General features: G+C 69.3%; 53 protein-coding genes (2 of these 53 running past the window's edge). 8 read left to right on the forward strand and 45 right to left on the reverse strand.

Features of this window, described 5'->3' with window-relative positions; genetic code table 11:
• The 5 genes from ACFFGH_RS04055 to ACFFGH_RS04075 all read left to right on the forward strand — a co-directional run.
• Positions 1-260: the 3' portion of an efflux RND transporter periplasmic adaptor subunit gene (locus tag ACFFGH_RS04055; RefSeq protein WP_386667335.1), read on the forward strand. Its footprint begins 862 nt before the window's first position; the window shows 260 of its 1,122 coding nt (coding positions 863-1,122); the start codon falls outside the window, past its left edge; it ends in the stop codon at positions 258-260.
• A gap of 79 nt (positions 261-339) precedes the next feature.
• Complete coding sequence (locus ACFFGH_RS04060) at positions 340-3,474, forward strand: efflux RND transporter permease subunit (protein ID WP_386665017.1); 3,135 nt, start codon at positions 340-342, stop codon at positions 3,472-3,474.
• Positions 3,475-3,547: 73 nt separating this feature from the next.
• Positions 3,548-4,972 (forward strand): hydroxysqualene dehydroxylase HpnE, encoded by a 1,425-nt coding sequence (gene hpnE, locus ACFFGH_RS04065; protein WP_386665019.1) that lies wholly within the window; start codon positions 3,548-3,550, stop codon positions 4,970-4,972.
• A 58-nt stretch (positions 4,973-5,030) separates the two neighbouring features.
• A complete protein-coding gene (locus tag ACFFGH_RS04070; protein WP_386665021.1) occupies positions 5,031-5,846 on the forward strand; it encodes a TrmH family RNA methyltransferase in 816 nt (271 codons plus the stop codon).
• A 233-nt stretch (positions 5,847-6,079) separates the two neighbouring features.
• A complete protein-coding gene (locus ACFFGH_RS04075) occupies positions 6,080-6,670 on the forward strand; it encodes a class I SAM-dependent methyltransferase (protein ID WP_386665022.1) in 591 nt (196 codons plus the stop codon).
• Between the two features lie 98 nt (positions 6,671-6,768).
• Here ACFFGH_RS04075 and ACFFGH_RS04080 read toward each other — a convergent pair whose 3' ends face one another.
• From ACFFGH_RS04080 to ACFFGH_RS04120, 9 genes are all read right to left on the reverse strand, one after another.
• The gene (locus ACFFGH_RS04080; RefSeq protein ID WP_386665024.1) at positions 6,769-7,812 is read right to left on the reverse strand and encodes a sensor histidine kinase; all 1,044 of its coding nucleotides are present in this window, start codon (positions 7,810-7,812) and stop codon (positions 6,769-6,771) included.
• Positions 7,813-8,158: 346 nt separating this feature from the next.
• Positions 8,159-8,365, reverse strand: coding sequence for a hypothetical protein (locus ACFFGH_RS04085; protein ID WP_386665026.1), 207 nt, complete (start codon positions 8,363-8,365; stop codon positions 8,159-8,161).
• Between the two features lie 409 nt (positions 8,366-8,774).
• Complete coding sequence (locus ACFFGH_RS04090) at positions 8,775-9,008, reverse strand: hypothetical protein (RefSeq protein WP_386665027.1); 234 nt, start codon at positions 9,006-9,008, stop codon at positions 8,775-8,777.
• A gap of 26 nt (positions 9,009-9,034) precedes the next feature.
• A complete protein-coding gene (locus ACFFGH_RS04095) occupies positions 9,035-10,213 on the reverse strand; it encodes a methyl-accepting chemotaxis protein (protein WP_386665029.1) in 1,179 nt (392 codons plus the stop codon).
• A gap of 115 nt (positions 10,214-10,328) precedes the next feature.
• Positions 10,329-11,393: a protein-glutamate methylesterase/protein-glutamine glutaminase gene (locus tag ACFFGH_RS04100; protein ID WP_386665031.1), complete on the reverse strand. Its 1,065-nt coding sequence runs from the start codon at positions 11,391-11,393 to the stop codon at positions 10,329-10,331.
• A gap of 12 nt (positions 11,394-11,405) precedes the next feature.
• Complete coding sequence (gene cheD / locus ACFFGH_RS04105) at positions 11,406-12,014, reverse strand: chemoreceptor glutamine deamidase CheD (protein WP_386665032.1); 609 nt, start codon at positions 12,012-12,014, stop codon at positions 11,406-11,408.
• On the reverse strand, positions 12,011-12,874 hold the full coding sequence (locus ACFFGH_RS04110) for a CheR family methyltransferase (protein ID WP_386665034.1): 864 nt from the start codon (positions 12,872-12,874) through the stop codon (positions 12,011-12,013). The genes cheD and ACFFGH_RS04110 overlap by 4 nt, the downstream gene beginning before the upstream one ends.
• On the reverse strand, positions 12,867-15,041 hold the full coding sequence (locus ACFFGH_RS04115; protein WP_386665035.1) for a putative bifunctional diguanylate cyclase/phosphodiesterase: 2,175 nt from the start codon (positions 15,039-15,041) through the stop codon (positions 12,867-12,869). The genes ACFFGH_RS04110 and ACFFGH_RS04115 overlap by 8 nt, the downstream gene beginning before the upstream one ends.
• Before the next feature lie 129 nt (positions 15,042-15,170).
• Positions 15,171-17,855, reverse strand: a complete 2,685-nt coding sequence (locus tag ACFFGH_RS04120) for a methyl-accepting chemotaxis protein (RefSeq protein ID WP_386665037.1) — start codon at positions 17,853-17,855, stop codon at positions 15,171-15,173.
• Positions 17,856-18,109: 254 nt separating this feature from the next.
• Here ACFFGH_RS04120 and ACFFGH_RS04125 point away from each other — a divergent pair, with 254 nt between their 5' ends.
• Complete coding sequence (locus ACFFGH_RS04125; protein WP_386665038.1) at positions 18,110-18,418, forward strand: energy transducer TonB; 309 nt, start codon at positions 18,110-18,112, stop codon at positions 18,416-18,418.
• A 338-nt stretch (positions 18,419-18,756) separates the two neighbouring features.
• On the opposite strand, the gene ACFFGH_RS04130 is transcribed toward ACFFGH_RS04125, so the two are convergent.
• From ACFFGH_RS04130 to ACFFGH_RS04180, 11 genes are all read right to left on the reverse strand, one after another.
• Positions 18,757-19,308: a GAF domain-containing protein gene (locus ACFFGH_RS04130; RefSeq protein ID WP_386665039.1), complete on the reverse strand. Its 552-nt coding sequence runs from the start codon at positions 19,306-19,308 to the stop codon at positions 18,757-18,759.
• 93 nt (positions 19,309-19,401) lie between these two features.
• The gene (locus ACFFGH_RS04135) at positions 19,402-20,496 is read right to left on the reverse strand and encodes an OprO/OprP family phosphate-selective porin (RefSeq protein ID WP_386665040.1); all 1,095 of its coding nucleotides are present in this window, start codon (positions 20,494-20,496) and stop codon (positions 19,402-19,404) included.
• 216 nt (positions 20,497-20,712) lie between these two features.
• Positions 20,713-21,216, reverse strand: a complete 504-nt coding sequence (locus tag ACFFGH_RS04140; protein WP_386665041.1) for a chemotaxis protein CheW — start codon at positions 21,214-21,216, stop codon at positions 20,713-20,715.
• Between the two features lie 70 nt (positions 21,217-21,286).
• On the reverse strand, positions 21,287-23,281 hold the full coding sequence (locus ACFFGH_RS04145; RefSeq protein ID WP_386665043.1) for a chemotaxis protein CheA: 1,995 nt from the start codon (positions 23,279-23,281) through the stop codon (positions 21,287-21,289).
• 131 nt (positions 23,282-23,412) lie between these two features.
• On the reverse strand, positions 23,413-23,778 hold the full coding sequence (locus ACFFGH_RS04150; protein WP_386665044.1) for a response regulator: 366 nt from the start codon (positions 23,776-23,778) through the stop codon (positions 23,413-23,415).
• Positions 23,775-24,080, reverse strand: coding sequence for an STAS domain-containing protein (locus ACFFGH_RS04155; RefSeq protein ID WP_386665047.1), 306 nt, complete (start codon positions 24,078-24,080; stop codon positions 23,775-23,777). The genes ACFFGH_RS04150 and ACFFGH_RS04155 overlap by 4 nt, the downstream gene beginning before the upstream one ends.
• A 569-nt stretch (positions 24,081-24,649) precedes the next feature.
• On the reverse strand, positions 24,650-25,666 hold the full coding sequence (locus tag ACFFGH_RS04160; RefSeq protein WP_386665049.1) for a chemotaxis protein CheW: 1,017 nt from the start codon (positions 25,664-25,666) through the stop codon (positions 24,650-24,652).
• A complete protein-coding gene (locus tag ACFFGH_RS04165; protein ID WP_386665051.1) occupies positions 25,663-26,433 on the reverse strand; it encodes a ParA family protein in 771 nt (256 codons plus the stop codon). The genes ACFFGH_RS04160 and ACFFGH_RS04165 overlap by 4 nt, the downstream gene beginning before the upstream one ends.
• Entirely contained in the window at positions 26,433-27,470 is a 1,038-nt protein-coding gene (gene motD / locus ACFFGH_RS04170; protein WP_386665053.1) for a flagellar motor protein MotD, read from the reverse strand. The genes ACFFGH_RS04165 and motD overlap by 1 nt, the downstream gene beginning before the upstream one ends.
• 7 nt (positions 27,471-27,477) lie before the next feature.
• Positions 27,478-28,218, reverse strand: coding sequence for a flagellar motor protein (locus ACFFGH_RS04175; protein WP_386665056.1), 741 nt, complete (start codon positions 28,216-28,218; stop codon positions 27,478-27,480).
• A gap of 148 nt (positions 28,219-28,366) precedes the next feature.
• Positions 28,367-28,927 carry a hypothetical protein gene (locus ACFFGH_RS04180; RefSeq protein ID WP_386665059.1) on the reverse strand — a complete coding sequence of 187 codons (561 nt, stop codon included), beginning with the start codon at positions 28,925-28,927 and terminating at the stop codon, positions 28,367-28,369.
• 413 nt (positions 28,928-29,340) lie between these two features.
• Between ACFFGH_RS04180 and ACFFGH_RS04185 the strand changes: the two genes are divergently transcribed.
• Positions 29,341-30,261, forward strand: coding sequence for a hypothetical protein (locus ACFFGH_RS04185; protein ID WP_386665062.1), 921 nt, complete (start codon positions 29,341-29,343; stop codon positions 30,259-30,261).
• A gap of 69 nt (positions 30,262-30,330) precedes the next feature.
• Here the strand turns inward: ACFFGH_RS04185 and ACFFGH_RS04190 are convergent, their stop codons facing one another.
• From ACFFGH_RS04190 to fliE, 22 genes are all read right to left on the reverse strand, one after another.
• Positions 30,331-32,172, reverse strand: a complete 1,842-nt coding sequence (locus ACFFGH_RS04190; protein ID WP_446686145.1) for a chemotaxis protein CheA — start codon at positions 32,170-32,172, stop codon at positions 30,331-30,333.
• Positions 32,114-32,680, reverse strand: a complete 567-nt coding sequence (locus ACFFGH_RS04195) for a protein phosphatase CheZ (protein ID WP_386665064.1) — start codon at positions 32,678-32,680, stop codon at positions 32,114-32,116. Before ACFFGH_RS04195 ends, ACFFGH_RS04190 begins: the two co-directional genes overlap by 59 nt.
• A 65-nt stretch (positions 32,681-32,745) precedes the next feature.
• Complete coding sequence (gene cheY, locus ACFFGH_RS04200) at positions 32,746-33,138, reverse strand: chemotaxis response regulator CheY (RefSeq protein ID WP_386665066.1); 393 nt, start codon at positions 33,136-33,138, stop codon at positions 32,746-32,748.
• Positions 33,139-33,289: 151 nt separating this feature from the next.
• Complete coding sequence (locus tag ACFFGH_RS04205; protein WP_386665068.1) at positions 33,290-34,045, reverse strand: RNA polymerase sigma factor FliA; 756 nt, start codon at positions 34,043-34,045, stop codon at positions 33,290-33,292.
• Positions 34,042-34,932 carry a MinD/ParA family protein gene (locus ACFFGH_RS04210; RefSeq protein ID WP_386665070.1) on the reverse strand — a complete coding sequence of 297 codons (891 nt, stop codon included), beginning with the start codon at positions 34,930-34,932 and terminating at the stop codon, positions 34,042-34,044. The genes ACFFGH_RS04205 and ACFFGH_RS04210 overlap by 4 nt, the downstream gene beginning before the upstream one ends.
• A 28-nt stretch (positions 34,933-34,960) precedes the next feature.
• Positions 34,961-36,823, reverse strand: coding sequence for a flagellar biosynthesis GTPase FlhF (flhF, locus tag ACFFGH_RS04215; RefSeq protein ID WP_386665073.1), 1,863 nt, complete (start codon positions 36,821-36,823; stop codon positions 34,961-34,963).
• Between the two features lie 917 nt (positions 36,824-37,740).
• Positions 37,741-39,828, reverse strand: coding sequence for a flagellar biosynthesis protein FlhA (gene flhA, locus ACFFGH_RS04220; RefSeq protein WP_386665075.1), 2,088 nt, complete (start codon positions 39,826-39,828; stop codon positions 37,741-37,743).
• Positions 39,825-40,967, reverse strand: a complete 1,143-nt coding sequence (gene flhB, locus ACFFGH_RS04225) for a flagellar biosynthesis protein FlhB (RefSeq protein ID WP_386665078.1) — start codon at positions 40,965-40,967, stop codon at positions 39,825-39,827. The genes flhA and flhB overlap by 4 nt, the downstream gene beginning before the upstream one ends.
• Before the next feature lie 4 nt (positions 40,968-40,971).
• Positions 40,972-41,760, reverse strand: coding sequence for a flagellar biosynthetic protein FliR (gene fliR / locus ACFFGH_RS04230; protein ID WP_386665080.1), 789 nt, complete (start codon positions 41,758-41,760; stop codon positions 40,972-40,974).
• Positions 41,761-41,764: 4 nt separating this feature from the next.
• Positions 41,765-42,034 carry a flagellar biosynthetic protein FliQ gene (locus ACFFGH_RS04235; protein ID WP_189457923.1) on the reverse strand — a complete coding sequence of 90 codons (270 nt, stop codon included), beginning with the start codon at positions 42,032-42,034 and terminating at the stop codon, positions 41,765-41,767.
• A 10-nt stretch (positions 42,035-42,044) separates the two neighbouring features.
• Positions 42,045-42,908, reverse strand: coding sequence for a flagellar type III secretion system pore protein FliP (gene fliP / locus ACFFGH_RS04240; protein ID WP_386665083.1), 864 nt, complete (start codon positions 42,906-42,908; stop codon positions 42,045-42,047).
• Positions 42,905-43,384 carry a flagellar biosynthetic protein FliO gene (fliO, locus tag ACFFGH_RS04245; RefSeq protein WP_386667339.1) on the reverse strand — a complete coding sequence of 160 codons (480 nt, stop codon included), beginning with the start codon at positions 43,382-43,384 and terminating at the stop codon, positions 42,905-42,907. Before fliO ends, fliP begins: the two co-directional genes overlap by 4 nt.
• Before the next feature lie 247 nt (positions 43,385-43,631).
• Positions 43,632-43,961: a flagellar motor switch protein FliN gene (gene fliN, locus ACFFGH_RS04250; RefSeq protein ID WP_189457921.1), complete on the reverse strand. Its 330-nt coding sequence runs from the start codon at positions 43,959-43,961 to the stop codon at positions 43,632-43,634.
• Entirely contained in the window at positions 43,958-44,956 is a 999-nt protein-coding gene (gene fliM, locus ACFFGH_RS04255) for a flagellar motor switch protein FliM (protein WP_386665086.1), read from the reverse strand. The genes fliN and fliM overlap by 4 nt, the downstream gene beginning before the upstream one ends.
• 14 nt (positions 44,957-44,970) lie before the next feature.
• Positions 44,971-45,414 carry a flagellar basal body-associated FliL family protein gene (locus ACFFGH_RS04260; RefSeq protein WP_386665089.1) on the reverse strand — a complete coding sequence of 148 codons (444 nt, stop codon included), beginning with the start codon at positions 45,412-45,414 and terminating at the stop codon, positions 44,971-44,973.
• A 386-nt stretch (positions 45,415-45,800) separates the two neighbouring features.
• Positions 45,801-46,886, reverse strand: coding sequence for a flagellar hook-length control protein FliK (locus tag ACFFGH_RS04265; protein WP_386665092.1), 1,086 nt, complete (start codon positions 46,884-46,886; stop codon positions 45,801-45,803).
• The gene (gene fliJ / locus ACFFGH_RS04270) at positions 46,883-47,341 is read right to left on the reverse strand and encodes a flagellar export protein FliJ (RefSeq protein WP_386665094.1); all 459 of its coding nucleotides are present in this window, start codon (positions 47,339-47,341) and stop codon (positions 46,883-46,885) included. The genes ACFFGH_RS04265 and fliJ overlap by 4 nt, the downstream gene beginning before the upstream one ends.
• Positions 47,342-47,403: 62 nt before the next feature.
• Positions 47,404-48,768 carry a flagellar protein export ATPase FliI gene (gene fliI / locus ACFFGH_RS04275; RefSeq protein WP_386665096.1) on the reverse strand — a complete coding sequence of 455 codons (1,365 nt, stop codon included), beginning with the start codon at positions 48,766-48,768 and terminating at the stop codon, positions 47,404-47,406.
• A gap of 58 nt (positions 48,769-48,826) precedes the next feature.
• The gene (locus ACFFGH_RS04280) at positions 48,827-49,435 is read right to left on the reverse strand and encodes a FliH/SctL family protein (protein WP_386665099.1); all 609 of its coding nucleotides are present in this window, start codon (positions 49,433-49,435) and stop codon (positions 48,827-48,829) included.
• Positions 49,432-50,418 carry a flagellar motor switch protein FliG gene (gene fliG / locus ACFFGH_RS04285; protein WP_386667341.1) on the reverse strand — a complete coding sequence of 329 codons (987 nt, stop codon included), beginning with the start codon at positions 50,416-50,418 and terminating at the stop codon, positions 49,432-49,434. Before fliG ends, ACFFGH_RS04280 begins: the two co-directional genes overlap by 4 nt.
• A gap of 7 nt (positions 50,419-50,425) precedes the next feature.
• Positions 50,426-52,072 (reverse strand): flagellar basal-body MS-ring/collar protein FliF, encoded by a 1,647-nt coding sequence (gene fliF / locus ACFFGH_RS04290; protein ID WP_386665101.1) that lies wholly within the window; start codon positions 52,070-52,072, stop codon positions 50,426-50,428.
• Between the two features lie 163 nt (positions 52,073-52,235).
• Positions 52,236-52,601: a flagellar hook-basal body complex protein FliE gene (gene fliE / locus ACFFGH_RS04295; RefSeq protein ID WP_386665104.1), complete on the reverse strand. Its 366-nt coding sequence runs from the start codon at positions 52,599-52,601 to the stop codon at positions 52,236-52,238.
• Positions 52,602-52,846: 245 nt separating this feature from the next.
• Between fliE and ACFFGH_RS04300 the strand changes: the two genes are divergently transcribed.
• Entirely contained in the window at positions 52,847-53,053 is a 207-nt protein-coding gene (locus ACFFGH_RS04300) for a DUF2795 domain-containing protein (RefSeq protein ID WP_386665107.1), read from the forward strand.
• 69 nt (positions 53,054-53,122) lie between these two features.
• Here ACFFGH_RS04300 and ACFFGH_RS04305 read toward each other — a convergent pair whose 3' ends face one another.
• The 3 genes in view from ACFFGH_RS04305 to rpoN are tightly spaced (at most 12 nt apart) and all read right to left on the reverse strand, a layout consistent with a single transcriptional unit that may run on beyond the window.
• On the reverse strand, positions 53,123-54,547 hold the full coding sequence (locus tag ACFFGH_RS04305) for a sigma-54 dependent transcriptional regulator (RefSeq protein ID WP_386665109.1): 1,425 nt from the start codon (positions 54,545-54,547) through the stop codon (positions 53,123-53,125).
• Entirely contained in the window at positions 54,544-54,936 is a 393-nt protein-coding gene (locus ACFFGH_RS04310; RefSeq protein WP_386665111.1) for a response regulator, read from the reverse strand. Before ACFFGH_RS04310 ends, ACFFGH_RS04305 begins: the two co-directional genes overlap by 4 nt.
• 12 nt (positions 54,937-54,948) lie before the next feature.
• Positions 54,949-56,332, reverse strand: partial view of an RNA polymerase factor sigma-54 gene (rpoN, locus tag ACFFGH_RS04315; RefSeq protein ID WP_386665114.1) — the 3' portion only. It continues 14 nt past the right edge of the window; 1,384 of the gene's 1,398 nt are visible here — the last part of the coding sequence; the start codon falls outside the window, past its right edge — the gene reads right to left on this strand; it ends in the stop codon at positions 54,949-54,951.

Below are 56,332 nucleotides of genomic sequence, written 5' to 3' on the forward strand. Positions count from 1 at the left end.
GCGCGCTGCTGGTGCCGGAAATCGCAGTGGTGCAGGTGGGCAGCGACTCGTTCGTCTATCGCGTGAAGCCCGACGGCTCGGTCGAGCGCGCCGACGTGCGCACCGGGGCGCGCCGCGAAGGGCAGGTTGAAATCACCTCCGGGCTGGCCGCCGGCGATCGCATCGTCGTCGACGGCACCGGCAAACTGCGGCCGGGCGCGAAGATCAGCGAAGCGGGTCAGAGGCCCGCCGCCGGCGCCCCGGCGGGAGCCGCACGGTGAGCAGGCCGACCTTCCCGATGGGGCTGCCGGCGCGATGCGCTGACACCCGCCACCGCGTGGGGACGACGGAGCAGCCGCGATGAGCCTGTCGGACCTGTCGATCCGGCGGCCGGTGTTCGCCACCGTGGTCAGCCTGCTGCTGATCGTGCTCGGCGTGATGGCCTACCTGCGCCTGACGCTGCGCGAGCTGCCGGCGATCGACCCGCCGGTGGTGTCGGTCGACGTCAGCTATCCGGGCGCCTCGGCCGCGGTCGTCGAAACCCGAATCACCCAGGTGCTCGAGGACGCGCTCGCCGGCATCGAGGGCATCGAGACGATCGAGTCGCGCAGCGTCAACGGGCGCGCGTCGATCAGCATCGAATTCACGCTTGCGCGCGAGATCGAGGCCGCCGCGAACGACGTGCGCGATGCGGTCAGCCGCGTCGCCGACCGCCTGCCGGACGAGGCCGATCCGCCCGAGATCGAGAAGGTCGAGAGCGATTCGGAGGTGATCGTCTGGCTCAACATGAGCTCCAGCGCAATGGACACGCTGCAGCTCACCGATTACGCCGAGCGTTATGTCGTCGACCGGCTGTCGAGCCTCGACGGCGTGGCCCAGGTGCGCGTCGGCGGCAGCCAGCGCTATGCGATGCGCGTGTGGCTCGATCGCGACGCACTGGCCGCGCGCGGCGTGACCGTGAGCGAGGTCGAGACCGCATTGCGCGCCGAGAACGTCGAGCTGCCGGCCGGCCGCATCGAATCGGACACGCGCGATTTCACGCTGCGCGTCGCGCGCGGTTATCTCGAGCCCGAGGACTTCGCGCAGATTCCGCTGCGACAGGGCACTGACGGTTACGTCGTGCGGCTCGGCGACGTGGCGAAGGTCGAACTCGCCTCGGCCGAGCGCCGTGCGTACTACCGCAGCAACGGTGAGCCGAACATCGGCCTCGGTGTCGTCAAGACCTCGACCGCGAACAGCCTCGACGTCGCGCGTGCGGCGCGTGCCGAGGCCGAGCGTATCCAGGCGACGCTGCCGGAAGGCACGAAGATCTTCGTCGCGTTCGACAGCACGGTGTTCATCGAGGCCGCGGTCAACCGCGTCTACTGGACGCTCGGCGAGGCGATCGTGTTGGTGCTGCTCGTGATCTGGCTGTTCCTCGGCAGCCTGCGCGCGGCGCTGATCCCGGCAGTCACGGTGCCGGTGTGCCTGGTTGCGGCGTTCATCCCGCTGTACGCGTTCGGGTTTTCGATCAACCTGATGACGCTGCTCGCGCTGGTGCTGTGCATCGGCCTGGTGGTCGATGACGCGATCGTCGTGCTCGAGAACATCCAGCGCCGCGCCGACCTCGGCGAGCCCCGGTTGGTTGCCGCGCGGCGCGGCACCAAGCAGGTCTCGTTCGCGGTAATCGCCACGACTGCGGTGCTGGTGGCGGTGTTTCTGCCGATCGGCTTCATGGAAGGCAACACCGGCCGCTTGTTCCGCGAGCTGTCGGTCGCGCTCGCAGGTGCGGTCGCGATTTCGGCCTTCGTCGCGCTGACGCTGACGCCGATGATGTCGTCCAAGCTGGTGCGCCCGCATCGCGAGGAGAAGGCGAGCTTCGTCAACCGCTGGGTCAACGCGCGGCTGGACGGCGTGACGCGTCGCTATCGCGGGCTGTTGGACCGCACGGTCGACCGGCCATGGTTGTTCGGCGCGCTGATGCTCGGTGCGCTGGCGTTGAGCTTCGTGCTGATCAAGCTGGTGCCGTCGGAGCTTGCGCCGGCCGAGGATCGCGGCGCGTTCTTCGTGTCGGTCGTCGGCCCCGAGGGCGCCGGCTTCGACTACACGGTCGGCCAGATCGAGCAGGTCGAGAACATCCTGTCCAAGTACACCGGCGATGCCGAGTCGGGCGCGCCGATCCAGCGAGCGAACACGCGCGTGCCCGGCGGCTTCGGCGCGAGCGAGGAGATGCACACCGGCCAGGTGATCGTCTTTTTGCAGGACTGGGACAAGCGCGAGACCACGACGAACGATGTGGTCGATTCGCTGCGTGGCGAGCTCGGCAGGCTGCCCGGCGTGCGTGCGAACCCGCAGGTGCGCACCGGCCTGGTGCGCAGCCGCGGCCAGCCGCTGCAGATCGTGCTGGGCGGGCCCGAGTACGGGGACCTCGCGCGCTGGCGCGACATCCTGATCGAGCGGATGGAAGCGAACCCACAGCTGTTTTCGGTCGATTCCGATTACAAGGAAACGCGGCCGCAGATGCGCGTGGACATCAACCGCCAGCGCGCCGCGGACCTCGGCGTCAGCGTCACCGACATCGGCCGCGCGCTGGAGACGATGATGGGCAGCCGGCGCGTGACCACGTTCGTGCGCGAGGGCGAGGAGTACGACGTCATCGTGCAGGCCGATCGCGCCGCCCGCGCATCGCCCGCAGACCTGGCCGCGATCCAGGTGCGTGCGCGCGACGGCGCACTGGTGCCGCTGTCGAACCTGGTCACGCTGCGCGAGCTCGCCGAGCCCGGCAGCCTCAACCGCTTCAACCGCCTGCGCGCGATCACGATCAGCGCGGCGCTTGCGCCGGGCTATCCGATGGGCGAGGCGATCGCGTGGCTCAACGGCGTGGTCGAAGAAGAACTGCCCGAGCACGCCCAGGTCGACTGGAAAGGCGAATCGCGCGAATACCAGGCCGCGGGCGGTGCAGTGCTGCTGACATTCACGCTGGCGCTGCTGGTCGTGTACCTGGTGCTGGCGGCGCAGTTCGAAAGCTTCATCCACCCGTTCGTGATCATGCTCACCGTGCCGCTCGGCGTGCTGGGTGCGCTGATCGGGCTGTGGATCACCGGCGGCTCGCTCAACCTCTTCAGCCAGATCGGCATCGTGATGCTAGTCGGCCTGGCGGCGAAAAACGGCATCCTGATCGTCGAGTTCGCAAACCAGCTACGCGACGAGGGCATGGCGATCCGCGAGGCGATCATCGAATCGTCCGCGGTGCGCCTGCGCCCGATCCTGATGACCTCGCTGGCGACCGTGGTCGGCGCGTTGCCGCTGGTGCTCGCCGGCGGCCCGGGCTCGGCAAGTCGCGCGACGATCGGCGTCGTGGTGATCTTCGGCGTGTCGTTCTCGACGCTGCTGTCGCTGTTCGTCGTGCCGGCGTTCTACGGGGTGCTTGCGAAATACACGCGCTCGCCGGACGCGGTCGCGCACGAGCTGGAAAAGCTGGAGGCCAGCACGCCGGAAGTCGGCGGGCACGCCTGAGGCCCGTGCGGCACTCAAGCGCGGGCGCTGCGGAACGACGCGCCCGCGACAGTCGCGCCGGCAAGCTCGGTGCATGGCCGGGACCGACGCGATCGTCATCGGCGCCGGGCTCGCCGGACTTGCATGCGCGCTTGCGCTGTCCGACCGCGGCCTGCGCGTCACCGTACTCGAGGCGAGCGACACGCCCGGCGGGCGGGCACGCAGCTGGACCGACGCGACGACCGGCGACCGCGTCGATATCGGCCCGCACATCCTGCTGTCCGAATACCGCAACCTGCGCGCGATGCTCGAGCGGCTAGGCACGCACGAGCAGATCGCCTGGCAGGGCCGGCGCTTCCTGCTGCTGGCCGACCAGCCGCAACTGGAGATCCGCGTCGACCCGCTGCCCGCGCCGCTGCATCTGCTGCCGAGCCTGCTGAAGGCGCCGCAGGCGCCGATGCATGACCTGGTCTCGAATGCACGCGTGCTGTGGCGCACCCTGCGGCTGACGGCCGATGACGTGCAGGCGCTCGATGCGATCGACGCCGAGACGCTCGTGCGCAGGCTGGGCGTGACGCCGCACTTCATCGACTGGTTCTGGCGCACAGGCGCGATGACGCTGATGAACGTGCCGCTGGGCGAGTGCTCGGCCGGCGCCCTGCTGCAGCTGTTCCGCTTTCTGATCGGCGTCAGCGGTTACGAGGTCGGGCTGGCGAAGGTCGGGCTCGGCGATCTGTTCGCGCCGGCGGCGATCCGCGCGATCGAGGCGAACGGGGGCAAGGTGCGGTTCGGCGCGCCGGTCGCAGGCCTGATCGGCGATGCGTCGGCGACCGGCGTGCGCCTCCGCGATGGCGCCGAGCTGCATGCGCCGCGGTGCATCGCCGCGGTGCCGCCGGACGCGCTCAGAGCGATGCTGCCGCCGCACTGGACCGGGCGCCACGGGTTGTTCGATTCGTTCGCCCGGTTCAAGCCAAGCCCGTACATCAGCAGCTACCTCTGGTTCGATCGCAAGCTCACCCGCGAGCCGTTCTGGTCGAAGGTCTGGACGCCGCGCACGCTGCACTACGATTTCTACGACCTGTCGAACATCCGTAGCGGCTGGCGGGACCGCGCGTCTGTGATCGCCTGCAACCTGATCCACAGCGACCGTGCCGCCGGGCTTTCGGACGACCAGATCGTCCAGGCGGCGGTGCGCGAAGCGGCCGAGTTCGTCCCCGGCGCGGCCGATGCCCACGTGACGCACGCGAGCGTGCACCGGATTCCGATGGCGATCCCGTCGCCGCACCCGGGCACCGAGCGTTTGCGCCCGGGGCCCATCACGCCGGTCGAAGGGTTGTTTCTCGCGGGCGACTGGCTCGACACCGGCTTGCCATCCTCGATGGAAAGCGCCGTGCGTGGCGGCTGGCTGGCAGCGGAGGCCGTGCTGTCGACCGCAGGCGGTCGCGCCGAGGCGATCGCGCGGCCGGTGCCGACGCTGCAGGGGCTTGCGGCGCTGATCGGGCACCGTTCGCTGCGCTGAGCCGCGCGGCGGCCGGACGCGCCCGGCTATCATCGGCGGCCCGCTCGAGGTCACCGCCATGCCGTCGCCCTGGAAGTCCCGCAGCGAACGCGAACCGCGCCGGCCGCCCGCATCGGACGCCGGGCGCGGACCGGCCGGTCCAGGCCCACGCGAAGAGCTGCGCCTGTACGGGCTCAACGCCGTGCGTGCGGTGTTCGCGCGCCGGCCCGATGCGATCCGCAAGCTGTACCTGACCGAGGGGCGCATTCCCGCGCTGCAGCCGCTGCTGAAGTGGTGCGTCGCGCACCGCGTCGGCTATCGCGTGGTCGAGGAAGAGGACCTGCATCGGCTGGCCGCGAGCGCGCATCACGAAGGCGTGGTCGCCGATGTGCTGCGTGTCGAGCCGACGCCACTGTCGGCGTGGCTGCGCGACCTGCCCGATGGGCCGCAGTGCGCGATCTGGCTCGACGGCGTAGGCAATCCGCACAACTTCGGCGCGATCCTGCGCTCGGCCGCGCATTTCGGCGTGGCCGCGGTGCTGCTGCCGAAGGACTCGACACTGGCGCTGTCCGGCGCGGCCGCACGCGTGGCCGAAGGCGGCGCCGAGGCGGTGCCGCTGGTGCGGCTCGGGCGCAGCGACAACGCGCTCGCTCAGCTGCGTGGCGCCGGTTTCACGCTCGCCGCGACGGTGGTGTCCGGCGGCCGCGACCTGTTCGCGACCGCGCCGCCGGCGCGGCTGGTGTACGTGCTGGGCGCCGAAGGCGAGGGCATGGACCGCGAGCTGGCATCGGGCTGTGACCTCCAACTGTCGATCCCGGGCACTGGCGCGGTCGAAAGCCTGAACGTGGCTGCGGCGACTGCCGTGATGCTGGCGGCGTGGCGGGCCCGGGCGTGATTGCAGAGGCTGCCTGGGACTCGCTACCCGATTGGGAAGTTGAAGCCGGCCCGATCCGGCAAACCGAAGCCCATGCAGTGCAGGACGTGCTCGCCGCGCCGGCCGTGCCCGGTAGGTGCGTGCTGTGCGAAGCCGCGTACGGCTTCGAGCAAGCGCCTTCAGCCGATTCGATGCGCGAAGGTCTGGCCTGCGTCCGCTGCCGTTGCAACGCACGCCAGCGTGCCGCAGCCCAAATGCTGCTCGCCGCCTTGCCGTCGCCGGCGACCGCGCGGGTCTATGGGACCGAGCAGGCGAGCCCGTTTTTCGTCGCACTGCGGCGGCGCGTCGGCACACTGGTCGGCAGCGAGTACCGGCCGGGCTGGCGCAGGCGTCTGAGGCTGTCGGCGTGGCTGCTGCGGCAGGGCGTACGCGCGTGGATCCGCGATGAGGACCTGACGGCGTTGAGGCTGCCCGACGCGTCGCTCGACGCGGTGATCAGCCTCGACGTACTCGAGCACGTGCCGGACTTCCGCGCGGCGCTGCGCGAATGTGCACGCGTACTGCGGCCCGGCGGAGTGCTGGTGCTGACGGTTCCGTTCTACGAGGACCGCGTCGAGAACGAGCAGATTGCGCGGCTCAATGCGGACGGTTCGATCGAGCACGCAGGCGAGCCCGAGTTCCACGGCGACCCGATCAGCGGCGGCGTGGTGTGCTTCCACCATTTCGGATGGGCGCTGCTCGACGATATGCGTGCTGCTGGACTACGCGAGGTCCAGGCGTGCCGCGTTCAGGGCGTCGATGTGGCGCTGCCGCAGGGTGTGTGGGTGATCCGCGCCTACCGTTGAGGCCAGGTAGTAAGGCCGAGTGAAGCCTAGGCGCCGCTGGAGCGGCGCCACATGCCACGAGCTGCACACGCCGCACACGCCGCGCGCGGTCTAGCGGTCTAGCGGTCGGGTTCGGGATGCTGCAGCGGCAGCTCGGCACGCACTCGTGTCCCGTGCGCGGGATCGCTGTCGACATCGAGGCGGCCGCCGACCTGCTGCGCGCGCTCGCGCATCGTCACCAGGCCGAGTCCGTTCGCGTCGTCGCCGGAGAAGCCGCGGCCGTCGTCGCTGACTTCAAGCGTGAGTGAGTCGTCCTGGCGGGCCAAACGCAGCGTGACGTGGCGGGCCTGCGCGTGGCGCAGCACGTTTGTCAGCGACTCCTGCGCAATGCGGAAGCACGCAAGCTCGACGGCTGGCGGTGGGCGCGCCGGCAAGGGCTCGATGTCGAGCTCGAGCTTCGGGCGGCCGTTGCGGAACATCGTGCCCGCCTGCCAGCGCAGCGCGGCCTCGAGCCCGAGCGCATCAAGTTGCGGCGGGCGCAGCAGCAGCGAGAGGTTGCGCACCTTCGCGACGGTCTGGTCGGTGATCTCGATGATCTCGGCCAGTATCTCGGCGCGTCGTACGGGGTCGGTGTCGTCCTGCAGCGCCATCGCGCCGAGCTTGATCGCGGTGATCTGCTGGCCGATGTCATCGTGCAGCTCGTGCGACAACGTACGGCGCTCGTCTTCCTGCACGCTGAGTACGCGCCGCGTCATTGCCTGCAACTCGTCGTGCTGGCGCTCGAGCTGGTCGCGGATGCGGTCGCTTTCGGACAGGTCACAAACGAACAGCAGCCGTAACGCGCGTCCGCCGACCTCGAGCGCGCGTGCGCTGAGCTCGGCACGGAAGAGCTCGCCATCGGCACGGCGCAAGCTCAGCTGGCGTTCCTGCACGGGTGGTTCGTCGAGCAGGGCCGCGGCCGCATCCGGATCGGCGAACAGGGCCTGTGCCAAGCAGCCCGACAGTGCACGAGGCTGCGCTGCGAACTGGCGGGCAGCAACCGAATTCACCGCGTACACGCGTCCGTCCTGGACCACCACCACGCCCACCGGCAGTGCGTCGGCGAGCGCGAGAAGCTGGCGCTCGCATTCGGCGGGGGGCATCGGGACCGGCGTGTCGGGCATGCGTCGAGTGTGCCGACTGGAGAGTGATTTCGCGAGGGTGCGCGGAGGTTTGTCGCGTGATGCGGGTGCGGGTGGGGCGTGGTGCCCGGTGCCCGGGTGGTGCGAGTGCGGTGCGACTGCGCGGGCAGGGGGCCTTTCGATTGCTGAAGGGGGCTGGCGGCTGCCGGGCAGGGTGGTTGAGCTTGCGACGCTTGAGTACTTGTCCGGCTTTCGCTGCCGCGCGGCGGTTGGGCGACTCGACGACGCGCCGCCTTCCACGGTCGTGGCGACCATAGTGATGCGGTCGCGGGCGCCTCGGCTGGACACGGTTGTGGTGCTCTCCATGGGGTCGCCTGCACCAGTGCGATTACCGCTGCCATTGCGTCCATGGCAGCAGTCGTCCTCGCTCGGCGTTTCCACTGCCCTTGCCCTTGCCCTTTCCTTTTCCCTTTTTCTTGCCGTTGCCGTTGCCGTCGAGCAAAGCCAAAAGCCGATGCAGTCGTAGACCCGAAGGGCGGCGGGCATGGATGCCCGCCGTTTTCCGACTGAGCCATGGAATGGCGAATCGGAACATCCCGACCAGCCGTCCGATCGCCAGCTGTAGATCCCTCGGGGAAAAGCCGTTTCTTTTGGTTACTTTTCTTTGGGCCAGCAAAGAAAAGTGACCCGCCGCAAGGCGGAAGCTCTTGCTCCAAACGCTGTTGGCTTAGGTCGCGAAAAAAAGCGCGTGCGCAGCGCGAGCTCCAGCTTCGACATGACGTTCGGCCGCGCGCGCAGCGACATGCGAGGAGGAGCAACAGCTTCCGCCTGCGGGCGGGTTACTTTTCTTTGCTGGCCCAAAAAAAAGTAACCAAAAGAAATGGCCTTCCCCGGCAGGGCACAGGCTCGCGATCGGCCGGTTGCCGGGGATTTTCCGATTCGCCAATCCTTGGCTCAGTCGGAAAACGGCGGGCATCCATGCCCGCCGCCCTTCGGGTCTACGGTTAGGTCGGCGTTTGGATGTTACGAACGGCAAATGCAGCGACGGCGCCGAAATCGCGATGAACATCGACGCTGGACAGCGATACAGCCACCAACGACATCGTCAACACCAGCAGAAGTGCAGGGAAAGGCACAGGCACAGGCGTAACGCCGCCCACATCGCTGGCAACTGCCAGTCCTAACGAGAAACCAGCAACGAAAAAGGCCGCGCCCTTGCGGTGCGCGGCCTCTCTCATTTTGGTGCGGACTGCGGCTTCCGCGATCAGAACAGCTCGACGCTGCCTGCATCCATCGACTGCTGCATCACCGGCTTGTGCGGCGGACGCTCCCAGTCGGTGCGCATCTGGCCGATGCGCTGGCCGAGGCGGTTGAGCGCCTGCATGCGTTCGGTTTCGTTGATGTTGCCGCGCTGCAGCAGCTCCTGCAGAGCACTCGCTTCACGGTTGATCGCATTCAGGCGGTCGAGGTGGACCGTCGCGGCGCCCAATGCCTGGGTCGCGATGTCCTCGAACTGCAGCGAACGCACGGCCTCGGCCACCGAGACATCGATCGAGCGGCCGCAGTCGGCGATCTCGCGCATGCCGTTGCCCAGGCCGCGGTTGATGCCTTCGACGCGCTCGAGCATCGCAGCGGCTTCGACGCGGGCACCGCGTGAGCGGTCCAGGTCGCGCGAGGCCATCTGCACGACGGTTTCGCGGACGCGGGAGATCGAATCCTTCGAGCTGTGCGCCAGCTTGCGGATCTGCTCGTTGAACGCGGTGCTGCGCTCGGACAGGTTGCGCACCTCGTCGGCGACGACTGCGAAGCCGCGGCCGGCTTCACCCGCACGCGCCGCTTCGATCGCGGCATTCAGCGCGAGCAGGTTGGTCTGGTCGGCGATCGACTTGACGTCTTCGAGCAGTGCGAAGATGCCGTCCAGGTGCACCGCCATCGCATCGATGTGGGTCACGGTGACGTTGCTCTGGCCGGCGACGTCCTCGAGCGCCTCGACGAGCTGCTCCATCTTCTGGCTGGCCTGCAGCGCGAACTGCGACACGTCCATGCCGCCGCTGTTGCCGGAGTCGGTGCGATCGACAATGCGCGCAACGACCTGGCTCTGCTGGCGCGACTGGCGATTGACCGCCTCGAAGCTGTGGCCAAGCTTGGAAACCGACTCGCGGATCAGTTCGCGGGTGCGGTCGATCTCGCCGCGCGAGCCCTGCACTTCGGCGCCGATGAAGGTGCGCATTTCCTCGAGAAGACGGTTCTGCTCGGCCAGCACGTTGCGGTCACGGCCGGCGCCCGGGCGGGTCATGGTCCATGCAAACGCCAGCCATGCGGCCGTCATCGCGACCAGGGCGCCCCAGCGCACCGCGCCGGGCCACTCCATCGCCATGGCGAGGATCAGCAGGAGGGTCATGGCCAGCGGAGCGGCCAGCCGGATCATGGTGCGAGGGTCCATCGTCGATCTCGTCGAGGTGTTCATGAAGGAGGTAACGGCGCGTATCGCGGTCGCTTGAGCGCGATGCCGCAACGCGCGTCACAGTGCGACGCGGAAAGCGGCATTCCGCGCCGGCTTACGCGTCGGCGGTGCTCGCCAGCAAGGCCGCGCCGATGCGGCCGAGCGGCAGCACCTGGCCGGCGCCACCGAGCGCGACGGCTGCGCCGGGCATGCCCCAGACCACGCTGCTGGCCTGGTCCTGGGCAAACGTCGGTGCGCCGGCCTTGCGCAGCGCACACATGCCGCGTGCGCCGTCGTCGCCCATGCCGGTCAGCAGCGCGGCGCTGGTCACGTCCCCGGCGTGTTCGGCCAGCGAATCGAACATCGCATCCACGCTCGGACGGTGCAGGCGCACGGGGGCGTCGTCCCCGATGCGGCAGCGCCAGTCTGTGCCGTTGCGCTCGATGCGCAGGTGCCGACCGCCGGGTGCGACATAGGCATGGCCGACCTGGAGCACGTCGCCGTCCTGCGCCTCGTGCACGCTCAGCCGGCTGCTGCGGTCGAGCCGCTGTGCGAACGCAGTGCTGAACGTGGCGGGGATGTGCTGCACGATCACCACCGGCGGCGCATCAGCGGGGAAGCCATCGAGCAGGCTGCGGATCGCTTCGGTGCCGCCGGTGGATGCGCCGATCGCGATGATGCGGCCTTCGCTGCGGTACTTCGCAGCGGGCGGTGGCGGTGCGGCCGGGGCCGGCGCATCGGTCAGCGCGGCGACCTGCACCTGGGCCGCGGCCTTGACCTTCTCGACCAGCATCGAGCCGTACTCGCCCAGGCCGTGCTGCGGATGCGCGGACGGCTTGGGCACGAAGTCCACCGCGCCGGCGGCCAGTGCATCCAGCGTCGCCTGTGCGCCGGCGTGGGTCAGCGTCGACACCATCACCACCGGCATCGGCCGCAGCCGCATCAGGTTGCGCAGGAACGTCAGGCCGTCCATGCGCGGCATCTCGATGTCGAGCGTCAGCACGTCCGGCGTGAGCTGCTTGATCTTGTCACGTGCGATGTACGGATCGGCCGCCGTGCCGACGACCTCGATGTCCGGATCGGCTTCGAGCAGTTCGGTGATCAGCCGGCACAGCAACGCCGAGTCATCGACCACGAGCACACGGATCCGCCGATCCGGGCGCTTGGCTACCTGGGTCATGAAACCACTCCGTCAGAACAGTTCGACGCCGCCGCTGGTCGGGGCAACGGACAGGCGGCTGCGGTAGGCGCGCTCGACATCGGCCACTTCGCGCTCGCGCGTGGCTGGCAGGCGACGCACCAGCGTGCGCCCGCTCTGGGCGAAGAAGCAGACCTTGCGCGGGAAAATGTCGCCCAGGTCCTGGGCAACCACTGCGATGTGCTCGGCCGCAAGGTAGTCGAGCACGAACTCGGCGTTGCGCGTGCCGATCGGATCCTGGAAGCCGCGCAGCACGTTGCCGCCACCGAACACCTTCGCCTGCAGCCGCGCGCGGCGCGCACCGCGCTTGAGCAGCTCGTTGATCAGCAGTTCCATCGCGTGTGCGCCGTAGCGCGCACTGACGTCGCCGGGGCGGTCGCCGGGCTGGCCTTCCGGCAGCATGAAGTGGTTCATGCCGCCGAGCTGCACGGCCGGGTCGAAGACGCATGCGGCCACGCACGATCCGAGCAGCGTCACCAATGCAAGCGGCTCGGAGGTGACCAGGTAATCGGCCGGCAGCAGCTTGACCGCGCGCGTCTGCAGCGCAGCGTCGAAATAGACGCTCGGCCTGGCAGGCGCAATCGCGGCGACGGCGGCGCTCATCGGCGATCCCCGGCACGCGCCGCGCGGTAGGTGGTGCGGCCGCACGCCGTCACCACGTCTGCGGCATGCGCGAAGCTTTCGGAGTGGCCGGCATAGAGCACGCCGTCCGGGCCCAGTAGCGGCGCGATGCGTCGCAGCACTTCGTGCTGGGTCGGCTTGTCGAAATAGATCATCACGTTGCGGCAGAACACCGCCGCAAAGCCGCCACGCAGGCCGTAGTCGTCGCCCAGCAGATTCAGCGGACGGAATTCGATCAGCGCCTGCAGCTCGGGTTTGACGCGCACCAGGCCGGCGTTCGGGCCGGTCCCGCGCAGGAAATAGTCGCGCTGGCGCTGCGCTGACAGGGTGGCGATGCGCTCGAGCGGGTAGACGCCGCGCGCGGCGGTCTCCAGCACGCCGGTGTCGATATCCGTCGCCAGGATGCGCACCGGCGGCCGCAGCGTGCCGAAGGTTTCGCAGGCGGTGATCGCGATCGAATACGGCTCCTCGCCAGTGGACGCGGCGCAGCACCAGATCGAATGCGGCCCGCCGCCGGCGTTGCGCAGCAGCTTTTCGAACGCGTCGAAATGGTGCTCCTCGCGGAAGAACGAGGTCAGGTTCGTCGTCAGCGCATTGATGAACGCCTGGTCCTCGTCCTCGGGGTGGCGCTCGAGGTGGTCGAGGTAATCGCAGAACCGCTCCATGCCCAGCGTGCGGATGCGACGCGCGAGCCGGCTGTAGACCATGTCGCGCTTGCTCGGGCCGAGGTTGATGCCCGCGCGTTCGCGGATCAGCCGGCAGACCCGCGCGAAGTCGCGGTCGTCGAACGTGAAGGCCCGGTCCTCGCGCAGCGAAGCGACGGCGTCGGCGGCATCACTCATGGCCGGGCACCCGATAGCTTTCGATCCAGCGGTTGAAATCCGCCAGCGGAAGCGCACGCGAGTACAGGAACCCCTGGGCCTCGTCGCAGCCGAGCTCGCGCAGCATCTCCGCCTGCGCCGCCGTTTCCACGCCTTCGGCGATCACGCGCAGGTTGAAGTTGCGGGCGATCAGCAGGATCGAGCGCACGATCGCCGCATCGCCGCGGTTGGCGAGCACGTCGCGCACGAACGAGCGGTCGATCTTGACCCGGTCGACCGGCAGCCGCTGCAGCATCGACAGCGACGCGTAGCCGGTGCCAAAGTCGTCGTATGCCACGCGGATGCCGCGTGCCCGCAGCGAAGCGAGCGCGCTTGCAGCGATGCCGTCATCGCGCAGCGCGATCGTTTCGGTCAGTTCCAGCTCGAGCCGGGCCGGCGCGAGACCGGTGCTGGCCAGCGCATGGTCGACTTCGCCGAGCAGTCGTTCGTCGTCGAGCTGCACCGGAAACAGGTTGATGCCGATTGCGAGCTTGCGGCCATCGATCACTGGCCAGGTCATCGCGTCCCGACAGGCGCGCTCGAGAATCCAGCGACCGACCGTGGCGTTGACCGAGCTGTTCGCGAGCGCGTCGATGAACTTGTCCGGCGACAGCAGGCCGCGCTCGGGATGGCGCCAGCGCAGCAGCGCTTCGGCACCGGTCGGGCGGCCACTGAACAGGTCGATCTGCGGCTGATAGTGCAGTTCGAATTCTTCCTCGTCGCAGGCGCGGCGCAGTTCGAGGTCGAGGCGGCGACGGTCGTGCGCTTCGACGCGCATGTCCGGCTCGAACCGGCTCAGGCGGCGGCCACCGCTGCGCTTGGCGTGCTGCATGGCGAGGTCGGCGCGGGCGACCAGCTCGCCGCTTTCCATGTTCGGCTCGTCGCACATCGCCACGCCGATGCTGGCTTCGATGTGCACGAGGTTGTGGTCGACCTCGCACGGGCGGGCAAGGTCGGACAGCACCGCGCGCAGATGGCGCTGGATCGCGTCCTGCTCGGTGCCGGGATAGACCAGCGCGAACTCGTCGCCGCCGAAGCGGGCCAAGCGCGCACTGGGCGGCAGGCTGAACTGCAGGCGGCAGGCGACCAGCTGCAGCACCGCGTCACCGATCGTGTGGCCGAGCGTGTCGTTGACCGTGCGGAAGTTGTCCAGGCCGAGCAACGCAACGCCGAGCGGGCGGACGCGGTCGCGCAGGAACGTGTCGAGCACGGCCAGCAGCGAACCGCGACGCGGCAGGCCGGTCAGTTCGTCGTTCGGTGAGACATTGAGACGGTGGCGCAGCAGGCGGCGCTCGGTGACGTCGCGCAGGATCAGCGCCATGCCCGGCTCGCCGCCGGACACCCAGGCGCAGCGCGCGGCCTCGAGCGTGCGTAGATCGCCCTGGCGCGTGCGGATGCGCAGGTCATGCGAGGCCTGCGGCGCGGCCAGGCCCGGCGAGCCGTCGCGCAGCCACTGCACCGTGCCTTCGGGGTTGGATTGAAGCTCGTCCGGGAACAGCTCGTTGACGCGCGCGCCGGCGGGCAGCGGGTGGCCGAAGATCATCTCGGCGGCCGGGTTTGCGAACGTCACCTCGCCGCGGCCGTCGACGACGATCACGCCGCTGAAATCGGCATGCGCGATCTGCTCGGCGATGCGGTTGGTGCGTTCGAGGCGGCGGCGTTCGATCAGACCGGCGGACAACTGTGCAAGCCGCTGCAGCAGCGACTGGCTGGCGGCGCGCACCGACACGCGCGGACGCGGGTCGGCGACCAGCAGCACGCCGAGCGTTTCGTCGCCGGTGCCCGGCACCGCGACCGCCAGCACGAAGCGCAGGTTGGGCGCAGCGCGTACCAGCGGATCGATCTGGAACGCCGGGTCGACATTCGCGTCGAGCAGCAGACGCACCGGCATGTGCACGGTCAGGCCGTCCAGCAACGGCTGAAGCGGCGACAGTGCGACCGGCCCCAGGCCGCGCTCGGCGAGCACGTGCAGACGACCGCCTTCGAGCATCGCCAGCGCCGCGACTGGCGCGTCCAGCAACTGGACCGCCATTGCGACGACGTCGTCGAAACCGTCGCTGCGACCGGTTTCGTTGCGCAGTGCACCGAACGCGTCGACGGCTTCGGCGGTGGCGCCTTCGGCGGGAGGGAAGGGGACCTGCAACGGCATGGGCGTCGTCTGCGTTCGGGGGCCGGTTCAACCATGTCGGCCGCATCGAGGCGGCCGGCATGGGGCGGGGTCAAGCGATGTCGTACAGGTCCGGCAGGGTTTGCCTGCCGGGCGATCCGATGCGGGGCATCAGAACTCCTGCCAGTCGTGGTCGTTGCCGGTGCCGGAGGTCACGGCGCCGGCCACCGGCGTCGCAGCGCGCTTGCGCGGCGCAGGGCGGGCCTGCGCTGCAGGCGCTGCAGCGGCGCGACGCACGGCCGGTCCGGCCGCCGCGCGGGGCGCGCTGTGCACCTGCACCGGTGCCGGTGCCTGGCCGACGCGGAACACCGACACGGTCTGCACCAGTTGTTCGGCCTGCTGCTCGAGCGCGCGCGCCGAGGCCGAGGCCTCTTCGACGAGCGCGGCGTTCTGCTGCGTGCCCTCGTCCATGTGCGTGATTGCCTGGTTGACCTGCTCGATGCCGGCACTCTGCTCGGCCGAGGCCGCCGCGATGTCGGCGATGATGTCGCTGACGCGCTTCACGCTGGTCACGATCTCGGCCATGGTCTTGCCGGCCTGGTCGACCAGGGCGCCGCCTTCCTCGACCTTCAGCGTCGAATCGCTGATCAGCTGCTTGATCTCCTTGGCGGCGTTCGCGCTGCGCTGTGCGAGCGAGCGCACTTCGGCGGCGACTACTGCGAAGCCACGGCCCTGCTCGCCGGCGCGGGCGGCTTCGACCGCCGCGTTCAGCGCCAGGATGTTGGTCTGGAACGCGATGCCATCGATGACCGAGATGATCTCGGCGACCTTGCGCGAGGACTGGTTGATTTCGCTCATCGTCTGCACGACGCGGCCGACCACTGCGCCGCCCTGCGACGCGACGCCACCGGCACCGATCGCGAGCTGGTTGGCCTGGCGGGCGTTCTCGGCGTTCTGGCGCACGGTGGAGGTCAGTTCCTCCATCGACGAGGCGGTTTCTTCCAGCGCGGCGGCCTGCTGCTCGGTGCGCTGCGACAGGTCGTTGTTGCCCGAGGCGATCTCACCGGCGGCGGAGTTGATCGCGTCGCTGGTCTGGCGGATCTCGCCGACGATCTGCGTCAGCTGCTCGACCGTGCGGTTGGCATCGTTCGCAAGCACGCCGAACTGGCCCGGCAGCTGCACTTCGACACGGCGGCCGAGGTCGCCGTCGGCCACGGCCGACAGCAGCGCACCGACTTCGCCCATGCCGTGGTCGGCGGTCTTCATCAGGCGGTTCAGGCCTTCGATGATGTCGCGGTAGACGAACTCGAAGCGCTCGGCGTTGCCACGACGGGTGAGGTCGCCGGCCACGCCGGCATCGACCAGTGCCTTGATCTCGGCATTGACCGCCTGCATGCCGGCCTTGACCGCATCCACCGCAGCGGTGATCTCGGCCTTCTTGCCCGGATAGCGCTCGATATCGGCCGACAGGTCGCCACGTGCGTACTGGCCCACGATCTGGATCAGGCGCGCATTGACGTCGATGTGCGAGGCGACCAGCGTGTTGGTTTCATCGGCCATCACGCCGAACGCGCCCGGGAATGCATCGGTGTCCATGCGGTGGTCGATTTCGCCGGCCTGGTGGGCCTCGAACATCGTGCGCTGGGCGCCGGAGTACTGGCGCAGGCTGGCGACCGCGTTTTCGATGCTGTTGCCGATATCGCGCAGTTCGTCGCGGCTGTGCACGGCGACCTTTTCGGGGAACTGGCCAACGGCCAGCATTTCCGAAGCCTGCTTGATCACCGCGAGCGAATCGCGCGTGCTGCGGCTGAAGCCGACGAACAGGTAACCCGAGAGCATCAGTGCGAGCACGCAGATCAGCGCGACCGTCAGCGCCTTGGCGCGCAGCTGCTGCAGCTCGTCGGCACCGGCGTTGGCATAGGCCTTTGCTGCGCTATGGATCGCGTTGGCAATCGCCGCGCGCGTGGCTGACGAGTGCTTGCCCATCTCGGCCACCGGCATGTCCGGCACGTCGGCGTCGAGCGCGCGCGTCTGGATCAAGGTCTCCTGGGTCTTGGTGGCTTTCATCGCGGCGTCGAGCGCGCCCTTGACGTCCTTGGCGATCGACGGCGCGCTGGCCTCGATCTGCGCCGTGTCGATGCGGATGCGGTCCTCGAGGTAGCGCTCCATGTTCTGCGCGACCGCGAGCTGTGCGCGGTCCTCGGCCCAGACCGAGCCCTCGCCGAACATGCGGATCGCGACGACACCCTGTCGAGAGGTGTATTCGCTGAGCATCGGCAGCCACTCGCTGAGCGAACGGCTGACGTAGAGCATCGCCGGATCGGACGCGAGCGCCAGGCCGGTGGCGGTGTCCACGCCCTTGACCAGCAGGCGCGCGTGCCGCAGCGCTTCTTCATGAGCCTTGGCGGCCGCAAGCGCATCGGCGTGGTCGCCCTGGGCCTTTTTCCAAGATGCGCGGAGCTTCTCGAACCGCTCCTTCAGCGGCTGGTCCTCGAGCGTTTGGGCTTCCCACGCCTCGACGGCTTCGAGCTGCTTGTCGACCGCCGCGCGCATCTGCGGGATCGCGGCCTGCTGCGACGGATCGTCGAAGAACCCGCGGACCGTCGCTTCACGATGCTGCTGCATGCCGAGCATCGCCTCGTGCATCGCCGCCAGCGGCGTGCCGGCCGAGACCTGCAGCTCGGTCGCCGAGATCTCGCGCACCGTGGAGGTGGCGATGACGCCGGCCAGCACGGCGCAGGTCAGGCCGAACGACAGGCCGATGACGATTGCCTTGTTGAGAAACGTCAGGCGCGACATCAATCGCGTTGCCGGCGTCATCAGGCGATCCAGGAGGGCGGAAGCAGAAACGGACATGGGGGCCTCGATCCAGAAGCGGACCCCAGACGGGGGTCGACCCTCATGGCATCGGCGGCCGGTCCGGTTTCTTTAAGGCCGGCAGCGGCGGGCCGCCGGACGGCTACGCGAAACGTGCGCTGCTCCGCGGTTCGCGCGCGGGCGACATGCAAAACGCCGGGTCCGTCACGCTATCGATACGCACCTGCTGCGGGGCGCTCAAGTCGCATGCGGGACCGCCGATGTCTGGGATGTAACCGACAGGAGTTCCACCCATGCGTCACATCGCCCTCGCCATCGCACTGGCCGCCATGGCCGCCTCGTTCGCCGCTCCCGCTTCGGCCGAACTCAAGCCGATCAAGCGCGTGGAGCCGCAGTACCCGCCGGAAGCGGCGCGCACCGGCAAGCAGGGTTTCGTCGAGGTCGAGTTCGTCGTCGACGCGACCGGCAAGGTGGAGAGCGTGTCGGTCGTCAACGCCAAGCCGGCACGCACGTTCGAGAGCGCCGCCGTGCGCGCAGTGAAGCAATGGACGTTCGCGCCGGGCGGTGGTCGCGGCAAGGTCCGCCTCGACTTCGCGCTGTAATCCGATCGTTATCCGTCGTCGCGCCCTCGGCAGGCGCGACGGCAGCCGGGTGGTTCGTGAGGCGGGCCACCCGGCCCCGTGTCCGTGTCCTTTATGCCCCGTCCTGCATGCAGGTGCGGGGCTTTTTTTGTCCGCGTTTTGAAGCGGCGAGCTGGCCGGCGCTGTTGTTTTCTGCGGGCGACCGAGGCCGAGCGCCGGCGCAGCACCGGCGGCCCCGACGTCTACCGTCTCCGAGCGGTGGAGGCTGACAGGCAGCAGCAACGCGCCCCGGCGCAGTGGTGGGGCAGGGCAGGCGTCGGGGGGCGACGTAGAATCAACCGCGGCGCTACAGGAGCCGTTTAGCCGTGCTGGGCCAGCGCGGTCAGCGCCGGGCTGCTCTTGAGCCGCTGGATGTCCTGCAGCAGTACATGCAGGCTCAGCTCGCGCTGCAGGCAATCGGCGAGATCACGCAGGCGGCCAAGCAGCTCGGGAGTGAGCGTGCGCGGGCGGCGGTCCATCACGCACAGCGTGCCGATCGCGAGGTTGCCGGGTACGTAGACCGGGCAACCGGCATAGAAGCGGATGTGCGGCGCGCCCGTTACCAGCGGGTTGTCGGCAAAGCGCGCGTCGGCCGCGGCGTCCGGGATGTAGAACACGCCCTGCTCAAGGATCGCGTGGCCACAGAACGAGATGTTGCGCGGCGTCTCGGACATTTCGAGCCCTTCGCAGCCTTTGAACCACTGCCGGTTCGAGTCGACCAGCGAAATCGTCGCGATCGGTACATCGATCAGCGACTTCGCCAGCCGTACGTAACGCGAGAAGCGCTCTTCGTTCTGGGTGTCGAGCAGGCCAAGCGATCGCAGGGCTTGAAGGCGCGGCGATTCGTTCGCGGGAAGGGCGGGGGCTTGCATCGTGTTCCAGTCGGAGTGGCAGGTCGCCTCGGTAACGGCCGCCGGCGGCGGAGGTTGAGCGCGGCCAACGGGCGTGCCCAGTCCGCTGCGGCGTCAGTACGTCACCTGCACGCGCAGCCCCGCGGTCGTGGGCGAATCCTGTGCGCCATCGCGCCGGCTGTGGATCAGGTTGACCATGACGCGCAGGTACGAGTTCGCGTAATAGGTCGCCGCCGCGCCGAGGTTCTCGACCTCGCCGCCGGCAATCGCGCCGTCGTGCAGGTCGATCGCACTCCAGCGCAGCGCGAATTCCCATGCCGGGCCGTCGTCCACCGACGGCGCGCCGACGACGCCACGCCTGTAGCTGCGCGCGTCACCGGTCGGCGACCAGGTCGCCAGCAGCGATTGGGCGTTGCCAACGAAATCGGCACCGTCGCGCCGCGCTGTGACCTGTGCCAGCTCGCCCTGCAGTGACCATGCGCCGCGCAGCCACAATCCCTCGAGTGCGGCGCGATTAACGCGGTCGACCCGCGTCATCGACCCGCTGCGCGCCAGCTTGACCTCGGTCAGTGCCGTGCCGGGCCCGGCGCTGAATGCGGCGCGTGTGTTGTCCGGCGATTCGCTCGCCAGCCCGCCGCCAATGTGGAGCACCTCGCCCTCGCGTTCGCGCAGGCGCCACGTAGCGCGCGTGGTGAAACCGCGCGATGCGTTGCTGCCGTCGAGACGCTGGTCGAACACCGCTGCGTTGATCGTGCCCCGTGCCGCCTGGCGCGCGTATTCGACGCCGATGCGGCGGCTGATGCCGAACGCACCGAGCAGCGACTGCTCCATGAACAGCGCGTGCTTGTCGCTGACGGCGTCCTCGAGCAGGAACGGCTGCTTGAACTGGCCGATGCGCAGGCTGTGGCCCTTGGCCGGCGTGATCTCCACGAAGGCGTCGGGCGGCGTGTTCTCGGCCAGGTCGTGCTCGGCGACCAGCTGCCAGCGCCCGTCAGCGCCCTTGAGCTTGAAGCCGACGCGTGCGCGCCGGAACGCGTCATCGTCGCGCAGGCGGACGTCGTCGGACTCGAAGCGTGCCCAGTCGTACTGGATGTTCGCGGTCGGCGAGAAATCGAGCCCATCCGCCTGCGCGGCGTAGCAGGGCGAGGCCAGCAACGCGCAGCCCAGTGCGAGCGGGCGAGCAGCGGTGGTGCAAAAACGGAAGGACATGGCAGATACCGGCACGCGCAAGCGCGTGCGATGACGGTGTGTGGAAAGAGTTCGGCGGACCGGGTTAGAACCCGGCCGGGACGGTTGCGCCGTGATGCGAAGGTGCGCCGTCAGTCGCGCCGCAAATCAACGGCGCTTCGCGTGCATCGCCCGGCATTCGCCGCCATTGCTGCGGGGTGCAGGCCGAGCGTCACTGGCAGCTGGACCCGGCCGGTTTCAGGCCGCGATTGCCTCGTCGACGAGGCCCATCTCGTTGCTGGTCATCAGCCGTTCGATGTCGAGCAGGACCAGCATGCGCTCGTCGACGACGCCGAGGCCGGTCACGAACTTGCGGTCGATCGCCGAACCGAGCTCGGGCGTCGGCCGCACCTGGTCGGCATTGAGGCTCAGCACGTCGGACACGCTGTCGACCACGACGCCGACGATGCGGTCGGCCACGTTGAGCACGATCATCACCGTGGTCGTGTCGTAGACCACGCGCGGCAGGCGGAACTTGATGCGCATGTCGACGACCGGAACGATCGTGCCGCGCAGGTTGATCACGCCCTTGATGAAGGCGGGTGCCTCGGGCAACCGGGTTACGGTGTCGTAGCCGCGGATTTCCTGCACCCTGAGGATGTCGACGCCGTACTCCTCGTCGCCGAGCGCGAAGGTCAGGTACTCGTTCGCCAGCGCGCTGGCGGAGTCCGGGTTGGCTTTGGCAGTGCGGGCATCGGTCATCGCGGCATCTCGAAGCAGGACCGCGCAGATGCGCGGGCCGGAACAGGGGAAGGGCTCGTGCGTGGCAGGCTCATGCCGCCGCTGCCAGGCGGGCGGCGTGCGACAGGCCGCCGGCATCGACGATCAGTGCGACGCGACCGTCGCCGAGGATCGTCGCGCCGGATACGCCGGGCACGCGGCGGTAATGGGTTTCGAGGTTCTTGATCACGAACTGCTGCTGGCCGAGCAGGTCGTCGACCTCGAGCGCAAGGCGCTTGCCTTCGCTCTCGACCACGACCGCGATCGGTGCGCCGCCCTGCGTCTGGCGCAGTGTCGGCGGCATGCCGTACTGCGATGCGAGGTCGACCAGCGGCACGTAGTCGTCGCGCACGCGCACCATGCGCGCGGAGTTCGCGACTGTGCGCACGTCGGCGGCCTCGGGCTGCAGCGATTCGATGACGGTGTTGAGCGGCACGACGAACACCTGCTCGCCGACCGCAACGGTCATGCCGTCGAGGATCGCCAGCGTCAGCGGCAGGCGGATCGAGATCGTGCTGCCTTTGCCCGGCGCGCTGCGGATTTCCACCGCGCCGCCGAGCGAGAGGATGTTCTTCTTGACCACGTCCATGCCGACGCCGCGGCCGGACAGTTCGGTCAGTGCCTCGGCGGTCGAGAAGCCCGGTGCGAACACCAGGTCCCAGACCTGACCGTCGGTCGGGTTTTCCGGCACGGCCAGGCCCTTCTCGCGCGCCTTCGACAGGATGCGCTCGCGGTTCATGCCGCGGCCGTCGTCGGTGATCTCGATCAGGATGTGGCCGCCCTGGTGCTGGGCGTTGAGCGTGATCGTGCCGTTCTCGTCCTTGCCGGCGGCCTTGCGCTCGTCGGGCATCTCGAGGCCGTGGTCGATCGCGTTGCGCACCAGGTGCACGAGCGGGTCGACGATCTTTTCGATCATGCCCTTGTCGAGCTCGGTCGCCTCGCCGAACGTGCGCAGCTTGACCTTCTTGCCCAGGCGGCCGGAGAGGTCGCGGACCATGCGCGGGAAGCGGCTGAATGCGAATTCGACCGGCAGCATGCGCACGCCCATCACCGCTTCCTGCAGGTCGCGCGTGTTGCGGGCGAGCTGGTCGATGCCGGTCAGCAGCGACTCGAACTCGCCCGGGTCGAGGCCTTCGGTGCGCTGGCGCAGCATCGCCTGGGTGATCACGAGTTCGCCGACGAGGTTGATCAGCACGTCGATCTTCGACGTCGCGATACGGATCGAGCCATCGGCGTCGGACGCGCGCTGGTTGCCGGCCGGTGCATTGGCAGCAGCCGGTGCAGCAGCCACAGCTTCGGGTGCCGGGGCCGCCGTGGCGGCCTGCGGCGGCGCGGCCTGCTGGCCGACGCCTTCGATCGACAGATCACATTCGTCCTCGACCCATGCGAACGCATCGGCGACGAGCGCGCGCTTGACCGTACCCGGTACCTTGACGCGCCAGGACATGAACGCCTGCAGCGGATCGAACTCGCCGAACTTCGGCAGCTTCGCATCGCTCATCTCGACGTCGACCGGACCGAGGTCGGCGAGCTCGCGGATGATGCGCAGCGGATCGTTGCCGCTCATGAACAGCGACGGATGCGGCGCGAAGCTGACCAGCCAGTGGTCCGGCAGGGCATCGACGGGCTTGGCGGCCTTCGGTGCGGCGGCGGCGGTGCCGCTGCTGCCCTGCAGGATCGCCTCGAGCGCGCTATGCGCATCGCCAAGCGCGAACTCGTCGACGCTGCCGCCATGCTCGGCGACTTCGAGCAGGTCGCGCAGCACGTCGACCGAGCCGAGCAGTGCGCTGACCGCGTCGCTGCCGAGCGTGCGCTTGCCGGCCCGTGCCTCGTCCAGCAGTGTTTCGAGTACGTGGGTCAGCTTGGTGACGTGTACGAAACCGAACGTCGCCGCGCCGCCCTTGATCGAGTGGGCGGCGCGGAAGATGACGTTGATGGTTTCGCCATCGCTGTTCCCCGATTCCAGCCCGAGCAGGCCCGACTCCATCGCGGCAAGCCCTTCACGGCTCTCCTCGAAGAACGCGGCATGGAATTGGGACATGTCCATCAGGGTCTACCCGTCACTGGAGCGGCCGCTGCGCGCACAAGGCGCGGGCGGCGGGGAAAACACGGATGCCGCGGCAGCGTGCACGGCCGCGACGCGCAGGCGGGACGGCCGGGCCGTCCCTGCCGCGATCATCAGCCGAGCACCTTGCGCACGGTGTTGAGCAGCTGCTCGGGATCGAACGGCTTGACCAGCCAGCCGGTCGCGCCGGCCTGCTTGCCTTCCATCTTCTTTTCCGGGCCCGACTCGGTGGTCAGCATGAGCAGCGGCGTGAACTTGTAGTCAGGCAGCTGGCGCAGGTGGCGGATCAGCTCGATGCCATCCATGCGCGGCATGTTGACGTCGGTGACCACCGCGTCGAAGCGGCGCGTCCTGGCGATGTCGAGCGCGGCCTGGCCGTCTTCCGCCTCGCTGACCGAGTAGCCGCCGGACGACAGCGCGAACGCGACCATCTGCCGCATGGAGGTGGAATCATCGACGATCAACAACTGGGCGCTCACGCGGCGTCTCCGGAAAGGGTTTCAACTTGGTGGATATCGACGCCGAGGCTCACCGCCAGCGCGAGCTGGCGGGCGGCCGCGGCGAGCGCGGGCGACGCTGACTTGACCGTGGTGCTTCCGCCGCGCGCCGCGCGTTCGCGTACGAACGCATGCAGCAGCTGCAGCCCCGCGGTATGCACGCGGGTGACCTGGTCGCCGACGAGCGCAAGCGGCTCGGCATCGTCCAGGTGAGGCAACAACATGTCCTGCAGCTCGCTTACACGCTCGATGCCGAGGTCGGATTGGAGGGCAACTTCGCTCATGGCAGGCCTCGCGACCGGATGGTTCGAGAGTTTTAACGGCGCTCCCGACGATCACTTGAGGCCCCGGCAGGGTGACCGGGTACGCGGTTTGCGGTGATTGGTCGCGATAAGCGGCTTCCGCCCCAAAGTCGCGCCGTGCGGTCAGCCGATCGAGCGCCCGTGCAAGCGGCGGTGCGCTCCGACGGCATCGGCCCTGAAGTCGCCTCAGCCGTCGCAAAAGTCGTGGCTGTCGCTGTCGCTGTCGCTGTCGCTGTCGCTGTCGCACTTGACGACAGCCCAACGGCTGCATCGTCATGGAAACCCGAAGGGCGGCGGGCATGGATGCCCGCCGTTTTCCGACTGAGCCATGGAATGGCGAATCGGAAAATCCCGAGCAGCCGTCCGGTTGCCAGCTGTAGATCCCTCGGGGAAAAGCCGTTTCTTTTGGTTACTTTTCTTTGGGCCAGCAAAGAAAAGTAACCCGCCGCAAGGCGGAAGCCCTTGCCGTGAGCTCAAATCTCAAATCTCAAATCTCAAATCTCAAATCTCAAATCTCAAATCTCAAAAGCTCAAAAGCTCAACAACGTCACTCAATCAAACAGCCAATTCGCATCCAGCAACACCGTAGGCGCATCGTTCGCCCGAGCGACCCCCATGATCGCCCCCGGCGTTCCCGCCCCGAGCGGCGGCTCGATGTGCTCGGCCGTCAGCGTCACCACATCGTTGACTGCCGTCACCAGCAGCCCGATCAGCTCGTCGTTGCGTTCGACCACCACGATGCGTGCGCGTTCGTCCGGCTCCACGGCCGTCGTCCCCAGCCACAGCCCCAGGTCGAACACCGGCACGATGCGGCCACGCAGGTTCATCACCCCGAGCACCGCCGCGTGCGCGCCGCGCATCCACACGATCGGCACCAGTCGTACGACTTCCTGAACGCGCAGCAGCTCGACCGCGTAGCGGTCGGTGTCCACGCACACGCGCAGCCAGCGGCCCGGATGCGCATGCCCCGGTCGCGTGGTGTCCTTCGCACGCAGCGCGGGCGGGGTTTCCTGGACCGGCCGCGGCCGCGGCACCGGCGAGAACGACTCGGGCAGCTCGAACGACTCCGGGGCGACGCGCGCAGCCGCAGCCGGGGCGAGCTGCGCTGGCGGTTCGGCTGACGCCGCCGGCGTGCGCGCGGCACGCGGAATGACCGCCGGTTGCGTCGCGATCTCGCGGTCGAACTCGGCCAGCAACTCGGCCGCCAGCGAATCGTCGATGACCGCAGCGGCCGGCGACGGGGCCGGGGCCGGGGCGGAAGCCTCCGAGTCCGTAGGGTTCGAAGCGACAGAATCCGAAGCGGCGGAGTCGGAAGCGGCAGGGTCCGGATCCGAACAGACCGGCGCCGGAGACGCCGGCGCAGCGGCGCCCGTGGTTTCCCGGTCGAAGTCTTCAAGCAGCGCCACGGCCAGCGCATCGGCCGTGGCGTCGGCCACCGCCTCCGCGACGGCCGCATGGGCGACCACGTCGTCGGGCGTCGACGCTGGAACGGGCGCCGAGGCGCGTCCGCCGCCCGGCGTCGGGCCGAGCAGTTCGTCGAGATAGGCGTCGATCAGCGGCTGGTTCATGCGGCTTCCTGATGGGTACGGGCGCTGTCGAGCAGCCATGAAGCGGCGAGCGCGTAGGCCTCGGTGCCGCGGCTGTGCACAGGGGCGGCGCCGGTCAGCGCTTCGGCATCGCGCAGTCGCGTGTCGACCGGAATCGCGCCGGGCCATACGTGCCGGCCATGGCGCTCGTGCAGCAGCTCGAGACTGCGCGTACCGGCGCGCGTGCGACGGTCGTGCAGGGTGGGGATGATCTGGCGCGGCAGCGGCCGGCGACGCGAGCGCTCGATCATGTCGGCCGTACGCAGCATGTCGTCGAGACCATGCAGGGCCAGCGGGTCCGTCTGCGTTGGCGCCACCAGGCGGTCGGCGGCGGCAAGCGCGTTCACCATCAGCAGGCCGAGCGTGGGCGGGCAGTCGAGCAGCGCGTAGTCGTACTGCATGCGCGCATCGTTCAGTGCACGGCCCAGCGAAAGACCGAGTCCGGGCTGGCTGGCACCGCGTCGTTCGAGCGTCGCCAGTGCCGGCTGCGCCGCCATCAGCCGCAGTCCGTCGATCGGGGTGTCGAGCGCAAGCGCCTCGATCGATGCTTCCTCGTCCAGGAAGATGTCGTGGCTGCCTTGCGGCGGCGGATCGATCGGCACCCTGAACGCATGCGACAGCGAGGCGTGCGGGTCGAGATCGATGAGCAGCACGCGTGCGCCGGCTTCGGCAAGCGCGCGGCCGAGGCACAGCGTCGTCGTGGTCTTGCCGACGCCGCCTTTCTGGTTGGCGATCGCCCAGGTCTGCATCAGTGGACTCCGGCAGTGGTTGAAACCGGGGTAACGCTGCTGGCGACCGAGCGCTCGAGCGAGGCGTATCCGGAAAGTGGAAGGGTCAAGCGGGTTTCAGGATCGGGCTCGGCTGCCTGCGCCAGCGTGGGCGCGGCGCGTGTCTGCACGGCCGCCACCGATGCGGCCACTGCCGGCGGCGCCGCGCGCTCGGGCATCACCGTGTCGGCGCCGTCGGTCGCGGCCAAAATCACCAGCTGCACGCGGCGGTTCGCGTTGCGGCCTTCGACGGTCGCGTTGTCGGCCACGGGGTGGTGCTCGCCGTAGCCGATCACCGCAAGGCGCGGCTCGGCGATGCCGCCGTCGCTGAGTTCGTGCACCACGCTTGCCGCGCGTGCGGCGGACAGTTCCCAGTTCGAGCGGAACTGCGCGGTGCGGATCGGCCGGTTGTCGGTGTATCCCTCGACGCGGATCGCGTTGGGCTCGCCGCGCAGCACGTCGGCGAGCTGACGGATCGCCGTGCGCGCCGCCGGGCTGGGCACGGCCACGCCGCTGGCGAACAGCAGGTCGCTCTGGATCTCGACCTCGAGATAGGTGCGGCTGCGACGCACGGTGACCAGTCCCTGCGCGACCAGGCCCGAGAGCGCGCGTTCGACGCGTGCACCGATCGCACCGAGCTGGTCGTCGATCGCCGCGGGCATCTGTGATCGCACGTGGGACGTGCGCTGCAGCGTGTCGCCCAGCGGCGGCAACTGCAGCAGCTGGTTCAGCCGGGGGTTGTGCACCGCGCTCGCGGTGGCCGCGCCGGCCGCGGAGCGGTCGAGCGGGTCGCCCGCCTGCATTGTCTCGCCGAGCTGTACTGGCGACAGCGTGCTGGGCGGGCCGCCAAACGCAACCGACATCGCATCGGCCATGACGCGGTACTTGCCTTCGTTGACCGAAGACACCGCATACATCACGACGAAAAACGCGAGCAGCAGCGTCACCAGATCGCCGTAGGGGATCGCCCAGGCCTCGTGGTTGACGTGTTCTTCGTGCTGGTGCCGGCGTGACCGCATCGTCGTGTCAGTGCAGGTAGCCGTTGAGGCGCACTTCGATGTTGCGCGGGTTCTCGCCCTGCGCGATCGCGATCAGGCCTTCGACCAGCATCTCGCGCTCGTGGGTCTGCGCGTTGACGAGACTTTTGAGCTTGGCGGCCATCGGCAGGAACATCAGGTTCGCCGCGCCGATGCCGTAGATCGTCGCGGTGAATGCGGCAGCGATGCCCTGACCGAGCCTGCTCGGATCGGCGAGGTTCTTCATCACCGCCATCAGGCCGAGCACGGCGCCGATGATGCCCAGCGTCGGCGCATAGATGCCCATGCCCTCGAACACCTTCGCGGCGGCGAGGTCTCGCTGGCTGTGGCCGTGTACTTCGATTTCCAGCATCTGCCGGATCGTTTCAGGCTCGACGCCGTCGACCACCATCTGCAGGCCCTTGCGCAGCAGCGGATCGTGCTGGCGATCCACTTCGATCTCGAGTGCGAGCAGCCCGTGGCGGCGCGCGACGGTGCTCCATTGGACGAAGCGCGTGATCTGCGCGCGCGCATCGCTCGCCGGCGGGCGGAACACCCAGCGCACGATCTTCCACGCACGCCGGAACGTCGTGATCGGCGTCTGCAGCATGATTGCCGCGAACGTACCGACGATCACGATGGCGAACGCCGCGGGCGACCACAGGCCCGAAAGGCCTGCGCCCTTGAGCACGCTGCCGCCGACGAGGGCGACCAGGGCGAGCACGACGGCAATGACGCTGAGCTTGTCCATCACAGGGTTTATCGGAGTCCGGGGCGGATTCTTGAGCGGCACGGCGACGGGCCGCGCCGCGCGGAGGCGGTCGATCCGGAGCGATGCAAGAAGCGGACCCGGGCACCGGCCCGGCGGGTGGCGCGAACGCGGCGGCCGCGCGCCGGCGTCAGAAGCCGTAGTGCAGCGCGAGCAGGTAGGCGTCGGGGCCTTCGGCGAGCTCGGCTTCGGCGGCCAGGCTCCAGATCGGGTTGAAGAACACCTCGCCACCGAACGACGCGGTCGTCAGCGTGCCTTCGGTGTCGCCGCCGAAATAGTGGTTCGCCCTCGCGGTGACGACGAAGCGGTCGTTCGGCATGTGGGTAACGCCAACCGAGCCGCGATAGCCATCGACCTGCTCGCCAGCGGCATCGGCGCGCTGGTAGCCGGCTTCGAAGTTCAGGTCGGTGCCTTCGACCAGCGTATGCGCATAGCCGATCCCGGCCAGACCGACATCGACATCGACATCGCCCGCACCGGCCGCGTCGAAATTCTGACGGCTGTAGCCGACGCTGCCGTAGAAGCCCGTATCGCCGAAGCCGGCGCTGACGCGCGCGATGGGCCCGGACGACGTGCCTTCGATCTGGAAGTGGCCGATCTCGAGAAAGTTGTAGGCGATGTCGGCCGCGATCGCGGGTGACGCCGGCGCGGCGAGCGCGGACAGGGAGAGCAGAAGCAGGGCGCGTTTCATTCGGGCGGGCCGGGCGGAAGGAAGGAGTTCAATGCCGGTAACGGCCCACCTGTGGGCGGCTGAAGCCGTTTTTGCCCGTGAGGATTGCCGTTTGCTGCACGCGCCCCACCGGTCCGCGGGCAGTTATCCATCGCGGCATCCTGCAAGCGCGTGGCCGGGGCCGCCTGCACAACGCTGATCGGTTCAGAAGAAAGATCAAGCTCGACCGAACCGATGCGGTTTGCTTTTGACTAGCATCACCCACGAGGCGTGATGCGCTTCACGGTTCGGCCCGGAGCGAGGGCCGTAAGGGGCAGGGCGCAACAGGCGCACGGGCGGGGATCAAACCACCGCAACCCACCGTCGGCCCAAGGGCGACGGACGTGGACGCCCGCGCTGGATCAAGGCGGTATTCCAGAATCGAGGGGAGTGTGATGACGAAGATGACGGGTTTCATTCCGGCCGCGTTCGTGTCGTTCGCGTTGCTGACGGCCGCCGATGTACAGGCGCAATCGATGTTCAGCGTGCTCGACGAATCTTCGCGTGCCGAGCAGGTCATCACCCATGAGACCGGGCAGTTCCGGGTCTACGGCACCGCCGAGCGCCTGCACTTCAACGTGCGCGCGAACGCGGGCGAGCAGTCCACGTTCGGCAGCGGACAGTGGTACGTCACCCTCGTGGCGCCGCCCGGCGAGCGCCTGCGTCCGGGCCTGTATCCGGATGTCGGTTGCCCGGTCACCACGTTCGGCCGCTCGGCCGGCCTGCAGGTGACCGACGACAATCCCAAGTGCGAAGCGACCGACACGATCTGGGGCTGGATCTCGATCCGCCAGATCGAGTTCGACGAAGCCGGCAACGTGACCCGTCTCGAAGCGGCGTACAGCCAGCGCGTCGGCGCCGCGAACGCGCCCGCCTGGAGCGGCCTGGTGCGTTACAACGCCGCACCGATGTCGTTCAACGTCAGGGCCGCGGGCACGTCGCCCTGGGGCCGGGTGCGGCAGCAAAATCACGGCGATACCAGCCTGTTCACGCTGACTGGTGACGCCTCGCAGGTGTATTACGAAGCGTCGGTGCTCAAGGACCTCTGGAGCGTCGTGATCGCGCCACCCACTGGCCAGGCGCTGAAGGTCGGTCGCTATGAAACCCGTGGCGAGCCGAACACGCAGCAGGCCGCGCTCAACGTCGTGCGCGGACTGGACTCGCCCCTGTACTGCCCGGACAGCCGCGGCTCGGTCGACGTGCAGGACATCGCCTACGACGAGACCGGCAAGGCGGTCGCATTGCGTGCGCAGTTCGAATACCGCTGCACGCCGCGCGGCGCGCCGCTGCGCGGCGAGATCCGCTTCCAGCGCTGAGGCCGGCGGCCGCAACAGCAATGACGAAATCACCGCCCGGACGCGGCTTCGCGTCCGGGCGGTTGCGTTTTACGCGACTTCCGCGATCCGCCGGTTCGGGCGAAGACCGGTGCGCAGCAGCGCATCGACATCCAGGATCAACGCCATGCGTCCGTCGCCCACAAGGCTGGCGCCCGCATAGCCCGGCAGGCCGCGCAGCGTGCGCGGCAGCGCCTTGATCACCACTTCCTCGCGGCCGCGAACGCGGTCGACGATCAGGCAGAAACGCTGTTCGCCGGCCTGCAGAACGACTGCAGTGCTGCTCGCGGTCGGCAGCGGGTCAAGCCCCAGCCAGACGCGCAGGTCGAGCAGCGGCAGCGGCTGCTCGCGCAGGTCGAGCACGCTCTGGCCATCGATCCACATCGCGCGTTCGGGATGGTGCGAAAGCACTTCGATCACGCGCACCAGCGGCAGCGCGTAGACGTCGTCGTCGATCTCGATCAGCAGCGTCGGCAGGATCGCCAGTGTCAGCGGCACGCGGATCACGAAGCGGCTGCCGCGGCCGATTTCGGAAAGGATCTGCACCTGGCCGGACAGCTCGCGGATGCGCGACTGCACCACGTCCATGCCCACACCGCGGCCGGACAGGTCGCTGACTTCCGCGCGTGTAGAGAAGCCCGGCAGGAAGATCAGCTGCAGGCATTCCTCGGGCGTGAGGCGCGCAGCCGAATCGGCGTCGATCAGGCCCTTTTCGCAGGCGCTGCGGCGGATCTTCTCGGGGTCGATGCCGCCGCCGTCGTCGCGCACTTCGATCGAGACGTGGTCGCCTTCCTGCTGTGCGCTCAGGCGCACGTTGCCGGTTTCAGGCTTGCCGGCGGCGCGGCGCTGCTGCGGTGATTCGATGCCATGGTCGATCGCGTTGCGCATCAGGTGCACCAGCGGATCGGCCAGCGCCTCGACGAGGTTGCGATCAAGTTCGGTATCGGCGCCGACGACTTCGAGGTCGACGGCCTTGCCGAGCTGGCGCGACACATCCCGCGCGAGTTTGGGGAAGCGCGAGAACACGCGACCGACCGGCTGCATGCGCACGGTCATCACCGCCGACTGCAGGCGCGAGGTGGCGGCATCAAGCGCGGTGACCGCACGATCGAGATCCTCGTCGCGCAGGCGCGGACGGATCGTCTTGAGGCGGTTGCGCGCCAGCACCAGTTCGCCGACCAGGTTCACCATCGCGTCCAGGCGCCGCACGTCGACGCGCACGGTGGCTTCGGCGGGCTCGGCATTCGCCGCGGCAACCGGCTTCGGCTTGGGTTTGGTGTCGCGCGCCGGGGGGGGCGGCTTCGGCTTGGGCGCTGCCGCCGCGGCCGGCGCTGCACCGGGCAGGGCGCCCGCACCGTGCAGGCTGTCGAGCAGGGCGTCGAAGTCCAGGTCGTCGAGGTTTTCAGGCAGGTCGGTGACCTGCATAGTCGGCGCTGCGGCGACGGCCGGCTCCGCCGGACCGACGTGCAGCGCGGCGACCAGTGATTCCGGTGGTTCCTCGGGCGTTTCGCCACGCCCGATCGCATCGAGCATATCGCTGAGCAGGTCGATCGACTGCTGCGTCGCGTCGAACGCGATTTCGTCCATCGACGCTTCGCTGCTGCGCGCGGCGTTGAGCCGGTCCTCGACCGCGTGGCAAATCGTCACCATCGCGGGGAAGTCGAGGAAGCCTGCGCCGCCCTTGATCGTGTGGAAGCCGCGGAACACCGCATTGAGGCAGTCGCGGTCGTACGGCGACTGTTCCAGTGCGACGAGCTGCTCGCCGAGCTGGTCGACGATTTCGCGCGCCTCGATCAGGAAGTCAGCGCAGATGTCGGATTCGGCTTCGCTCACGTCAAAGTCCCAGCGATGACAACAAATCGTTTGCGTCGTCCTGCGTGGCCGGTGCGGCATCGACGCCGGTGACGGCCGGGCCGAAGCCCTTCGACGACGCGGGCAGCTGCAGCGGCGCGGACTCGGGCATCACGCCATCGCTTGCGGCATGCACGCAGCGCACGATGTCGACGACGCGCTTGATGATCTGGCCGGTCAGGTCCTGGTAGCCCTGCGCGGCGGTCATTTCGGAAAACCGCACGCGCATGCCGGCCGCGGCCTCGGCCGCCTCGCTTCCCGGCGCGACCGGAATCGTCGCCAGCAGGTCGCGGCACTGGTCGATCATGTCCATCGTGCGATGGCTGGCGTCCTCACTCATCTTCACCGCGTGCTCGAGGCGCGCGCAGGCCTCGGGCAGCGAGCCGCCGGTGCTCGCGCCCTCGCCGTCGCCGAAGGCCTGGCCGAGTTCGCGTGCAAGCCGCACCAGGCCCTGCACCAGCGGTTGGTTGCGCCATTCGACCAGCGCGTCGAGGTTTTCGCGGAAGCCGGCCTGGTCGTCATTCTCGATCGCCCCAAGCGCGGCGCGCACGCGCCGGATGATGGCCTCGCGACTGTCGGTCGACAGACTGTCGGGATCGGTGAGGACCTGGGCGTTCACGCCGCGGCCTCGAGGCGCTCGAAGATCTTGCCCAGCTTCTCGCTCAGGGTGCCGGCGGTGAACGGCTTGATGACGTAGCCGTTCACGCCCGCCTGGGCGGCTTCGATGATCTGTTCGCGCTTGGCTTCGGCCGTGACCATCAGCACCGGCGTCTTGCTCAGCGCGGCGTCGGCACGCACGTGCTTGAGCAGTTCCATGCCCGTCATGCCCGGCATGTTCCAGTCGGTGATGATCAGGTCGTACTTCGCGCGCTTGAGTTCCTCGAGCGCCGTCGTGCCGTCGTCGGCCTCGGCGGTGTTGGAAAAGCCCAGGTCGCTGAGCAGGTTCTTGACGATGCGGCGCATGGTCGAGAAGTCGTCGACGATGAGAATCTTGATGTTCTTGTCCATGAAGGGCTCGTGCGGCGATGCGGTAATGGGGTGGGGCGCATACCGGCGGGGTCAGGTCCGGCACACGCCCCTTGCGGCGGATATCGACCGGTGCCGTCGGTCCTGAACCTTCCGGACCAGGACGACACCGGTTCGGTGACGCGTGTCGCGATCAGTCGTCGTTGTCGGCGTCGATGCCGCGCCAGTCGCCCAGGCGAGAGCGCAGCCGGAGCATGGCCTGGCCGTGGATCTGGCAGACGCGTGATTCGCTGATCGACAGCACCGCGCCGATTTCGCGCAGGTTCAGTTCCTGCTCGTAGTACAGCGACAGCACCAGTTGCTCGCGCTCGGGCAGCAGGCCGATCGCGGCACCAAGCGCGCCGCGGAACTCCTCGTGCTCGAATGCGCGTGCCGGCGTCGTGCCATCGGCGGTGGCCAGGCGCGGCTCGCCGTCGTGCTCCTCGGCATGCGCGTCCAGGCTCAGCAACTGTCCGCGTGCGGCGTCCTCGAGCATCGCGTGGTACTCGGGGATGCTCACGCCGAGCGCGGTGGCGACTTCCTGCGACGTCGCAGCGCGGCCGGTGGCCTGCTCGACGGCGCGCGTGGCAGCGACGACGTCGCGGTAGCGGCGATGCACCGAGCGCGGCACCCAGTCGCCACGACGGATCTCGTCGATCATCGCGCCGCGGATGCGGATCGAGGCATACGTCTCGAACGCGGCACCCTGGTCGGACTGGAAGTTCTTCGCGGCCTCGATGAGGCCGAGCATGCCGGCCTGGATCAGGTCATCGATCTCGACGCTGGCGGGCAGCTTCGCGGCGAGGTGGTGCGCGATGCGGCGCACGAGTTCGGCGTGCTTCTCGACGATCGCGGCGGTGTCGACCTGCGGGCGCGCAGCGCGGTACTGGGCGGCGGCCATGGCATTCATGCGGCGCTCCTGGCTGGGGTCACCAGCCGTTCAAGGAAAAATTCGACATGTCCGCGCGGACCTTGCGGGACCTGCCATTGGGATGCGCGTCGCGCGATGTCGCGGAAAGCGAGTGCGGACGGGCTGGATGGGAATGCCTCGACGACGGCTTCCTGGCGTTGCACCGCGCGGCGCAGCCATTCATCGCGTGGAATCGCACCGAGATACGACATCGTGACGTCGAGGAAACGCGCGCTGACGCGTTCGAGCTTCTCGAACAGGTGGCGGCCTTCCTGCGGGCTGCCGACCTGGTTCGCGAGCACCTGCACCCGGGTCACACCGCGTTCGCGGCTGAGCACCTTGACCAGCGCGTAGGCGTCGGTGACCGAGGCCGGCTCGTCGCAGACCACGATGATCACGTCCTGCGCGGCCTGGCAGAACGTCAGCACGCCATCGGCGATGCCGGCTGCGTTGTCGACGACCATCGTGTCGATGGGCAGGTCGAGCTGGCTGAAGGCATGCACCAGGCCGACGTGCTGCGCCGGGGTGAGTTCGGTCATGTGGCGCTTGCCCGATGCGGCGGGGACCACCCAGAGGCCACCGGGGCCTTCGATGATCGTGTCGGCCAGTTCGCAGCGTCCGGCGATCACGTCGGCCAGCGTGAAGCGCGGCGACAGGCCGAGCATCACGTCGACGTTGGCGAGGCCGAGGTCGGTGTCGAGCAGCAGCGTGCGGCGGCCGGCCATCACCAGCGACATCGCCAGGTTGACCGAGACCGACGTCTTGCCGACGCCGCCCTTGCCGCTGGCCACCGCGATCACCCTGACCGGCGCGACGCTCGCCGGCGTGGCGGGCGCCGCTTCGGCGCAAGGGGCCGGGTCGGCGGCCGTGGTGTCATGTCCGTTCATGTCGTGTCCGAGGCAGGATGCGTTGGGGTCAGGCGACGGCATGGCGGTCCTCGGTCATCAAGGGGTTGTCGGCAGCGCGGCGCAGTTTTTCGAGTGAAGCGACGAGGCGAACGGGGTCGGCGGCCTCGATGTCGTGCGGCACCTGCTGTCCCGAAGTGGTGTAGGCGAGATGCATGTCCTGCTTGACCAGCACCGACAGCGCGGCGCCCAGGCGGCCGGTCTCGTCGGTCTTGGTCAGCACCACGCCTTCCGGCGAAGCCGGGCGGTAGCGGCGGATGATTTCGCTGAGGTCATGCGGGTGCGCGTTGGCGGGCAGCACCAGCAGGCTGCGCACACGGCGCGCAGTGCGCAGCCACAGGATCTGGCTCAGCAGCGCGCGGTCGCGGGCGGCGTAGCCGGCGGTATCGACCAGCACCAGCGGGTAGTCGGCCAGCTGGTCGAGCGTGGCGTTCAGCGCTTCCGGGCCGTCGGCCTCGCAGACGGTGATGCCGAGTCGGCGGCCGTGCGCATGCAGCTGTTCGCGCGCACCGGCGCGACTGACGTCGGTGGTGACCAGCGCGACGTCGCGGGCGCGGTTGCGGGCAGCGAAGCGCGCCGCGAGCTTGGCGATGGTGGTGGTCTTGCCGGCGCCGGTCGGGCCGACCAGTGCGATCACGCCGCCGTCGTCGATCGGCTCGGCGCGGTGGGTCATGATCATGCGCGCCAGTTCGGCGCACATCGGCTCGCGGGTCTCTTCGGGCGTGAGGTTTGCGTCGATGCGGGCGGCAACGCTCTGCGCGACGCTCTCGTCGCAGCCGCAGGCCACCAGCGTGTCGAACACATACGCACGGCCGGCCGAACCGCGCAGGCGCTCGATCGCGTACTGGTCCATCTGGCGTTCGATCAGCTCACGCATCGACGCCAGCTCGTTGCGCATCGCTGCGAGCGTCGGATCCTCGACGGGCGTGGCGACTGCCTGCAGCACGGGTTCGGCGGGCACTGCGATGGCGACCGGCGCAGCGGCCGGGGTCACCTCCGCCACCGGATCGATCGCGGCAATCGGAGCCGGAGCCGGAGCCGCTGCAGCAATCGGGGCGGCAACCGGCGGCGCGACTTCCATCGTTGCGACCGGCACCATCGGCGCGGCTTCGACCACCGGAGCCGGTGCGACCATCGCTTCGGCGGCCTGGGCGGCCGGCGACGGCATCTCGGCCACCGGTGCCGGCATTTCGCGGGCCTGTTCGGCGGCGGAAAGGCGGGCGAGCAGTTCGAGGAAATTGTCGCCGGGCGCCAGGGTGGCCGGTGCCGCAGCGGGTGCGGCAGGCGCGTGGGACGCGGCCGCGAAATCATTCGGGTTGAATACGCTCTCCTCCACGACGCTGCTCGTCAGCAGCGAGGCCATGGCCGGCGGGTGCGAGCGCGAGGCGGCCTGCGACGCAGCGCGCCGGGCCGAAGCGGCGTCGGCCTCGGCGGCCGCGGCGTCGACGCGGAATACCGCGCGTGCCCGCGCTGCAAGCGAGTCGCGCGGCGTGGTGCCTGACATCGCGGCGATCATCGCCTCGGCGCGCGTGCCGAGCGATCGCGTGGCGGGCGCCACGCGCGGTTCCTCGGCTGCGGTGCGGGCTGCGGCGGTTTCCTGACGCGCGTACGCGGTCGGAGCCGGCATCTGCACCACGTTCGGGGCTGCGCGCGGCGCCGGGGCTGCGAACGTGCCCGGAGCTGCGAACGTGCCCGGAGCGGCGGTGCGCAGCGCCTGCTGGACCAGCGCCTCGTCGTAATCGGTGGCGGCCACCACCTCGATGCCTTCCGGAATCGAGCGGTTCGAGAGGATCACCGCGTCCGCGCCCTGCTCGTCGCGAACCATCCGCAGCGCGGTGCGCATGTCAGGGGCGACGAAGCGTTTGATTCTCATCAGTGACTCCTTGAACTTGGGGCGCGAAATACGGGGTATTGGGTCGGTCGGAACAGCCATGGCCGCTCCCTGCCAATGACAAGGCAATAACCGTGCCTACGGTTGGGGCTGCGCTTCGACGGGCTTCCGTCGTGGCTGCGGGTGGGGTGTGCGGATTGCCGTCAGGCGGTGCCGGGGTGAGGCTTCGGGCCGGGCCGGGCCGGGCCGGGCCGGGCGCGGGGCGTGGGGCGTGGGGGTTCGATGGGCGCGGCGGGTGACGGTGGGGCGCCGGGCGTCGCGCCGCCTTGCGGCTCGATTGGCGGGCGGAAACTCGTGTGGGAGGAATGCGGACGGCAGGTTCCGCCGGCCCGCCGCGGGGGTTCGACATTCCTCGTGCCGCTTGGGCGGCACTCCTCATTCCGACCGAGCGGTACACGTGTTGCTGCTAGGCGTTGGTCAGGTCGCGGGAGAGGGGCGCGTGCGGGTTACGCCCCGGCCCGGATGGCCGTCCGGGCAATGGGGCGGCCGCGCGAAATGGCCCTGCGCGGTTTGTCTGGCGCGATGCGGGGCGGCGCGGGCGCCGGGCGTTCGGCCGGGCGAGATGGTCGTAGGCGGAGTGTCCGCCCCGGCCCGACGCGGGGGCGCCGGCGTTCGCCGGAGCACGCGCCGGCTCATCCGGACCGTCGGCACAGCCGCCGGGCGCTCGAGCGGCAGTGCCGCGCACGTCAGGTGGCGGAGATTCGCGGCGAGCGAGTGCTTCGCCCTCCCGGCCCGTCGGCGTAGCCGCCGGGCGTTCGGCGCGGCGCGCGGCAGTGCCGCGCACGTTAGGTGGCGGAGATTCGCGGTGAGCGGGTGCTTCGCCCTCCCGGCCCGTCGGCGTAGCCGCCGGGCGTTCGGCGGCGCGCGATCGTCCACCGGACGATCGCAAGCGCGCCGCCTCACCCCACCGACCCCACCAGTCGCAGGCGCTTGTCTTCGGGCACTTCGCCATACGCCAGCACCGCAAGCTGCGGCACGCTGTGGCGCACGAGGCGGGCGATCGCGGCGCGGATCTGGCCGGGCACCAGCAGCACGGCGGGCTCGCCGAGGCTTTCCTGGCGCGCGACGCATTCGCTGAGGTTCTGGTGCAGGCGCTCGGCCAGGCCCGGCTCCAGCGCCGCGGACTGTCCGCTGACCGAATCCTGCAGCACGCGTTCGAGCTGCGGGGCCAGCGTGTAGACCGGCAGTTCGGCGCCCATGCCGGTGAGCTCCTGCACGATGAAACGGCCCAGCGCCGTGCGCACCGCGGCGGTGAGCACGGTCGGGTCCTGCGTGTGGGCGCCGTGTTCGAGCAGTGCCTCGACGATCTGGCGCATCTGCCGCAGTGACACGCGCTCGGCGAGCAGCGACTGCAGTACGCGCACGACCGACGACAGCGGCAGCAGCTTCGGCGTCAAATCCTCGACGAGCTTCGGCGTCGCCTTGCCGACACTGGCGAGCAGCTGCTGCACTTCGTCATGGCCCAGCAGTTCGGACGCGCGTTCGCGCACGAGGTGCGACAGGTGCGTGGCGACCACGGTCGCCGCATCGACGACGGTGTAGCCCAGCGATTCGGCGTGCGCGCGCTGGCCCGGTGTAATCCACACCGCGTCCAGCCCGAACGCAGGGTCCTTGCCCGGGATGCCTTCGACCGGCCCGAACACGCGGCCCGGGTCCAGCGCGAGTTCGCGGTCGGGGTGCAGCTCGCCCGCCGCGATCGGCACGCCGTGCACGAGCACGCGGTACTGGCCCGGGGCGAGTTCGAGGTTGTCGCGCACGTGCACGGCCGGGATCAGGAAGCCCAGATCCTGCGTCAGCTTGCGGCGCACGCCCTTCAGACGTGCGAGCAGTTCGCCGCCCTGGTTCTTGTCGACCATCGCGATCAGCTTGTAGCCGACCTCCAGGCCCAGCGGTTCCACCGGGCGCACTTCGTCCCAGCTCAGTTCGGCCTGCGGCGACGGGATCGGGGACAGGCCGTTGCCCGGTGCGGCTTCGGCGTTCGCGGCGGCAAGCAGGGCAGCCTTCTCGCGCTGGTTGAGTTTCCAGGCGGCATAGCCGAATGCAGCCGCGAACAGCAGGAACGGCACGTTCGGCATGCCCGGCACGATGCCGATCAGGCCCAGCACCGCGGCGGTGACGATCAACGCACGCTGCTGGCCGAACACCTGCGTGCCGACCGCCTTGCCCATTTCCTGCTCGCGCGTGGCGCGGGTGACGAGCATCGCGACCGCGGTCGACACCAGCAGCGCGGGCAGCTGCGCGACCAGGCCGTCGCCGATCGCGAGCAGCGAGTACACCTTGGCCGCTTCGCCGAAGCCCATGCCGTGCTGCGCGATGCCGATGATGATGCCGCCGATCAGGTTGATCGCCAGGATCAGCAGGCCGGCGATCGCGTCGCCGCGCACGAACTTGTTCGCACCGTCCATCGAGCCGTAGAAGTCGGCTTCCTCGCGGACTTCCTCGCGGCGGGCCTTGGCTTCCTCGCGCGTGAGCACGCCGGCGTTGAGGTCGGCGTCGATCGCCATCTGCTTGCCGGGCAGCGCGTCGAGGATGAAGCGCGCCGAGACTTCCGCGATGCGGCCGGCACCCTTGGTGACGACCACGAAGTTGATGACGGTCAGGATCGCGAACACCACGAAGCCGACGGCATAACTGCCGCCGATCACGAACTGGCCGAACGCCTCGATGACGTGGCCGGCCGCGCCCGGGCCCTCATGGCCGTGCAGCAGCACCACGCGCGTGGAGGCCACGTTGAGCGCCAGCCGCAGCAGCGTGACCAGCAGCAGCACGCTGGGGAAGACCGAGAATTCGAGCGGTCGCTTGACGTACACGACCGCGAGCAGCACCACCAGCGACAGCGCGATGTTGAGCGTGAACATCACGTCCAGCACGATCGGCGCGAGCGGCACCAGCACCATCGCCAGCATCGCGAGCACGGCGATCGGCGCGGCGGCGCCCCCGCGCACGGCGCTGGCGATGCCCGACAGGCGTCCGGCGGTCACGCTCATCGCGGCACCTCGCTGTCAGGCGCGCCGTCGCGGCCGACGTCGAGCTGGTTCAGCTCCGGCATCGGCCCACGGGCCGGGTGCCAGCGCTTGAGCTGGTAGACGTACGACAACACCTGTGCGACGGCGGCATACAGCTTCACCGGAATCTCCTGGTCGACCTTCGCCTGTCGATACAAGGCGCGTGCCAGCGGTGGCGCCTCGACCAGCGTGACCTTGTGGTGGCCGGCGAGTTCGCGGATGCGCAGCGCGAGTTCGTCGACGCCCATCGCGACGACTTTCGGCGCGCGCATCGCGCCGGCTTCGTATTTCAGTGCGACCGCGTAGTGGGTCGGGTTGGTGATCACGACGTCGGCGGTGGGCACCGCGTCCATCATCCGGCGCTGGCTCATCTCGCGGGCGACCTGGCGCACGCGGGCCTTCACCTCGGGATTGCCCTCGAGCTCCTTGTGCTCGTCGCGCACTTCCTGCTTGGTCATCTTGAGCTTGTTGCGCCAGTGCCAGTGCTGGTACGGAATGTCGAGCGCGGCCAGCAGGCCGAGCGCGCCCACCATCGCCAGCAGCGCGAACACCGCCAGGTCGACGCCGTAGGCGATCGAGCTTTCGAGCGATTGCTTCGGCATCGCGAGCAGGCCGTCGAATGCGCGGTAGACGACGATCGCGCCGATGCCGCCGATCAGCACCACGCGCAGCAGTGAACGCACGAGTTCGGCGACGCTTTCCTTGCCGTACATGCGCTTGAGGCCGGCCATCGGGCTCAGCCGCTTGAGGTCCGGCTGCAGCGCCTGGTTCGAAAAACGAAGCCCGCCCATGATGGCCGGCGCAATCAGGCAGGCCGCGAGCGCGGCGAGCACCAGCGGCAGCATCGGCAGCATCAGCTTGAGCAGCAGCATTGCCGCGTGGCCGAGCAGGCGGTCGGGCTCGCCGATCAACGTCGGGTCGAAGCGCAGCGCCTCGCGCATCCAGCCCTGCGACGCGCGGCCGATGCCCGGGCCGGTCACCATCAACGCCACCGTCGCGCAGCCGAGCACCGCCACGTTCGCCAGTTCCCGCGATCGCGGGACGTCGCCTTTCGTGCGCGCGTCCCGCAATCGTTTTTCGGATGGCTGTTCGGTCTTGTCTTCCTGGTCGCTCTCGGACATCCACTCACCCGGTCAGTGCGCGGGCCGCGAGGAAGGCTTCCTCGAACAGCCGCATCACCGGGCCCTGCAGCTCCCGTGCCAGCAGCGACAACAGAAGCAGGCCGACCAGCAGCGCGACCGGCAGGCCGATCGCGATCGGGTTGAGCTGGGCGGCGGCCTTGGACAGCACGCCGAACGCGAGGTTGACCGCGAGCAGCGCCATCATCACCGGCAGCGCAAGCAGCACGCCGGCGCGCAGCGCGGTCGAAAAGAACGTCGGCAGCAGCGAGACGAACTCCTGCAGGTCAGCGATCGGCTGCCCGATCGGCAGCGCGGCATAGCTTTCGAACAGCAGCCGCACGAGCGCGAGGTGACCGTCGACGGCAAAGAAGATCAGCGCGAAGCTGAGGTAGAACCACTGCGCGAGCACCGGCGAGGACGCGCCGCTGAGCGGGTCGGCCATCGTCGCGAACGACAGGCCCATGCCCTGGCTGACCAGTTCGCCGGCCAGCTGGCCCGCTTCGAACGCGATGCGGATCACCAGCCCGATCGACAGGCCGACCGCGAACTCGCGCAGCACCGACAGCACGGTCGCCGCGTCGACCGCGGCGGGCGGCGGCACCGGAAGCAGCGTCGACATCGCCGCGGCGATCGCCACCGTGGTGATCAGTCGCGCGCGCGCCGGCACCGCCCGGCCGCCGATCATCGGCAGCACCTGCAGCGCCGCGCCGATGCGCAGGGCATGCCACAGCACCGTGGCAAGCATGGCGAACAGGTTGAACCCGTCGATGGTGGTCAGCGTGACCGTGTCCACCGCTTCAGCCGATCAGGTGCGGGATGCGCTGGAACAGTTCGATCGTGAACGACACCAGGCGGCCGAGCAGGAAGTGCCCGGTCAGCGCCAGCGTCGCCGCCAGCGCGACGGCTTTGACGACGAAGCCGATCGTCTGCTCATTGATCTGCGTCGCGGCCTGGATGATGCCGACCAGTACGCCGACAGCGAGCACCGCGAGCAGCGGCGGGGCGCCGAGCATCAGCGCCATCTGCAGGCCGCGGCCGATTTCGGTGAGGGCGGTTTCAGGAGTCATGTCGTGCGCCTCACGCGGGGTTGAAGCTGGCCGCGAGCGAGCCGACGACCAGCACCCAGCCATCGACCAGCACGAACAGCAGGATCTTGAACGGCGCGGAGATCAGCATCGGCGAGAGCATCATCATGCCCATCGACATCAGCACGCTGGCGACGACGAGATCGATGATCACGAACGGGATGTAGATCAGGAACGCGATCTCGAATGCGGTCTTGAGCTCGCTGGTGAGGAACGATGCGGCCAGCACGCCGAACGGCACGTCCTGCGCGGTCGCATACGGACCGGAGCTGGACAGTCCCGCGAACGTCATCAGGTCGGTTTCGCGTACCTGCGCGAGCATGAAGTCGCGGAACGGCTGCGAGGCCTGCGCCCACGCGGTGCGGAAATCCATCTGATCGTTGAGATACGGCGCGATGCCGGCCGCCCAGGCCTGATCGAACGTCGGCAGCATCACCATGAAGGTGAGAAACAGCGCGAGCGCGAGCAGCACCTGGTTGCCCGGGGTCTGGCCGGTGCCCAGTGCCTGACGCAGCAGCGCGAGCACGATGATGATGCGGGTGAAGGCGGTGACGCCCAGCAGCGCCGCGGGCAGCAGCGTGATGCCGGTCATCAGCAGCAGCACCTGCATCGGCATGCTGACCGGCTCGCCGCCGATGCGGCCCACCGTTACCGAGGGCAGCGGCTGGGCGGACGGGGCGGCCTGCGCGGTCGGCAGCGTGGCGCGTGGCGCCGTGGCCTGCGTGATCGCCGTCTGTGCCGGCGGCTGCGCGGGTGTGGTGACGGTCTGTGCCGCCGCGGGCGCGAGCAGCGCCATCGCGAGCACGAGCAGCAGCGCGTGCGCCAGGCGCTGGGCCCAGGTTGAAAACCGAGTCATGCCTTCTTTCCGAAATGCTGTGCGAGCAGCTGCGCGAACTGCGGCGCCGGCGTGGGGCCGGCTTCCGGCAGCGGCTCAGCGAGGGTATGCAGGGTGCGCGTGCCGCCCGGGCCCACGCCGAGCAGCAGCTGCGTCTCGCCGACTTCGACCACGACGACGCGCTCGCGCGGGCCGATCGGCAGCGAAGCGACCATGCGCAAGCCGTTGCTGGGTGCGCCGCGGCCGAAGCCGGGCATGCGCTTGGCCAGCCAGCCCAGCCCGAGGATCAGGCCGACCACGAGCAGCAGTGCGAACACGGTGCCGCCCAACGATCCGGCGTCGGCCGGCGATGCGGCGGGTACCGGACGGGCTGCGGCCTGCGTGGTCGCGAACGTCTTGGCCGGAACCGGCACCGCGGGAGTCACGGTCGCGGCTACACCGGTGGCATCGGCCGTGGCCGTCGCAGGGGCGACCGGCGGCTCCGCCGTGACGCCCATAGGCGCGGCAGTCGCTGCCGCGTCCGGCCCATAGACGGACGCCGAGCCATTGCCTGCCACCGGCGTCGCCTGCACGGCCTGCTGCGGAGCGGTTGCCGGGCGGGCGCCGTCGGCTGCGGCCGGGGCGTCGCCTGCCTGCGCTGCAGGCATTGGCGCTGCAGGACGTGCGACGTCGACCGCACGCTCGTCGCCTGCGGTTTCCATCGCCACGTCCAACGCCGGGCCGATTCCGCTCATGCGTGCGGTCTCAGCGCAGCCGCTTGATGCGTTCGGACGGGCTGACCACGTCGGTCAGGCGCACGCCGAAACGATCATTAACGACCACCACCTCGCCCTGGGCGATCAGGGTGCCGTTGACGAACACGTCGAGCGGTTCGCCCGCACCGCGTTCGAGCTCGACGACCGAGCCCTGGTTGAGCTGCAGCAGGTTGCGGATCGCCAGCTTGGCGCGGCCGACCTCGAGCGAGAGCGTGACCGGCACGTCGAGGATGACGTCCAGGTTGAGGTCGGGGGCGCCGCTGGTGTCGGCGGTCAGCGAATCGAAAGTGGCGGGGGCCGCGGCGTCAGAAGGATTCATGGCGTGATCACGTAGTCGGGACGGTTGGAGCGGGGCAGGTGCACCGAGGTCACCTTGATGGCGTTGCGGCCGTTGTGGACGCCGAATTGACCGCTGAACAGCGCGGTTTTCTCGACCTCCAGCGAGACCGTGGGCGGCAGGTCGATCGGGATCACGTCGCCGACCTTGAGCCTGCACAGCTCGCGCAACGTGATCGTGCGCTTGGCCAGCGCGCTGCTGAGTTCGACCTCGGCGTCCTGCAGCTGCGAGCGCAGTGCGCGCTCCCAGCTTTCGTCCTTCTCGACGCGGTCGCTCTGCACGCCGGCATCGAGCAGTTCGCGAATCGGCTCGAGCATCGACCACGGCATCGCGATGTGCACATCGCCGCCACCGCCTTCGAGCTCGACATGGAAGCGGCACACGACGATGTATTCGCGCGGGCCGACGATGTTCGCGAAGTGCGGGTTGATCTCGGAGTTGAGGTACTCGAACTCCACCGGCATCAGCGGCGCCCAGGCTTCGGCGAGGTCGACGAACGTCTGTTTCAGAAGCAGCTGGATCACGCGCATCTCGGTCGGCGTGAATTCGCGGCCTTCGATGCGGGTGTGGTACTTGCCCGAGCCGCCGAAGAAGTTGTCGACCACGGTGAACACCAGGCGCGGCTCGAACACGACCATCGCCGTGCCGCGCAGCGGCTTCATCTTCACCAGGTTGAGGTTGTTCGGTACCTGCAGCGAATGCATGTATTCGCCGAAGCGGATCATGTCGATGCCGCGTACCGACAGGTCGGCCGAGCGGCGCAGCAGGTTGAACAGGCCGATGCGCCACGTGCGCGAGAAGCGCTCGTTGATCATCTCGAGCGTCGGCAGGCGGCCACGGACGATGCGGTCCTGGCTTGCGAAGTCGTAGCTGCGGGCCTCGCCCGTGGGAACCGGCGGCTCCTCGACCTCGACCACGCCGGTATCGACGCCGTGGAGGAGGGCGTCGATCTCGTCCTGCGACAGCAGATCGCTCATCATCGCGGCGGTCCTTACTGGATCACGAGGCTGGTGAAGTACAGCGCGTCGACCTTGTCGGGCGCCTTCTCGGCCTTCAGCACGGCGCGCACCTCGGCAAGCGCCAGCTTCTGCAGCTGCTCCTTGCCGGCGCGGTGATTGATCGTTGCCGCCACCTGGCTGCCGAGCAGCAACAGCATCCGGTTGCGGATCGCCGGTGCATGCAGCTCTAGCGCGGCCACCGTCTCGGGGTCGCGTGTCATCAGCTGCACGTCGGCCTGCAGGTAGCGCGAGGATTCGCTGTCGGCCAGGTTGACGACGAACGCCGGGGTCATCGCGTGGTACAGCGCTGGCGGCACGACCGGGGTGGCGGCCGCTTCGGCACGCTTGGCAAACACGACGTAACCGCCGGCACCACCGCCGGCGAGCAACGCGACGGCGCCCACCGCGATCAGCAGCATCTTCTTTTTCTTGGGCATTGGGGTAGCAACAGCAGCAGCGGCTTGGGCGGTCACGCGACGCACTCCGGACAGGGTCGACGGAGCTGTGCAAGCGGTGTGCCGCGATCAATGCCGTGCGGGCGCCGGACTATTGGCGCCTGGCTGAACAAACCGGTGCCGGGATCCCGGCGAGCGTTGCCGTCAGGCCGGGACGGCGCGCCAGACGGTGCTGCTACGGGCAGCGTTCGGCCGCGCGGATGTGCGGCCGGCAGCCCGTGTTGCGCGGCCGGGCAGGCGGTGCCGTGCGGCCGGCCGAGTCGCCGCAGCGTCGTGCGGTGACGGCAGCCGGGTCAAACGGATGCTCGAGCAGGTGTCGCGCCGCCCACGCGATTGCGCGGCGGCGCATAGCGCGTCGCCACGCCGGGTCAGGCCACTTCGTCGAGCAGGCGGCGGCTGCGAACCACGGTGGCAGCCGGGGCGGAATCGGACCGCTCGTCTCGCTCGCCGTTCGCCGGCTCGCCCGCACCACCCTGTTGCGTGCCGGATCGCTGCTGGCCGACATCGGCCTGTGCGAGCTGCAAGCCGTGCTGGCCGAGCATGTCGCGCAGGCGGCCGAAGCTGGCTTCCAGCGCCTGCCGGACTTCGGGCTGCGCGCTGAAGAACTCGGCGCTCACCTTGCTGCCGTCGAGCTGCAGGCGCACGTCGATCGTGCCCAGGTGTTCGGGTGTGATGCGGATGTCGGCATGCCCGAGGCGTTGCTCGGCCATCCAGACGATGCGGCTGCCGAAGCCGTCGTCGAAGCCCACATCCGGATCGGCCGGTAGCGCGATCGTGCCCGGGACGGTCACGGCCGCCTCGAGCCGCGACCCGGTGCCGGACGCGGGTGCGGTGGACCACAGGCTGCCCGCGGTGCCGGCGTCGAGCGGCGCCGCTGCGGTTGCGCCCGCGGCGTCACCCAGCATTGCGGCGAACTCGGGCTTGCCGGCGCCGGCTTCCGCCGCGACGGCCATCTGCGCGGTCGCAGCCGCGGCGGACGTGGCCGCGGCCGTCGCCGCGGTGGTGCCGACGGCCGACGCCCAGGCATTCGCACCCGGCAACGCGGCGGTGCCCGTGGTTGCGGTGCCTGCGGCGATTCCAGGCCGGCTGCCCGCAAGAACCGGAGCCGGCGTGGCGGCTGCGCCCACGGTAGGCGGCGCCATGGCGACGCCGAGCATCGCCAGCAGCTGGTCCGGCAGGCTTGCGGCCGGCGCAGTGGCGGCTGTGGCGGCGGTGTCGTGCGTGGGTGGCGCCGTCGTCGGGGACGCTGCGGCAGTGGCGGCCGCGTCACCGCCGGCGGCCTGCAGGCCCGCGGTTTCAGCGCCGGCTGCGGGGTCGGACGCGAGCAGGTCGTCGAATGATTGGCCGGTGCCCTCGCTGGCGCCCGGTTGGGACATGGGCTGGCCCGTGGCCGCCGCGTTGGCGGCCGGTGCGGGGGCGGGCGTGGGGGCAAGTGCCCCCTGGATGCTGCTCATGCGGTATCTCCTTCATCGGCCGCGACCTGCGCGGCGCGTGCGCGTCGACCGCCGAGATCGTCGAGTTCGCGCTGCGTGCGCTTTTCGGCGAGGCGGCCTTCTTCGGCGCGGTAACTGGCTGCCAGCTGCTCGAGCACCTTGGTGTCGCGGCTGGCGAGCATCAGGCGGGCGCGCTCGACTTCGGCGCTCTGGCGGGTGTGGTGGACGATGCTCACCTGCTGCTGCACCGCGGCGTCGAGCTTCTCGCGGAATGCAAGCCGGTTCGCGAGCAGCGCCGGGGCGATCGTGGCGTTCGCGGGGGCGATTGCGTATTCGTCCGCATAGCGGCGCAGCGTTTCCAGCCGGTCCTGCTGTTCGGCCAGCGCACGGTCGCGCTCGGCCACCTGGCGGGCGGCTTCGTCCTGGCGTTGCTGCTTGATGCGGAGCAGGGGATCGAGGCGTTGCGAACGGGTCATTGGGCGTCGGTGCTGGAAGGGTCGTCGGGGCGGAAACGCGGTGGGGCTTTACGTCCTTAAGGTCATACGCCGTCGAGCAGCTGCGCCAGCGCGGCGCGGCTGGCTTCCACGTCGGCGCCCTCGTGCACGTCCTGGCCGAGGAAATGCTGGATCGCCGGCCAGCGCGCGAGCGCCTCGTCGACGACCGGGTCGTTACCGCGCTGGTAGGCGCCGATCGCGATCAGGTCGCGCTGCGCGTTGTAGGCCGACATCAGGCGCTTGAGCTTGCGGATGCGTTCGCGCCACGGTGCGTCGGTGATGTCCTGCATCACGCGGCTGACCGACACCTCGATGTCGATCGCCGGGTACTGGCCGGAGTCGGCGATACGGCGGGTCAGCACGATGTGGCCGTCGAGGATCGCGCGCGACGCGTCGGCGATGGGCTCCTGCTGGTCGTCGCCTTCGGTCAGCACGGTGTAGAACGCGGTGATCGAGCCGCGCCCATCGGCACCGTTGCCCGCGCGCTCGACCAGGGCGGGAAGCTTGGCAAACACGCTGGGCGGGTAGCCGCGCGTGGTCGGCGGCTCGCCGACCGACAGGCCGATTTCGCGCTGCGCCTGCGCGTAGCGGGTCAGCGAGTCCATCAGCAGCAATACGTGCAGACCCTGGTCGCGGTAGTACTCGGCGATTGCGGTCGCGCGCAGCGCGCCGTGCAGGCGCGCGAGCGGCGGCCGGTCGGCCGGCGCGGCCACGACCACCGCACGGCGAAGACCTTCCTCGCCGAGCGTGGCTTCCACGAAGTCGCGCACTTCGCGACCGCGCTCGCCGATCAGGCCGACCACGATCACGTCGGCCGCGGTGAAGCGCGTCATCATTCCTAGCAGCGTCGATTTACCGACGCCGGAGCCCGCGAACAGGCCGACGCGCTGGCCGCGTCCGATCGGCAGCATCGCGTTGATCGCACGCACGCCGACATCGAGCGAGCGCGTGATCGGTTCGCGCATCAGCGGGTTGATGGATACGCCCGCCAGCCCGACCCAGCTTTCGGCGCGGATCGGCCCGCGGCCGTCCAGCGGCACGCCGTCGGAGTCGATCACGCGGCCGAGCAGGCCTTCGCCGACCGCGACCTCGCCTTTCTGGCGCATCGACACCACGCGCGCATTCGGCAGCAGGCCGTCGAGATGGGCGGTGGGCATCAGAAACGTGCGTTCGCCGGAGAAGCCGACGACTTCAGCCTCGACCCAGCGCCCGCCGGAGGTTTCCACGCGGCAGCGCGAGCCCATCGGCGAGGTGCAGCCCGAAGCTTCCAGCGTCAGCCCCACCGCACGGCGCAGCACGCCTTCGCGTGTCAGGCCCAGCGCTTCGGGCTGCGGGTCGGCCATGCGCAGCCGCCCGGCCAGGCGCAGGTTGCGGGCTTCTTCCCAGTAGGTGGCAGCGATCGAGGTCATCGGCGTGTTGGAGTCGGAGTCGAACCGTCCATGCAAGAGCCGGGCCTGAAGCGCCGCGTCAGGCGCCGGCCGCGCGATCCAGCGTCGCTTGCAGGCAGGCCTGCAGGCGCGTCGCGAGCGTGCCGTCGATGCGCACGCTCTCGCTGTGCAGGCGCAGTTCGCCGCGCGCCAGCGTGTTGTCCCCGGTCAGGCGGACGCCGTCGATGGCCGTCAGATGGGGTGTCAGCACGCCGATGTCGTGCGGGTGCAGCCGCAACTCGACGTCGCGGCCGTTACTGCCGACGGTGTCGAGCGCTTCGCGCACGAGGTCGGCCAGCAGCGTCGGGTCGGCGGCGTACGCACGGCCGACCAGTGAGCCGGCGATGCGCACCGCCAGGTCGCCGAGCGCGTCGCCGACTTCGGAATCGAGCCGCGCGAGCGGCCGGGTGAAGCTGTCGAGGATGCCTTCGATCTGCGCGACGATGCGGCGGATCTCGGCCTGCCCCTGCGCCAGCCCGTCCGCATGGCCGCGTTCGAAGCCTTCGTCGTACGCGGCCTGCTCGATCGCCTGCAGTTCCTCGACGCTCGGCGGGGTGGGCGGCGGTGGCAGTTCGGGCTCGGGCTCGGGTTCGGGCGGCGGGTCGAAGCCCGGTGCGATCCAGCGCACGATCCCATCGGCGGAGGTCATACGAACGCCTCGGCCTTGGCAGCCAGCGTGATCGTGCCGGCATCGGCCATCTTGCGCACGAGCGCGAGGATTTCCTTCTGTGCGGCCTCGACTTCGGCCAGGCGCACCGGGCCGCGGGCGTCGATGTCGTCCTTGAGGTTCTCGGCCGCGCGCTGCGACATGTTGCCGAGGATCTTGTCCTTGACCTTCTGGTCGGCGCCGCGCAGCGCGATCGCGAGCTTGTCGTTCGGGATGTCGCGCAGCACCACCTGCATCGCGCGGTCATCGATATCGGCCAGGTTGTCGAACACGAACATCAGGTCGCGGATCTTCGTGCTCAGCGCGCTGTCCACCTCGCTCATCGAGGTGAGGATCTTCTCGTCCTGGCCCGAGTCCATGAAGTTGAGGATGTTCGCCGCCACCTTGACGCCGCCGATCGACGAGGACTTGATGTTCTGGCTGCCGGCGAACTGCCGCGCGAGCACGTCATTGAGTTCGTTCAGCGCGTGCGGCGGAATACCGTCGAGCGTGGACAGGCGCAGCAGAATGTCGACGCGGCCGCGCTCGGGGAAGCACTTGAGCACTTCGGCTGCGTGGTCGACGTCCAGGTGCGCAAGCACGATCGCGATGATCTGCGGATGCTCGTTGCGGACCAGTTCGGCAATCGCGCGCGGCTCCATCCACTTCAGCGAATCCAGGCCCGAGGTGTTGCGGCCCATCAGGATGCGGTCGATCAGGCCGTTCGCGCGGTCTTCGCCGAGTGCCTGCATCAGCACTTCGCGGATGTAGTCGTCCGCGCCGGCACCGATCGCGATCGGCTGCGACAGCACGTCGACGAATTCATCGAAGATCTGTGCGATGTCGTCGCGCGACACGGAGCCGACGGACGTCATCGCAAGGCCGAGCTTCTGCACTTCCTTCGCGTTCATGTGCTTGAGCACTTCAGCCGCCTGGGCCTCGCCAAGCGAAAGCAGCACGATGGCCGCCCGCTGCGTGCCGGTCAGTTTTTCCTCAGCCATCGGTTGCCACCCACTCCCGGATTACATTCGCCACACGCTTGGGGTCCTGACTGACCGCCTCTCGTGCGAGCTGTACTTTGTCCTCAAACGTCATCCCACCCTGCGAGCTGGAACCCAGTGCCGGTGCCTGCGCCGGCATCGTCGCCTGCGGGTTGAGCGTCACCTGCACGTCGTCGTCGAGCATTTCGACCTCGGCGGTCTGCGGCGGCTTTTCGATCGCCTTCGGCTGCACGAGCTGGCGGAACGTCGGGCGCAGCACGAAGAAGATCACCGCGAGCACCGCGAGGCCGCCGAGCAGCGTGCGCAGCAGATCGCGCGCACGCGGGTGCTCCCAGATCGGCAACGCCTCGTCGGCCGTGAGTTCGTCACGCGCGAACGGCGCATTGACCACCGACACCGCGTCGCCGCGCTGCCCGTCGAAACCGATCGCCTGCTGCACCAGCGTCTCGATGCGCTTGAGCTCGGCATCGGTGAGCGCGCGCGAGCCCGGCGCCGCGTCCTTGCCTTTGGCCGGGGCGGCGGCGACGTTGTCGACCAGCACCGCGGCGGTAACGCGGCGGATGCGGCCCGGCGCCTGGCGGGTGTGGGTCAGCGTGCGGTCGACCTCGAAATTGCGCACTGCGGTGCGCGAGCTCGGGCCGGTCTGGGCCGGCTGCTCGGGCACGGCGCCCGGGGTGTTGGCCACACTGCCGGGCACGCCCTGGGCGACGGCGCCGCCGCCGCCGTTCATTTCGGAGATCTGCTCGCTGCGCACCATCGTGCCGGTCGTCGACTCGGCCGGGCCGTAGGTCTCGCGGGCCTGCTCGGTCTCGTTGAAGTCCATATCGACGCTGACCTGCGCGCTGACGCGGCCGGGGCCGGTCATCGGCTCGAGCAGCTCCTGGATGCGCTGGACGTAGACGGCTTCCTGACGGCGCTGCTGGTCGAACTGCTTGGCGCCGATCGCGTCCGAGCTGTTCGGATCGGGGTTGGAGAGCATGCGGCCGAACTGGTCGACAACGGTGACGTTCGCGGTCGGCAGGCCTGGAATGCTGGAGGCGACCAGGTGCACGATCGCGTTGACCTGGTTCTGCTCGAGCGTCGCGCCGCTGCGCAGCTGCAGCACGACCGATGCGCTGGCCGGCTCCTTCTGGCGCGTGAACGCGCTCGGCTTCGGCAGCGCCAGGTGCACGCGTGCTTCGCGCACCGGGCTGAGGTTGGAGATCGTGCGTGCCAGTTCGGTTTCCAGCGCGTGCTGGTAGCGTGCGTTCTCGACGAACTGGCTGGTGCCGAAGCCCTGGTCACCCTGCATCGTCTCGAAGCCCTTGTCGCCGTTGGCCGGCAGGCCGGCTGCGGCAAGCGCGAGCTTCGCGTCGCCGAGGCGCTCGACCGGCACGGCCAGCGCGCCGGTGCCGGATTCGAGGCGGAACGGGATCTTGGCCGTGCCGAGCAGGTCGGACGCCTCGGCGGTCGCTTTCGCGTCCAGCCCGGCGAACACCGGCACGTAGTCCGGCTTCTGGGTCCAGAAGAACAGCCACAGGCCGAGCGCGATCGCCACCGCCACGATGCCGAGCATTGCCAGCTGGCGAACGGCCGGGATGTCCTGCAGGCGGCCGAGGTTGCGCAGTCCTTCGGGATTAGGGAGGGCCAGAGTGCTCATCGCGGGGCGGGGGCTCGGAAGGCGGAATCAGGGAAACTCGGGGGCGGAGCGGTGCGGCGGCTTCGGTTCGGTGCGCTCACGCGCGGCGCTGCTCGGTTCCAAAGCCGGGTCCGATCGGACCGGGCGGGATCGTTCGGATCGGCCCGGGTCAGATCGCCCTGGATCAGATCGGCATGTTCATGACGTCCTGATAGGCCTGGACGAGACGGTTGCGAACTTCGACCGTGGCCTTGAACGCCACCTGCGACTGCTGCATCGCCACCATGACGCGGGCGAGGTCGGCCTTGGGATCGCCGAGTTCGAACGCCTGCTGCAGCTCGCCCGAGGTGCGCTGGGTCGCGCTGACCTTGTCGATCGCATTGCTGAGCGTCTGCTGGAAACCCGGCGCCTGCGGGGCGCTGCCGAGTCCGCCGACGCCGCCACCCAGGCCGCCGATCGCATTGCTCGGCCCGACGTCCGCGGCAACGGCGCGGGTCCGCTTCTCGTGCGCACGGATCTGGGAAAGGATCGAGGAAATCGCGTCAGTCATGGCCTGGTGCGTAGTCGCGGTGGGTCTGCCGGGACTAGGCAAGTCCTGTGCCACGAGCCCGCCGGAATCCCGACACTACGGCCGGGCTGAAATTCCTGCGGAGGCAGGCAGTTTTTCTTTGCCAGGCGATGGCGGTGGGGTGACGGGCTGGCGCGCGAGCCCTGCGGCGCATGGAGACACCGGGATCAGCGCCGGTGGCACGGCGCTTGCGACCTGTCCAGGTATCCCCGACAGGAGGCAGACCCATGACCCGAGGCGTAGGTGGCGAATCCCCGAGCAACGTCCAGCAGTTTCTCAAGGGCGTGTCGTATCCGGCCGACAAGGCGCAGCTGCTCGATCAGGCACGGCGCAACGGCGCGCCCGAAGAGATCCAGCAGATCATCGAGGCGTTCGACGAGGATGAGTTCGGTGGCCCGCAGGACGTGATGAAGGCCTACGGCCGGACCCACTGATCCGTTGAGCTGCGGCCTGTCGCGCGGAAGTGTCCCGTGCGCGGCGGGCCGCCGCAGCGGTGCACGCCGCTATTCGTCCCGATCGATGCCGTATTTGCGCAGCTTCTCGACCAGCGTCGTGCGGCGCAGGCCGAGCAGCGGCGCCGCGTGCGCGACCACACCACCAGCCTGCGCGAGTGCTGCTCGGATCAGTTCGAGTTCGATATTCGCGATGTGCCCGCGCAGGTCGATGCCCTCGGCCGGCAGCGTGGTCAGCGGCGCCATCTCACCCGAGTCCCCGTTCGCCTGTGTGGCGCCCGGTGCCGCACGGCTGACGATCGGTTCGGGCTCGACTTCCGGCATCCCGGCGCGGTAGCGCGCGGGCAGGTCACCGGCGCGCACCGTAGCGCCCGGGTGCAGCACGGCCAGGCGCTCGAGCAGATTGCTGAGCTCGCGCACGTTGCCCGGCCACGGGTAGTACTGCAGCGCGGCGATCGCGTCCTCCGACAGCGAGACCCGGCCGCGACCGCTTTCGGCCAACTGGCGGGTGATCGCATTGATGAGGTCGGGCAGGTCTTCGGTGCGCTCGCGCAGCGCCGGCATCTCGATCGGAAACACGTTGAGCCGGTAGAACAGGTCCTCGCGGAACTTGCCCTCGGCGATGTGGCCTTCGAGGTTGCGGTGCGTCGCGGCAACCACGCGCACGTCGCACTTGATGACCGCACCGCCGCCGACGCGCTCGAACGTGCGCTCCTGCAGCACGCGCAGCAGCTTGACCTGCATCGGCATCGGCATGTCGCCGATCTCGTCGAGCAGCAACGTGCCGCCCTCGGCCATTTCGAAGCGGCCCTTGCGCTGGGTCAGTGCGCCGGTGAATGCGCCTTTTTCATGGCCGAACAGCTCGCTTTCGAGCAGGTCCGGCGGAATGGCGCCGCAGTTGATCGCCACGAACGGCCTGGACCGCCGCGGCGAGCGATCGTGCACGGCGCGCGCGACGACTTCCTTACCAGTGCCGGACTCGCCGAGGATCAGCACCGTCGTATCGAACGAGGCGACCTGGTCGATCATCCGGTTGAGCCGGTGCACGGCGCCGCTGCGACCGGTCGGCCCGGCCTGCGGCTGCTCGCGCTGTGCGTCGTCGTCGATGCGCTTGAGGCTGGCGCGGCGAAGCGCTTCCTGCAGCTGCGTGCGGCGGATCGGGTAATCGAGCGGCCAGACCGCCTCGGGGTGGATCTGCGCGCGCCAGGCGGCGTCGGGCGCGTGGCCCGGAAGCTCGAGCATCGGCGGGTGAAGCGACTGCGCGGCCAGCCAGCTGACGAAACGCGGCCATTGCGGGTCGTCGCCGATGTCGCCAGCGATCACCGCAACCCAGTCGCTTGCACGCGCACGCGACAGGTCCACATCGGCGACCTCGTCGACGATGCGCGGGGTGAAGTCCATGAACTCCAGTAGCGTCGCAATGCGCTCGGCCCGCGCGCTATCGCGGTCGAGCAGCAGGATGCGTGACTCACTCATTCGGTCGCTTCCTGCTCGCCGATCCCGGCCAGCCGCTCGAGCAGCGGCATGACGTCGTGCAGGTAGGCGAGCTTGCTGACAAACGCATCGGCGCCCGCGCGCATCGCATGTTCGCGGTGCTCGCCGTCATCGAAATGGCTGGCGATGACGATGTACGGCGCGGCGTCCTGGGCCTTGATCAGCCGGGTTGCCTGCAGGCCGCCCATCTCGGGCATCGCCAGGTCCATCAGCACCACGTCGGGGCGCAGCGCCTCGCACTGGGTGATCGCCTCGATGCCGTTGCCGGCCATGCCGACCACGGTCAGCCAGTCCAGACGGCGCAGGTGGCGCACGGCCGCGTTGATGAAACCCGGATGATCGTCGACGAGCAGAATCTTGAGATGGCGCATCGGAGCTCTCCGTCAAAACCCTGACATTGTGCGCGCTTGCGGCTGCATACGTCTCAGATTGGCCGGCGCAATGCACAGCTGGTCACGGTATTTGGCCACCGTACGGCGCGCGATGCGAACACCCTGGCGCGCCAGCAGGCCTGCAATCGCGTCGTCGGCGAGCGGGGCGTTCGTCGGTTCGGACTCGATCAGGCGCTTGACCATTGCCTTGACGGCGGCCGCGCCGACCGTCGCGCCCTCGAGCCGCACCGCGAACAGGCGCTTGAGTTCGAACGTGCCGCGCGGGGTCTGGATGTACTTGCCGCTGGTGATGCGCGAGACGGTGGACTCGTGCATGCCGATCGCGTCCGCGACTTCCTTCAGCGTCAGCGGCGCGAGTGCTTCCTCGCCACGCTCGAGGAATTCACGCTGGCGCTCGACGAGCACCTGCGCGGTCTTGAGCAGCGTTTCGTTGCGCATCGCGATGCCGCGCACCAGCCAGCGCGCTTCGTCCAGCAGGCCGCGAAGCGCGGTGTGGTCACTGCCTCCGCCGGCCAGCGCCTGCTCGCAGTGCGCCGACACGCGCAGCTTCGGCATCGCGCCGGCGCTGAGCCCGACCCGCCAGCCGTCGCCCGCGCGCCAGACCAGCACGTCCGGCACCACGTGGGTCTGCTCGTTCGCATCGCTTTCCAGCGGATGCGCCCGCAGCGACAGGATCAGCGCGATCGCCGAACGCAACTGCGCGCCGTCGACGCCGAGCGCGGTTGCGAGCGCTGAATGATCCTGCGATGCGAGCGCACCGAGGTGTTCGCGCACGATCCGCAGTGCGAGCGCGCGCTCCGCGCTCGGACGCAACACCGCGAGCTGCGCACGCAGGCATTCGGACGGATCCATCGCGGCCAGGCCCGGGCAGTCGCCGTGCAGCAGCCGCTGGCGGATCGCCTCCAGCCCGTCGATTGCGACGTCGAGCGCGGAGGCGCCTTCCGCCAGCAGCGCTTCGCGATCGAGCTCGAGGTAGCCTCGATCGTCGCAGTGATCCAGCCAGAACGCGGCCATCGCCAGCTCGCCGTCATCCCAGCTCAAACGCAGCTGGTCGAGCAGACGCACACGGGCGTCGGTGGATTCGCCGGCCGCGATGCGCGCGGTCGCGTCGTCTTCGCCGATCGCGCCGCCACCGGACAGGAACGACGGCTCGGGCAACTCGTCCCATGCCGCTGCTTCGACCGTGGCCGCTTCGATCACGGCCTCCGATTCGGCGTCGGTCTCGCCGATCTCGTCCTCTTCGGTTTCCAGCAGCGGATTGCGCTCGAGCGCCTGACGCATTTCGAGTTCGAGCTGCGGCGCGGTGAGCTGCAACAGGCGGATTGCCTGCAGCAGTTGCGGGGTCAGGTTGACCGTCTGCCCCAGTTGCGCGCGC

It is taken from the genome of Lysobacter korlensis (genome assembly GCF_042434515.1).

Coding starts and splice junctions, on each gene's coding strand:
- ACFFGH_RS04060 (WP_386665017.1), top strand. CDS start 340: ATGAGCCTGTCGGACCTGTCGATCCGGCGGCCGGTGTTCGCCACCGTG.
- hpnE (WP_386665019.1), top strand. CDS start 3,548: ATGGCCGGGACCGACGCGATCGTCATCGGCGCCGGGCTCGCCGGACTT.
- ACFFGH_RS04070 (WP_386665021.1), top strand. CDS start 5,031: ATGCCGTCGCCCTGGAAGTCCCGCAGCGAACGCGAACCGCGCCGGCCG.
- ACFFGH_RS04075 (WP_386665022.1), top strand. CDS start 6,080: ATGCTGCTCGCCGCCTTGCCGTCGCCGGCGACCGCGCGGGTCTATGGG.
- ACFFGH_RS04080 (WP_386665024.1), bottom strand. CDS start 7,812: ATGCCCGACACGCCGGTCCCGATGCCCCCCGCCGAATGCGAGCGCCAG.
- ACFFGH_RS04085 (WP_386665026.1), bottom strand. CDS start 8,365: ATGTTCCGATTCGCCATTCCATGGCTCAGTCGGAAAACGGCGGGCATC.
- ACFFGH_RS04090 (WP_386665027.1), bottom strand. CDS start 9,008: ATGAGAGAGGCCGCGCACCGCAAGGGCGCGGCCTTTTTCGTTGCTGGT.
- ACFFGH_RS04095 (WP_386665029.1), bottom strand. CDS start 10,213: ATGGACCCTCGCACCATGATCCGGCTGGCCGCTCCGCTGGCCATGACC.
- ACFFGH_RS04100 (WP_386665031.1), bottom strand. CDS start 11,393: ATGACCCAGGTAGCCAAGCGCCCGGATCGGCGGATCCGTGTGCTCGTG.
- cheD (WP_386665032.1), bottom strand. CDS start 12,014: ATGAGCGCCGCCGTCGCCGCGATTGCGCCTGCCAGGCCGAGCGTCTAT.
- ACFFGH_RS04110 (WP_386665034.1), bottom strand. CDS start 12,874: ATGAGTGATGCCGCCGACGCCGTCGCTTCGCTGCGCGAGGACCGGGCC.
- ACFFGH_RS04115 (WP_386665035.1), bottom strand. CDS start 15,041: ATGCCGTTGCAGGTCCCCTTCCCTCCCGCCGAAGGCGCCACCGCCGAA.
- ACFFGH_RS04120 (WP_386665037.1), bottom strand. CDS start 17,855: ATGTCCGTTTCTGCTTCCGCCCTCCTGGATCGCCTGATGACGCCGGCA.
- ACFFGH_RS04125 (WP_386665038.1), top strand. CDS start 18,110: ATGCGTCACATCGCCCTCGCCATCGCACTGGCCGCCATGGCCGCCTCG.
- ACFFGH_RS04130 (WP_386665039.1), bottom strand. CDS start 19,308: ATGCAAGCCCCCGCCCTTCCCGCGAACGAATCGCCGCGCCTTCAAGCC.
- ACFFGH_RS04135 (WP_386665040.1), bottom strand. CDS start 20,496: ATGTCCTTCCGTTTTTGCACCACCGCTGCTCGCCCGCTCGCACTGGGC.
- ACFFGH_RS04140 (WP_386665041.1), bottom strand. CDS start 21,216: ATGACCGATGCCCGCACTGCCAAAGCCAACCCGGACTCCGCCAGCGCG.
- ACFFGH_RS04145 (WP_386665043.1), bottom strand. CDS start 23,281: ATGGACATGTCCCAATTCCATGCCGCGTTCTTCGAGGAGAGCCGTGAA.
- ACFFGH_RS04155 (WP_386665047.1), bottom strand. CDS start 24,080: ATGAGCGAAGTTGCCCTCCAATCCGACCTCGGCATCGAGCGTGTAAGC.
- ACFFGH_RS04160 (WP_386665049.1), bottom strand. CDS start 25,666: ATGAACCAGCCGCTGATCGACGCCTATCTCGACGAACTGCTCGGCCCG.
- ACFFGH_RS04165 (WP_386665051.1), bottom strand. CDS start 26,433: ATGCAGACCTGGGCGATCGCCAACCAGAAAGGCGGCGTCGGCAAGACC.
- motD (WP_386665053.1), bottom strand. CDS start 27,470: ATGCGGTCACGCCGGCACCAGCACGAAGAACACGTCAACCACGAGGCC.
- ACFFGH_RS04175 (WP_386665056.1), bottom strand. CDS start 28,218: ATGGACAAGCTCAGCGTCATTGCCGTCGTGCTCGCCCTGGTCGCCCTC.
- ACFFGH_RS04180 (WP_386665059.1), bottom strand. CDS start 28,927: ATGAAACGCGCCCTGCTTCTGCTCTCCCTGTCCGCGCTCGCCGCGCCG.
- ACFFGH_RS04185 (WP_386665062.1), top strand. CDS start 29,341: ATGACGAAGATGACGGGTTTCATTCCGGCCGCGTTCGTGTCGTTCGCG.
- ACFFGH_RS04190 (WP_446686145.1), bottom strand. CDS start 32,172: ATGCCGCACCGGCCACGCAGGACGACGCAAACGATTTGTTGTCATCGC.
- cheY (WP_386665066.1), bottom strand. CDS start 33,138: ATGGACAAGAACATCAAGATTCTCATCGTCGACGACTTCTCGACCATG.
- ACFFGH_RS04205 (WP_386665068.1), bottom strand. CDS start 34,045: ATGAATGCCATGGCCGCCGCCCAGTACCGCGCTGCGCGCCCGCAGGTC.
- ACFFGH_RS04210 (WP_386665070.1), bottom strand. CDS start 34,932: ATGAACGGACATGACACCACGGCCGCCGACCCGGCCCCTTGCGCCGAA.
- flhF (WP_386665073.1), bottom strand. CDS start 36,823: ATGAGAATCAAACGCTTCGTCGCCCCTGACATGCGCACCGCGCTGCGG.
- flhA (WP_386665075.1), bottom strand. CDS start 39,828: ATGAGCGTGACCGCCGGACGCCTGTCGGGCATCGCCAGCGCCGTGCGC.
- flhB (WP_386665078.1), bottom strand. CDS start 40,967: ATGTCCGAGAGCGACCAGGAAGACAAGACCGAACAGCCATCCGAAAAA.
- ACFFGH_RS04235 (WP_189457923.1), bottom strand. CDS start 42,034: ATGACTCCTGAAACCGCCCTCACCGAAATCGGCCGCGGCCTGCAGATG.
- fliP (WP_386665083.1), bottom strand. CDS start 42,908: ATGACTCGGTTTTCAACCTGGGCCCAGCGCCTGGCGCACGCGCTGCTG.
- fliO (WP_386667339.1), bottom strand. CDS start 43,384: ATGGGCGTCACGGCGGAGCCGCCGGTCGCCCCTGCGACGGCCACGGCC.
- fliN (WP_189457921.1), bottom strand. CDS start 43,961: ATGAATCCTTCTGACGCCGCGGCCCCCGCCACTTTCGATTCGCTGACC.
- fliM (WP_386665086.1), bottom strand. CDS start 44,956: ATGAGCGATCTGCTGTCGCAGGACGAGATCGACGCCCTCCTCCACGGC.
- ACFFGH_RS04260 (WP_386665089.1), bottom strand. CDS start 45,414: ATGCCCAAGAAAAAGAAGATGCTGCTGATCGCGGTGGGCGCCGTCGCG.
- ACFFGH_RS04265 (WP_386665092.1), bottom strand. CDS start 46,886: ATGAGCAGCATCCAGGGGGCACTTGCCCCCACGCCCGCCCCCGCACCG.
- fliJ (WP_386665094.1), bottom strand. CDS start 47,341: ATGACCCGTTCGCAACGCCTCGATCCCCTGCTCCGCATCAAGCAGCAA.
- fliI (WP_386665096.1), bottom strand. CDS start 48,768: ATGACCTCGATCGCTGCCACCTACTGGGAAGAAGCCCGCAACCTGCGC.
- ACFFGH_RS04280 (WP_386665099.1), bottom strand. CDS start 49,435: ATGACCTCCGCCGATGGGATCGTGCGCTGGATCGCACCGGGCTTCGAC.
- fliF (WP_386665101.1), bottom strand. CDS start 52,072: ATGAGCACTCTGGCCCTCCCTAATCCCGAAGGACTGCGCAACCTCGGC.
- fliE (WP_386665104.1), bottom strand. CDS start 52,601: ATGACTGACGCGATTTCCTCGATCCTTTCCCAGATCCGTGCGCACGAG.
- ACFFGH_RS04300 (WP_386665107.1), top strand. CDS start 52,847: ATGACCCGAGGCGTAGGTGGCGAATCCCCGAGCAACGTCCAGCAGTTT.
- ACFFGH_RS04305 (WP_386665109.1), bottom strand. CDS start 54,547: ATGAGTGAGTCACGCATCCTGCTGCTCGACCGCGATAGCGCGCGGGCC.
- ACFFGH_RS04310 (WP_386665111.1), bottom strand. CDS start 54,936: ATGCGCCATCTCAAGATTCTGCTCGTCGACGATCATCCGGGTTTCATC.